This is a genomic window from Flavobacterium sp. CFBP9031, from assembly GCF_034044945.1.
In the GTDB taxonomy this organism is placed as follows: domain Bacteria; phylum Bacteroidota; class Bacteroidia; order Flavobacteriales; family Flavobacteriaceae; genus Flavobacterium.
The window spans coordinates 1-57,671 of record NZ_JAXCWF010000015.1 but is presented as its reverse complement, the minus strand read 5'-3'; the positions used below and the strand labels follow the sequence as shown (position 1 = coordinate 57,671).

General features: G+C 32.0%; 55 protein-coding genes. 40 read left to right on the top strand and 15 right to left on the bottom strand.

Annotation, left to right across the window (positions count from 1 at the left end):
* Nucleotides 1–589 precede the first annotated feature (589 nt).
* Nucleotides 590–1,021 (top strand): ribose 5-phosphate isomerase B, encoded by a 432-nt coding sequence (rpiB, locus tag SOM12_RS21320; RefSeq protein WP_320495362.1) that lies wholly within the window; start codon nucleotides 590–592, stop codon nucleotides 1,019–1,021.
* Nucleotides 1,022–1,173: 152 nt separating this feature from the next.
* Here the strand turns inward: rpiB and SOM12_RS21315 are convergent, their stop codons facing one another.
* Nucleotides 1,174–1,443 carry a DUF1294 domain-containing protein gene (locus SOM12_RS21315; RefSeq protein WP_320495360.1) on the bottom strand — a complete coding sequence of 90 codons (270 nt, stop codon included), beginning with the start codon at nucleotides 1,441–1,443 and terminating at the stop codon, nucleotides 1,174–1,176.
* A gap of 115 nt (nucleotides 1,444–1,558) precedes the next feature.
* On the opposite strand from SOM12_RS21315, the gene SOM12_RS21310 reads away from it, so the two are divergent.
* Nucleotides 1,559–3,682: a Tex family protein gene (locus tag SOM12_RS21310; protein WP_320495359.1), complete on the top strand. Its 2,124-nt coding sequence runs from the start codon at nucleotides 1,559–1,561 to the stop codon at nucleotides 3,680–3,682.
* Nucleotides 3,683–3,780: 98 nt separating this feature from the next.
* Here SOM12_RS21310 and SOM12_RS21305 read toward each other — a convergent pair whose 3' ends face one another.
* Together SOM12_RS21305 and SOM12_RS21300 are read right to left on the bottom strand one after the other, a co-directional pair.
* Nucleotides 3,781–5,178: a glycosyl hydrolase family 8 gene (locus SOM12_RS21305; protein WP_320495357.1), complete on the bottom strand. Its 1,398-nt coding sequence runs from the start codon at nucleotides 5,176–5,178 to the stop codon at nucleotides 3,781–3,783.
* A 101-nt stretch (nucleotides 5,179–5,279) separates the two neighbouring features.
* Nucleotides 5,280–5,459: a Sec-independent protein translocase subunit TatA/TatB gene (locus SOM12_RS21300; protein ID WP_008465789.1), complete on the bottom strand. Its 180-nt coding sequence runs from the start codon at nucleotides 5,457–5,459 to the stop codon at nucleotides 5,280–5,282.
* Between the two features lie 213 nt (nucleotides 5,460–5,672).
* Here SOM12_RS21300 and SOM12_RS21295 point away from each other — a divergent pair, with 213 nt between their 5' ends.
* The 8 genes from SOM12_RS21295 to SOM12_RS21260 all read left to right on the top strand — a co-directional run bounded on the left by SOM12_RS21295 (nucleotide 5,673) and on the right by SOM12_RS21260 (nucleotide 14,899).
* Nucleotides 5,673–6,179: a peptidase gene (locus tag SOM12_RS21295; RefSeq protein ID WP_320495352.1), complete on the top strand. Its 507-nt coding sequence runs from the start codon at nucleotides 5,673–5,675 to the stop codon at nucleotides 6,177–6,179.
* Nucleotides 6,180–6,190: 11 nt separating this feature from the next.
* On the top strand, nucleotides 6,191–7,675 hold the full coding sequence (locus tag SOM12_RS21290; RefSeq protein WP_320495350.1) for a GH3 auxin-responsive promoter family protein: 1,485 nt from the start codon (nucleotides 6,191–6,193) through the stop codon (nucleotides 7,673–7,675).
* A 140-nt stretch (nucleotides 7,676–7,815) separates the two neighbouring features.
* On the top strand, nucleotides 7,816–9,492 hold the full coding sequence (locus SOM12_RS21285) for a DUF6909 family protein (RefSeq protein WP_320495348.1): 1,677 nt from the start codon (nucleotides 7,816–7,818) through the stop codon (nucleotides 9,490–9,492).
* Nucleotides 9,493–9,504: 12 nt separating this feature from the next.
* Complete coding sequence (locus tag SOM12_RS21280) at nucleotides 9,505–10,497, top strand: hypothetical protein (RefSeq protein WP_320495347.1); 993 nt, start codon at nucleotides 9,505–9,507, stop codon at nucleotides 10,495–10,497.
* 65 nt (nucleotides 10,498–10,562) lie between these two features.
* Nucleotides 10,563–11,111 carry a hypothetical protein gene (locus SOM12_RS21275; protein ID WP_320495346.1) on the top strand — a complete coding sequence of 183 codons (549 nt, stop codon included), beginning with the start codon at nucleotides 10,563–10,565 and terminating at the stop codon, nucleotides 11,109–11,111.
* Between the two features lie 176 nt (nucleotides 11,112–11,287).
* Complete coding sequence (locus SOM12_RS21270) at nucleotides 11,288–12,529, top strand: oligosaccharide flippase family protein (RefSeq protein ID WP_320495344.1); 1,242 nt, start codon at nucleotides 11,288–11,290, stop codon at nucleotides 12,527–12,529.
* 2 nt (nucleotides 12,530–12,531) lie between these two features.
* Nucleotides 12,532–13,794 carry a hypothetical protein gene (locus SOM12_RS21265; RefSeq protein WP_095930581.1) on the top strand — a complete coding sequence of 421 codons (1,263 nt, stop codon included), beginning with the start codon at nucleotides 12,532–12,534 and terminating at the stop codon, nucleotides 13,792–13,794.
* A complete protein-coding gene (locus tag SOM12_RS21260; protein ID WP_320495343.1) occupies nucleotides 13,784–14,899 on the top strand; it encodes a glycosyltransferase family 1 protein in 1,116 nt (371 codons plus the stop codon). Before SOM12_RS21265 ends, SOM12_RS21260 begins: the two co-directional genes overlap by 11 nt.
* 13 nt (nucleotides 14,900–14,912) lie before the next feature.
* Here SOM12_RS21260 and SOM12_RS21255 read toward each other — a convergent pair whose 3' ends face one another.
* Entirely contained in the window at nucleotides 14,913–15,689 is a 777-nt protein-coding gene (locus tag SOM12_RS21255; RefSeq protein WP_095930583.1) for a 2OG-Fe(II) oxygenase, read from the bottom strand.
* 134 nt (nucleotides 15,690–15,823) lie between these two features.
* Between SOM12_RS21255 and SOM12_RS21250 the strand changes: the two genes are divergently transcribed.
* The 4 genes from SOM12_RS21250 (at nucleotide 15,824) to SOM12_RS21235 (ending at nucleotide 19,971) form a co-directional block, all read left to right on the top strand.
* On the top strand, nucleotides 15,824–16,912 hold the full coding sequence (locus SOM12_RS21250) for a DUF1972 domain-containing protein (RefSeq protein WP_320495340.1): 1,089 nt from the start codon (nucleotides 15,824–15,826) through the stop codon (nucleotides 16,910–16,912).
* Nucleotides 16,913–17,093: 181 nt separating this feature from the next.
* Nucleotides 17,094–18,194 (top strand): O-antigen ligase family protein, encoded by a 1,101-nt coding sequence (locus SOM12_RS21245; RefSeq protein WP_320495339.1) that lies wholly within the window; start codon nucleotides 17,094–17,096, stop codon nucleotides 18,192–18,194.
* Entirely contained in the window at nucleotides 18,191–19,174 is a 984-nt protein-coding gene (locus tag SOM12_RS21240) for a UDP-glucuronic acid decarboxylase family protein (protein WP_177211503.1), read from the top strand. Before SOM12_RS21245 ends, SOM12_RS21240 begins: the two co-directional genes overlap by 4 nt.
* A 29-nt stretch (nucleotides 19,175–19,203) precedes the next feature.
* On the top strand, nucleotides 19,204–19,971 hold the full coding sequence (locus tag SOM12_RS21235) for a glycosyltransferase family 2 protein (RefSeq protein ID WP_095930587.1): 768 nt from the start codon (nucleotides 19,204–19,206) through the stop codon (nucleotides 19,969–19,971).
* A gap of 286 nt (nucleotides 19,972–20,257) precedes the next feature.
* Here SOM12_RS21235 and SOM12_RS21230 read toward each other — a convergent pair whose 3' ends face one another.
* The 3 genes from SOM12_RS21230 to SOM12_RS21220 are packed head-to-tail and all read right to left on the bottom strand — an operon-like array spanning nucleotide 20,258 to nucleotide 22,118.
* Nucleotides 20,258–20,548: a hypothetical protein gene (locus SOM12_RS21230; protein WP_320495336.1), complete on the bottom strand. Its 291-nt coding sequence runs from the start codon at nucleotides 20,546–20,548 to the stop codon at nucleotides 20,258–20,260.
* Nucleotides 20,549–20,567: 19 nt separating this feature from the next.
* The gene (locus SOM12_RS21225; protein ID WP_320495334.1) at nucleotides 20,568–20,765 is read right to left on the bottom strand and encodes an ORF6N domain-containing protein; all 198 of its coding nucleotides are present in this window, start codon (nucleotides 20,763–20,765) and stop codon (nucleotides 20,568–20,570) included.
* Nucleotides 20,766–20,807: 42 nt separating this feature from the next.
* Nucleotides 20,808–22,118, bottom strand: a complete 1,311-nt coding sequence (locus SOM12_RS21220; protein WP_320495333.1) for a phenylacetate--CoA ligase family protein — start codon at nucleotides 22,116–22,118, stop codon at nucleotides 20,808–20,810.
* Nucleotides 22,119–22,240: 122 nt separating this feature from the next.
* On the opposite strand from SOM12_RS21220, the gene purD reads away from it, so the two are divergent.
* A complete protein-coding gene (purD, locus tag SOM12_RS21215) occupies nucleotides 22,241–23,515 on the top strand; it encodes a phosphoribosylamine--glycine ligase (RefSeq protein WP_320495331.1) in 1,275 nt (424 codons plus the stop codon).
* A 43-nt stretch (nucleotides 23,516–23,558) separates the two neighbouring features.
* Here the strand turns inward: purD and SOM12_RS21210 are convergent, their stop codons facing one another.
* Entirely contained in the window at nucleotides 23,559–23,789 is a 231-nt protein-coding gene (locus SOM12_RS21210) for a DUF6341 family protein (RefSeq protein ID WP_041519835.1), read from the bottom strand.
* 141 nt (nucleotides 23,790–23,930) lie between these two features.
* Here SOM12_RS21210 and SOM12_RS21205 point away from each other — a divergent pair, with 141 nt between their 5' ends.
* Complete coding sequence (locus SOM12_RS21205; RefSeq protein WP_320495329.1) at nucleotides 23,931–24,860, top strand: DUF6427 family protein; 930 nt, start codon at nucleotides 23,931–23,933, stop codon at nucleotides 24,858–24,860.
* On the opposite strand, the gene upp is transcribed toward SOM12_RS21205, so the two are convergent.
* Nucleotides 24,855–25,508, bottom strand: coding sequence for a uracil phosphoribosyltransferase (gene upp, locus SOM12_RS21200; protein ID WP_320495328.1), 654 nt, complete (start codon nucleotides 25,506–25,508; stop codon nucleotides 24,855–24,857). The two genes, SOM12_RS21205 and upp, sit on opposite strands and share 6 nt — an antisense overlap.
* A 110-nt stretch (nucleotides 25,509–25,618) precedes the next feature.
* Here upp and SOM12_RS21195 point away from each other — a divergent pair, with 110 nt between their 5' ends.
* Together SOM12_RS21195 and SOM12_RS21190 are read left to right on the top strand one after the other, a co-directional pair.
* Nucleotides 25,619–26,224, top strand: coding sequence for a DUF4254 domain-containing protein (locus SOM12_RS21195; protein ID WP_250834620.1), 606 nt, complete (start codon nucleotides 25,619–25,621; stop codon nucleotides 26,222–26,224).
* A 43-nt stretch (nucleotides 26,225–26,267) separates the two neighbouring features.
* Complete coding sequence (locus SOM12_RS21190) at nucleotides 26,268–27,278, top strand: glycosyltransferase family 9 protein (RefSeq protein ID WP_320495327.1); 1,011 nt, start codon at nucleotides 26,268–26,270, stop codon at nucleotides 27,276–27,278.
* A 203-nt stretch (nucleotides 27,279–27,481) separates the two neighbouring features.
* On the opposite strand, the gene SOM12_RS21185 is transcribed toward SOM12_RS21190, so the two are convergent.
* From SOM12_RS21185 to SOM12_RS21175, 3 genes are all read right to left on the bottom strand, one after another.
* On the bottom strand, nucleotides 27,482–27,916 hold the full coding sequence (locus tag SOM12_RS21185) for a hypothetical protein (protein WP_320495326.1): 435 nt from the start codon (nucleotides 27,914–27,916) through the stop codon (nucleotides 27,482–27,484).
* Nucleotides 27,917–28,057: 141 nt separating this feature from the next.
* A complete protein-coding gene (locus tag SOM12_RS21180) occupies nucleotides 28,058–28,366 on the bottom strand; it encodes a hypothetical protein (RefSeq protein ID WP_320495325.1) in 309 nt (102 codons plus the stop codon).
* A gap of 160 nt (nucleotides 28,367–28,526) precedes the next feature.
* Nucleotides 28,527–29,579, bottom strand: a complete 1,053-nt coding sequence (locus tag SOM12_RS21175) for a ferredoxin--NADP reductase (protein WP_320495323.1) — start codon at nucleotides 29,577–29,579, stop codon at nucleotides 28,527–28,529.
* A 128-nt stretch (nucleotides 29,580–29,707) separates the two neighbouring features.
* Here SOM12_RS21175 and SOM12_RS21170 point away from each other — a divergent pair, with 128 nt between their 5' ends.
* From SOM12_RS21170 to SOM12_RS21080, 19 genes are all read left to right on the top strand, one after another.
* Entirely contained in the window at nucleotides 29,708–31,168 is a 1,461-nt protein-coding gene (locus SOM12_RS21170; RefSeq protein WP_320495321.1) for a DUF5687 family protein, read from the top strand.
* 81 nt (nucleotides 31,169–31,249) lie between these two features.
* Entirely contained in the window at nucleotides 31,250–31,945 is a 696-nt protein-coding gene (locus tag SOM12_RS21165) for an ABC transporter ATP-binding protein (RefSeq protein ID WP_095930598.1), read from the top strand.
* Between the two features lie 90 nt (nucleotides 31,946–32,035).
* Nucleotides 32,036–34,648, top strand: coding sequence for a tetratricopeptide repeat protein (locus SOM12_RS21160; protein WP_320495319.1), 2,613 nt, complete (start codon nucleotides 32,036–32,038; stop codon nucleotides 34,646–34,648).
* 12 nt (nucleotides 34,649–34,660) lie between these two features.
* Nucleotides 34,661–35,059: a bactofilin family protein gene (locus SOM12_RS21155; protein ID WP_095930600.1), complete on the top strand. Its 399-nt coding sequence runs from the start codon at nucleotides 34,661–34,663 to the stop codon at nucleotides 35,057–35,059.
* A complete protein-coding gene (locus SOM12_RS21150) occupies nucleotides 35,040–35,267 on the top strand; it encodes an AtpZ/AtpI family protein (RefSeq protein ID WP_095930601.1) in 228 nt (75 codons plus the stop codon). Before SOM12_RS21155 ends, SOM12_RS21150 begins: the two co-directional genes overlap by 20 nt.
* A gap of 58 nt (nucleotides 35,268–35,325) precedes the next feature.
* Nucleotides 35,326–35,718 (top strand): hypothetical protein, encoded by a 393-nt coding sequence (locus SOM12_RS21145; RefSeq protein ID WP_095930602.1) that lies wholly within the window; start codon nucleotides 35,326–35,328, stop codon nucleotides 35,716–35,718.
* Between the two features lie 118 nt (nucleotides 35,719–35,836).
* Entirely contained in the window at nucleotides 35,837–37,012 is a 1,176-nt protein-coding gene (gene atpB, locus SOM12_RS21140; RefSeq protein WP_095930603.1) for a F0F1 ATP synthase subunit A, read from the top strand.
* A gap of 33 nt (nucleotides 37,013–37,045) precedes the next feature.
* Entirely contained in the window at nucleotides 37,046–37,243 is a 198-nt protein-coding gene (gene atpE / locus SOM12_RS21135) for an ATP synthase F0 subunit C (protein WP_008465835.1), read from the top strand.
* A 90-nt stretch (nucleotides 37,244–37,333) separates the two neighbouring features.
* Complete coding sequence (locus SOM12_RS21130; RefSeq protein WP_095930604.1) at nucleotides 37,334–37,834, top strand: F0F1 ATP synthase subunit B; 501 nt, start codon at nucleotides 37,334–37,336, stop codon at nucleotides 37,832–37,834.
* 4 nt (nucleotides 37,835–37,838) lie between these two features.
* Nucleotides 37,839–38,372, top strand: coding sequence for an ATP synthase F1 subunit delta (gene atpH / locus SOM12_RS21125; protein WP_095930605.1), 534 nt, complete (start codon nucleotides 37,839–37,841; stop codon nucleotides 38,370–38,372).
* A gap of 37 nt (nucleotides 38,373–38,409) precedes the next feature.
* A complete protein-coding gene (gene atpA, locus SOM12_RS21120; protein WP_095930606.1) occupies nucleotides 38,410–39,987 on the top strand; it encodes a F0F1 ATP synthase subunit alpha in 1,578 nt (525 codons plus the stop codon).
* A gap of 90 nt (nucleotides 39,988–40,077) precedes the next feature.
* A complete protein-coding gene (gene atpG, locus SOM12_RS21115; RefSeq protein WP_320495311.1) occupies nucleotides 40,078–40,938 on the top strand; it encodes an ATP synthase F1 subunit gamma in 861 nt (286 codons plus the stop codon).
* 787 nt (nucleotides 40,939–41,725) lie between these two features.
* Nucleotides 41,726–42,172 carry a GNAT family N-acetyltransferase gene (locus SOM12_RS21110; protein WP_095930608.1) on the top strand — a complete coding sequence of 149 codons (447 nt, stop codon included), beginning with the start codon at nucleotides 41,726–41,728 and terminating at the stop codon, nucleotides 42,170–42,172.
* A gap of 96 nt (nucleotides 42,173–42,268) precedes the next feature.
* On the top strand, nucleotides 42,269–43,729 hold the full coding sequence (locus SOM12_RS21105; protein ID WP_095930609.1) for a lipopolysaccharide biosynthesis protein: 1,461 nt from the start codon (nucleotides 42,269–42,271) through the stop codon (nucleotides 43,727–43,729).
* Between the two features lie 28 nt (nucleotides 43,730–43,757).
* The gene (gene dut, locus SOM12_RS21100) at nucleotides 43,758–44,192 is read left to right on the top strand and encodes a dUTP diphosphatase (RefSeq protein WP_198855027.1); all 435 of its coding nucleotides are present in this window, start codon (nucleotides 43,758–43,760) and stop codon (nucleotides 44,190–44,192) included.
* A 65-nt stretch (nucleotides 44,193–44,257) separates the two neighbouring features.
* Complete coding sequence (locus tag SOM12_RS21095; RefSeq protein WP_320495309.1) at nucleotides 44,258–45,274, top strand: sugar phosphate nucleotidyltransferase; 1,017 nt, start codon at nucleotides 44,258–44,260, stop codon at nucleotides 45,272–45,274.
* Between the two features lie 48 nt (nucleotides 45,275–45,322).
* Entirely contained in the window at nucleotides 45,323–46,675 is a 1,353-nt protein-coding gene (locus SOM12_RS21090) for a tetratricopeptide repeat protein (RefSeq protein WP_320495307.1), read from the top strand.
* A 14-nt stretch (nucleotides 46,676–46,689) separates the two neighbouring features.
* Complete coding sequence (locus tag SOM12_RS21085) at nucleotides 46,690–47,469, top strand: DUF4292 domain-containing protein (RefSeq protein ID WP_320495305.1); 780 nt, start codon at nucleotides 46,690–46,692, stop codon at nucleotides 47,467–47,469.
* Nucleotides 47,470–47,493: 24 nt separating this feature from the next.
* Entirely contained in the window at nucleotides 47,494–48,747 is a 1,254-nt protein-coding gene (locus tag SOM12_RS21080) for a murein hydrolase activator EnvC family protein (protein WP_320495303.1), read from the top strand.
* A 65-nt stretch (nucleotides 48,748–48,812) separates the two neighbouring features.
* Here SOM12_RS21080 and SOM12_RS21075 read toward each other — a convergent pair whose 3' ends face one another.
* The 3 genes from SOM12_RS21075 to SOM12_RS21065 all read right to left on the bottom strand — a co-directional run bounded on the left by SOM12_RS21075 (nucleotide 48,813) and on the right by SOM12_RS21065 (nucleotide 54,186).
* Nucleotides 48,813–50,393, bottom strand: coding sequence for a RagB/SusD family nutrient uptake outer membrane protein (locus SOM12_RS21075; RefSeq protein ID WP_320495301.1), 1,581 nt, complete (start codon nucleotides 50,391–50,393; stop codon nucleotides 48,813–48,815).
* A 17-nt stretch (nucleotides 50,394–50,410) separates the two neighbouring features.
* On the bottom strand, nucleotides 50,411–53,401 hold the full coding sequence (locus SOM12_RS21070) for a TonB-dependent receptor (RefSeq protein WP_320495299.1): 2,991 nt from the start codon (nucleotides 53,399–53,401) through the stop codon (nucleotides 50,411–50,413).
* 365 nt (nucleotides 53,402–53,766) lie between these two features.
* Nucleotides 53,767–54,186, bottom strand: a complete 420-nt coding sequence (locus SOM12_RS21065) for a CBS domain-containing protein (RefSeq protein WP_320495297.1) — start codon at nucleotides 54,184–54,186, stop codon at nucleotides 53,767–53,769.
* A gap of 124 nt (nucleotides 54,187–54,310) precedes the next feature.
* Between SOM12_RS21065 and rbfA the strand changes: the two genes are divergently transcribed.
* The 3 genes from rbfA (at nucleotide 54,311) to SOM12_RS21050 (ending at nucleotide 57,502) form a co-directional block, all read left to right on the top strand.
* The gene (gene rbfA, locus SOM12_RS21060; protein WP_095930618.1) at nucleotides 54,311–54,703 is read left to right on the top strand and encodes a 30S ribosome-binding factor RbfA; all 393 of its coding nucleotides are present in this window, start codon (nucleotides 54,311–54,313) and stop codon (nucleotides 54,701–54,703) included.
* A 1-nt stretch (nucleotide 54,704) separates the two neighbouring features.
* Nucleotides 54,705–55,904, top strand: coding sequence for an ABC transporter permease (locus SOM12_RS21055; RefSeq protein WP_320495295.1), 1,200 nt, complete (start codon nucleotides 54,705–54,707; stop codon nucleotides 55,902–55,904).
* A 170-nt stretch (nucleotides 55,905–56,074) separates the two neighbouring features.
* Nucleotides 56,075–57,502 carry an MATE family efflux transporter gene (locus SOM12_RS21050; RefSeq protein ID WP_095930620.1) on the top strand — a complete coding sequence of 476 codons (1,428 nt, stop codon included), beginning with the start codon at nucleotides 56,075–56,077 and terminating at the stop codon, nucleotides 57,500–57,502.
* Nucleotides 57,503–57,671 lie beyond the last annotated feature (169 nt).

The window sequence follows — 57,671 nt, the reverse complement described above, 5'->3', positions numbered from 1 at the left end:
TTATCAACATAGTTATTTTTGGTTAAATGATTAATTTATAAGACTTTTTGTATTTTAATTAACAACGGTTGACAACCAAATTTGATTTGATTTTGTAGATAAGTTGATATGTTGATTTCTGTTGAAAATGGTATTTTTGATATTGATAACTTTTCCAAAAATTCACGAAACTTTTCTTGCATATTTAATTCCTGTTTTGGATTAGGCATTTTTTTGAAACAACCAAAAAAAACTTCTAATTTTCTTTTCGAACTTATTAACATTTTCTGTTAACTTAAAGTTAATTGAATATCAAGCAATTACAAACTCCTATTAACACCTCAAAATTTTAACAAATATTCTGTTTATTCTTCATTGATTATGAGATAGTTATAGAGTTATTAAAATTGTTAATAACCTATAAGGTTTTGACAGTAAGATAGTTGTGATTCTTGTTTTTTTGAAACGAATTACACGAATGTGTACGAACTTATATTGGAATGTTTATATAGTATTGAAAAAGAAAATAATTTGTGAAAATTGGTGTAATTCGTAGCAACCATTTATTAATTGAGTAAATTTGCATAACACAACTTAATAGTATAGAAAAATGAAAATTTCGATAGGAAACGACCACGCAGGACCAGAATATAAAAAAGCAATTGTTGAAATGCTGAAAGCTAGAGGATATGAAGTAACTAACTATGGTACAGATACTGATGTTTCTGTTGATTATCCTGATTTTGGACACCCGGTGGCAAATGATGTATCTGAAGGGAAAGCTGATTTTGGAATCGTTATCTGCGGAAGCGGAAACGGAATTGCAATGACTGTTAATAAACACCCTAAAGTACGAGCTGGTTTATGCTGGACTAAAGAAATTGCCTATTTAACTCGTTTACATAATGATGCAAATATTGTGAGTATTCCAGCAAGATTTACCTCAATTCATCAAGCTGTTGAAATCGTTGAAACTTTCCTTGATACCGCTTTTGAAGGTGGTAGACACCAAAATAGAGTGAATAAAATTGCTTGTGCATAAAAAGTCAAAAAAAAATTCGGTGCTTCGCACCTAGTAATAAACACACCGGGCCGATTTTTTAATTTGCCCGTTTTTTTATTTAAGTATTTATAATTCAATTATTTAAACTTGTATAAGATCAATGTTTTTTGAGTTATCAACAATGTTAATATCTACTTTTTGTAATTCATAAAGGCAATTATAAGTAATGCTTGAATTATTAAAATCAAAACAAACTTCACAATAAAAGAAGTTTTACTCGTTTTATGTCTAAATAATAACATCGCTGTTAATAACCCCGGTGAACCTCCAATTAAAGCCATGAGAAACAAGGTTTTTTCAGGAATCCTTCGGTTATTTTTTCGGGCTTGAGATTTGTCATATCCAGCGAAAATAAAAACGAGAACATTTATAAATAAAAAATATAGTAATAAAACTTCCATTGGTTTAAAATTAGAAACAAAGATATTATTTTAGCCAAATGATTTACTATTTTGCAGAAACGTTTTAACAAGTAAATTACACTATTTTAAGTAAGAAAATCATTTCATTAAAAGTATGACTAATATTCAATTCATTGCCAAGTCTGTGCAGGCGCCAGCAGTTAGTATTCAAAACACAGTAAAATTATTAGAAGAAGACTGTACGATTCCGTTTATTTCGCGTTACCGAAAAGATGCTACCGGAAATCTTGATGAAACTGTAATTGAGCAGATTGCAAAACTTCAAAAAGATTATGATACACTTATAAAACGTAAAGAAGCTGTTTTAAAATCTATTGAAGAACAAAAAGCACTTACGCCAGATTTGAAGAAAAAAATTGAAGACAGTTTTGATTTACAAGAAATCGAAGATTTTTACCTTCCATACAAAAAGAAGAAAAAAACAAAAGCCGATGTTGCACGCGAATTAGGTTTAGAACCTTTGGCGAAATTGATTATATCTGAAAGTGATGCTGATATTGATTTTATTTCAACACAGTACATTAATGAAAATGTTATTAACGAAGAGGCCGCTATTCAAGGTGCAAGAGATATTGTAGCCGAATGGATCAATGAGAATATCTACGTTCGTAAACAGCTTCGTAGATTATTTCAGCGAAAAGCGACGATTACTACAAAAGTGGTTAAAAAGAAAGCGGAAGAAGAAGGAGCACAGAAATTCAACCAATATTTTGATTGGGAAGAACCTTTAACAAAAGCGCCTGCGCACCGTTTATTGGCAATGCTTCGAGCAGAAAATGAAGGTTTTATCAAAATGAAAATAGATGTTGATATCGACGATGCGTACGATGTTATTGACGAAATTATCATTAAAAAACAAAATAATTCAACAGCTCATTTGCAATTAGCAATTGAGGATAGTTATAAACGTTTATTGAATCCAGCAATTGGAAACGAAACCCTGCAAGAAGCAAAAGCAAAAGCTGATGCGAACTCAATTCAGGTTTTTGCCAACAATTTAGGTCAGTTATTATTGGCTCCGCCGTTGGGAGAAAAACGTATTCTGGCAATCGATCCAGGATTTAGAAGCGGTTGTAAAGTCGTTTGTTTGGACGAAAAAGGCGATTTGTTATACAACGAAACCATTTATCCGCACGCGCCTCAAAATGAGGAATCGATGGCGATAAAAAAAATTCGTTCGATGGTAAATGCGTATCAAATTGATGCGATTTCTATTGGAAACGGTACAGCTTCTCGCGAAACTGAATTTTTCATCAAAAAAATCGCGTTTGACAAACCAGTTCAGGTATTTATAGTTTCTGAGGCTGGAGCTTCAGTATATTCGGCTTCCAAAATTGCGAGAGAAGAATTTCCAAATTACGATGTAACGGTGCGTGGATCGGTTTCTATTGGAAGAAGACTTTCAGATCCGTTGGCCGAATTGGTAAAAATCGATCCAAAAGCGATTGGAGTAGGGCAGTATCAGCACGATGTTGACCAAACTAAATTAAAAGAAGAATTAGATAATACGGTTATTCGTTGCGTAAACTCGGTTGGAATTAACATTAACACGGCAAGTAAACATTTACTAAGTTATGTGAGTGGAATCGGGGAGAAGCTGGCTGAAAACATTGTACAGTATCGTTCTGAAAACGGGCCTTTTGAAGATAGAAAACAGTTGAAAAAAGTACCTCGTTTGGGAGATAAAGCCTATCAGCAAGGAGCAGCGTTTATTAGAATTACAAATGCTAAAAATCCGCTGGATAATTCGGCGGTGCATCCAGAAGCTTATTCGGTTGTTGAAAAGATGGCAAAAGATTTGAATATTTCTCTAAACGAATTAATTGCTAACAAGGAGAAAACAGCACTTATTAAAGCAGAAAAGTATGTTACTCCTGAAATTGGTTTACTTACACTGAAAGACATCATTAAAGAGCTTGAAAAGCCTGGATTAGATCCAAGAAAGTCGGCTAAGGTTTTTGAATTCGACGCAAACGTAAAATCGATCAAAGATGTGAAAACTGGAATGATTCTTCCGGGAATTGTTAATAACATTACCAACTTTGGCTGTTTTGTTGACATCGGAATTAAAGAAAGCGGATTGGTTCATATTTCGCAGTTAAAAGCGGGGTTTGTAAGCGATGTAAATGAAGTGGTGAAACTGCATCAGCATGTTGATGTAAAAGTTACTGAGGTTGATGAAGATAGAAAGAGAATTCAGCTGACGATGATCTTGTAAAATCCCAATTTATAAAATTCTAAATCCCAAAAAATTTGGAATCATTAAATAAAAAAACGCCCAAATTACAATCGTAATTTGGGCGTTTTGATTTAAAGTTATTTCAAAATGACTTTTTTAGTAATACTTTTAAAATTCTCATTAGATATTTTTACAAAATAAACACCTCTTGATTGGTTAGCTAAATTTATTTCTGTCAATTCTGAAATTGTTTTTTGCTGATGAATAACACTTCCAGAAGAAGAAATTATCGAGATAGTAGATTGCCCAGGCGCGTTAACTGTGATTCGATCAGCACTCGGATTGGGGTAAAGCGTGACTGTAGATTTTTCAATATCGAAAGTATCATTAGACAATGTGGCGTTTATAGGTAAATAGAAATTACCTGTTAGTAAAAAGGAGTATAATGTTTTTAATGTTTGATGAAAATAATTATTTGGCTCGTTGAGGTTTTTTAAATCAGTATAAGATGCATCTAGATGATTCTGATTTTCTCCAGCCATTGCAGCGCAGGCAAATGCACCTACAAAAGTAGCATTATGCCACTGTCCGCTTACGGTTCCGTTTTGGTTGTAACCGTCTTTAATGTTGGCAGATCCGCCAAGATTTACACGAACAAAATCCGATGATTTTTTAGAGTAAGTTTTCGCATCAGCGTTTCCATACCATAAATAATCAACTGCAATTCGCCAAGGTGTTCTTGCAGCGTCATAAGTATATAATTTTCCAGCGTTTGCATAATTTCCAGCTTGAGAAGAATACGCTCCAGAAGCTTGGCACCAATCTGAAACTAGTCCGCCTACAGCATTATTTTGTGTCAAATTGTTGTTGATAACCGTATAAGCTTTAGCCGCAACCTGATTCCAAAAAACAGCATCGTTTGTATAAACTCCAAAAGCGCGATAATAAGCTGGTGAGAAGTAAGAAGGATTGGTAATCTGGCTTCCGCCGAATTGGTCTCCAGGTTTTAAAACGTAAGTATTGGCTTCGATTTCATAATTTTTAATGGCAGAAATTAAAGCTGTTGCCTCACTTTTGTAATTAATAGTTCCAGTGCTTGCCCATTGGTAATCGGCGACAATAAGAGCAAAGGCTGCGTCGAGTTCGGCATCGGTTGCGCCGTTATAGCCAATAGTTCCAGAGCATCCACTGATTTTCCAGTTCATAACCTTGTTAGCGTTTACGTTGTCTTTGTAATACAGCCAAAGTCCATCGAAAAGTAATTTATCTGCTTTGTAAGCAGAAAGGAGCATGCCGTAAGCGATTCCTTCAGAAACCGTTTCAGACGAATTATCAAATTTTACGCGGTAGCGCCCATTAGAACAGGATTCAACAAAATTGTTTTTCCAGACATCATAATTGGTTTGAGCATCCTGACTGCTTCTGGGGACAGCCATAAGTCCATTTCCGTACACCTTGTTGGCGGGAAAAGGCTGTGTTTGCGATTGACTTTCTATAGCTAGAAGAAAGGCGATCACGAAAAATAGGTTTTTCATATTTAAAAAATTTAGGGTGCCTAAAAGTAAGATTTTTTAGATATAAAAAAAATCCCAAACTACAATTTGTAATTTGGGATTTAATAAGTTTTTCGAATTTATTATTTCGTTTCTTCTTCTTGTTTTTTAGAAGCAGCAGGTTGATCGTCTTTAGCAGCGTTTTTAAATTCCTTAATTCCACTTCCTAAACCTTTCATTAATTCTGGAATTTTTTTACCTCCAAAAAGTAATATCACAATACCTACGATAACAAGGATTTCTGTAAGACCTAATCTTCCCATGACTAATATATTTAATGCCGAAGCAAATTGTTTATCTTAATTATTCCGCAAAGGTATATAGAAATATACGAAATAGAAGTATTTTTAGTTTAAAATATTTCGATAAGACCACGTTAAATATTTTATAAAATCGTAAATTATAGCTCTTCATGAAATTTTTAGAACAAATATCATGACGATTAATTACTATATTTGCTAGCATAAAGATGTAGAATGACTAAGAATAAGAAAAAGAATTTTAGGAAAAAACTATTCATTAAAAACAGATTAGTAATTTTAAATGAAGACACTTTTGAAGAGATCTTTTCTTTTAAGCTTACTTTAATGAATGTGTTTGTAACGTTTACTTTAGGCGGAATATTTCTAATTTTGGTTACAACTTTCATTATTGCATTTACCCCACTTCGTGAATTTATTCCTGGATATTCTTCGACAGAATTAAAACGAAATGCTACGAAACTGGCTATTAAATCAGATTCTTTAGAAACGGCTTTAAAACAAAATGAAGTTTATATAAAAGGGATTCAGAAAGTTTTAAAAGGGGAATTAGAATATTCAAAATTTAATAAAGATTCTATCTTAGCAGAATCTGTTGAAGATGCTTCAGATTTAAATATGAAAGCATCTGATGCAGAAATAAAGCTAAGAGAAGACGTAGCCGAAACAGAAAAAGAGTTGAAGGCAAAATCTCAAGACAAAAAGAAAAGTGACAAAAAATAATACCACTGAAAATGTCAATTAAGTCAATTGCGGCGAAAATTTTGGCCCGAAAAATATATAAGCAAACGCTTAAATGGACTGAAAAACCAGTTGAAACCCAACAACAGGTTTTTAAAAGTTTGATAAAGAATGCAAAAAGCACTGAATTTGGAAAAGATCATCATTTTGATCAGATAAAAAACTTTGAGGATTTTCAGAAACGCGTTCCTGTAAGAGATTACGAAGATTTGAAACCGTATGTTGAAAAGGTTGTAAAAGGCGAATCGGATATTTTATGGAAAGGAAAACCATTGTATTTTGCTAAAACTTCGGGTACAACCTCGGGAGCAAAATTTATTCCGCTAACCAAAGAATCGATGCCTTATCATATAGAAGCGGCTCGAAATGCGATTTTACATTATATTCATGAAACTGGAAATGCTGATTTTATTGACGGAAAAATGATTTTTTTGCAGGGAAGTCCAATTCTAACCGAAAAATACGGAATTAAATTCGGAAGACTTTCTGGAATTGTAGCACACTTTGTTCCTAAATATTTACAGAAAAACAGAATGCCATCTTGGGAAACCAATTGTATTGAAGATTGGGAAACCAAAGTAAATGCTATTGCAGATGAAACAATCAAAGAAAATATGTCGGTGATTTCTGGAATTCCGTCTTGGGTGCAGATGTATTTTGAACGTTTACAGCAAAAAAGCGGCGGAAAAAAGATTGGCGAGATCTTCAAAAACTTTAATCTGTTTATTTACGGAGGTGTAAATTACGAACCTTATCGCGCCAAATTTGAAAACATGATTGGTCGAAAAGTTGATAGTATCGAATTGTTTCCTGCTTCTGAAGGTTTTTTTGCCTATCAAGATTCTCAGAAAGAAAAAGGAATGCTTTTATTGTTGAATTCAGGAATTTTCTACGAGTTCATAAAAGCAGACGAATTCTTTAATGAAAATCCTAAAGTATATACAATTGGGGAAGTTGAGGTAGGAGTAAACTACGTTTTGATTATTTCGACCAATGCAGGACTTTGGCGTTATAATATTGGAGATACTATTCAATTTACCTCTTTGGATCCGCATCGTGTTATAGTTTCTGGACGTATTAAACATTATATTTCGGCTTTTGGCGAACACGTAATTGCCAATGAGGTCGAAAATGCGATGAAAGAAGCCGTAAATTCTACTAATATTGTAATTAACGAATTTACCGTTGCACCACAAATAACGCCTGCAAGCGGATTACCTTATCATGAATGGCTAATAGAATTTGAAAAAGAGCCTGAAAACATGGAAATTTTTGCAGAAACGATTGACAATTCAATGCGTAAGCAGAATATTTATTACGATGATTTAATTACCGGAAACGTTTTACGAAAAGTAGTGATCACGAAAGTTTCTAAAAATGGATTTCACGATTACATGAAATCGCAAGGAAAACTGGGCGGGCAAAATAAACTTCCTAGATTATCAAATAATAGAGATATTGCAGATAATTTAAAGTAGAATTTAGCTTTTTCAAAAAAACCTTCTAACAATTTGTTAAATGGTAATTCTTTAAAGTTATATATATAATTCCTACTTTCGCCTTTCGAAATATTCGAATCTTCTTTAAAAATAAAAGTTGATTTTTTAAATAAAAAGACATGAAAGAAACCAAACATATATCAAGATCTAGAGCGCAGGAATCTTCTGCGGCGATAGAAAAAATGTACATTACAATGCGCCATTTATTCAACCGTGGTTTTTACAAACCAATGGGAGTTTCGGGCGATAGTTTAAGAGAATCATTATTAGCATTACGTCCTGAGATTTACGGGAATATTGCCGAAGAAAAAGTAGAACTTAACGGACTTTTATATGTTATTGAGCGTCTTCCGATAGGAATTGAGCAATGCCGTTTTATCAATTTAACTTCAGACGAAGGATATTCTAAATCGCATTTCCAAGCAATTGTTCCTCCAAAAAGAAAAAGAAACTGCTATAGAATCGACGAAGAGCAAATGAATGTCGAAATCACGCGTGGACGTTCAGACATTTACGATATTCTAACCCACTTGACTTTCATTTTCATTGAATCTCATAAAATTAAAAATAGAGTTTTAATAGACGATGGAGGAGAGGTTTCTCGCGATTGGCAGAAACTGGAACAAGCTGTTATGCAGACCAAAAAGCTTACTTTGGTAGAAAAAGAAAAAGCGATTTCTCATGTTGCGAATATTTTGGCGAGAACTTTTGAAGAGGTTTTAGACATTTACGACGCATTTGGTTCAGAAACTGCGCCAGATCGTTTCTTGCACGTTATTTATTGGTTAGGAAAATTAGCAATTGAAGAAATTGTTGAAAATAATAAACGTACAATTACTTTTAGCCCAGTTTTACGTGAGCGTCTGGGACACCATATTCACGGAGAAATTTGGGCAACAAATATCAAAGAAGTTCTTAAAGCAAATGATTTGCTAAAAAGACCAATTCACGTCATTAGCGCTAATATGCATAGCGTAATGAATTCGATTTTTGCAACACCATTGTTAAAAACAAAATACAAAGGAAAAACAGATTTCTTTATTTATGAAGAATTAAGCGGTTCTGGTTCAAAAGAAATTAGATCTCAAGTAGAAGATTTGGCTTTAAAAAATGGAATGATTTCATTGCCAGATTGCTCAGGAACGAATATCGATGTTCAAATTTTTGATACCGCTAAAATTGACTGGTCAAAAACAGCATTTTCTCATGCTAATGTTGGGGAAGATAAACCAGTAATTATCGTAATGGATTATGCTTTTGGCGAACAAGCCTACGAGACTATCGATGAACTTTTAAAACCATATAAAAAAGAAACTTTACTAAATGTAAAATCAGTTTCTATTATGGGTAAAGCGGGAATTCTAGAAGGTGGAAAAGGAGATATTATGATTCCGTCTGCACATATTAACGAAGGAACGGCTGATAATTATTTCTTTGAAAATGAACTTAATGGCGCAATGTTCGAAGGAAATGATATTGATATTTATGAAGGAGCGATGGTTACCGTTTTGGGAACTTCGTTGCAAAATAGAGATTTATTGAAATTTTTCCACGAATCGACTTGGGGAGTAATTGGTCTAGAAATGGAAGGTTCTTATTACCAAAAAGCAATTCAGTCGGCATCAAAAATTAGAAAAAGTGTACCGCACGATATTAAAGTTCGTTATGCGTATTATGCTTCAGATAATCCTTTAGAAACAGGAAGCACTTTGGCTTCAGGCGGATTAGGGACAACAGGTGTAAAACCAACTTATTTGATTACCATTAAAATTTTAGAACAGATTTTCAATTTATAATAGCGCTTTTAAATGAGTACAAAAGTACCGCAGAATACAGAAGATCAAGAGATTGATTTAGTTCTGATATCAAAGAAGTTTAGTAATTTTTTTGCTAGAATTAATACTTCTATTTTTAAAGGAATTCAGTTTTTTATAAAAAATTGGGTAATTGTTTTGGTTTTAGTTTTGCTAGGGTTTGGTTTAGGACTATTTCTAGACATTACTCAAAGAAAATATACGCATGAAATTATTGTAGCTCCAAATTTTGAGAGTACTGATTATTTATATTCAAAAATTAATTTAATTGACTCTAAAATTAATGAAGGCGATACACTCTTTTTAAAAAATACTGTTGGAATTCAATATCCTAAAAACCTTAAATCTATTGAAATAAAGCCTATAACGGATATCTATAAATTAATTGAAAATAAACCCGAAAATTTTGAATTAATAAAATTGATGTCAGATAATGGCGATGTCAAAAAAATTATAGAAGATAATCTGACAAGTAAAAATTACCGATATCACAGAATTTCTATTATGACAGATGGATTACTTGATGATAAAAAAGGTACAGAGCCATTTTTGAGTTTTTTAAATAAAACAGATTTTTATAAAAAAATTCAAGACGTGCAATTAGCTAACGTTAAAGCGAAAATGGAGCAAAATGATGCGACAATTTCTCAGATTGAAGGCATATTGAATGAATTTTCTAATAAAGCAAATAACTCTCAAAAAAGTGATAAACTAATTTATTATAATGAGAACAATCAGCTTAACGATGTTATTAAAACAAAAGGGGATTTAGTTAGAGAACAAGGAAATCATAGAATTGAATTAATAGGCTACGATAAAATTATAAAAGATATTAGTACAACATTAAACATTGAAAAAGAAGGTATCCTTTACGGAAAAAAGAAACTGTTTTTTCCTTTCTTATTTGTTTTTATTTATATTTTGCTACAATTTTTTAAGGCTTTTTATAGAAAGCAAAAGTTATTAGTTGTAGATAAAATAGCATAGAAGAAATATTAATATAGATAAAGCATTTTTAAACTTTAAAAACTAAATTAGCCCAAAAATTTAAAATGAGAACAAAACTATTTTTTGCAAGTTTGATTTTATTCGTCACATTTACTTCATGTAAGAAAGAAGTTAGTAAAGAAGAGGTTAAACCCGCTGAAGTTGAAACAAAAAATAATAATTTTCAAGTGACTTTAACAGCAACAGTAAAAACGGACGATAATTTTCAGTTGTATTATAGCCAGGATGCTTATGAGGCTCCTTATAAAGAAGAAAATTCAGTTTGGACAGCTGTAAAAGGCAGTGATAATCCGCAAGACATTGTTTTTAATCTTCCAGAAGATGCAATTCCGAATTATATCCGAATTGATTTTGGAACAAATGAAGACCAAAAAGAAATCATTATCAAAAATTTTAAAATGAAGTATTACAGTAAAAGTTTTGAAGCTAAAGATTCCTTATTTTTCAACTATTTCATTCCAAATGATTGTATAAAAATTGTAGATAAGAAAAATGCTGTTATACAAAACTTCAAAACTAAGGAAGGAAAATATGATCCGTTGTTTTATTCTGAAAAAGCACTTTATGATCAAATACAATTAATCGTAAAATAACGATATTTTATAAATATTTAGGAGCCACATTTTGTGGCTCTTTTTATCTGGTTTCGATACAAATATTTTTTAACTTTTTTATAATGAATTTCGTAGCTTTTAAAATTAACCAAAAGCTTTATTCTAATTTCTAAACAAATCCTGTAATCTTGTTTAAATTAAATTACCAAAATATATTGCAAAATAGCCGAATCAGGAATTTTGTTATTTACGGAATTGGTCAGATTGTTAATCTGGTGAGTCCGCTTTTGGTAATGCCATATTTGGTAACTATTTGTGGAAAAGAAGGATTAGGTAAGATTGGAGTAGGATTTTCGTTTGCTTTAGTATTAAATGTCTTGGTCGATTACGGTTCTTATATTAACGGAACTAAAGAAATATCAATTAACAGAAATAACGCTGAAATTATAAGAAAGAAAATAGTTTCAATTTATGTAATGAAGTTATTTTTGATTGTAATTTTATTGTTTACAGCTCTTTTCCTGGTTTATTTTATACCCTTTTTTAAAAAAGAACAGGCTGTATTCTTTTTCAGTTTTTTATATGTGGTTGGTCAATTAATAAATCCCACTTGGATTTTTCAGGGTCTAGAAAATTATAAATGGATTTCCTTCATCAATATTATTTCTAAAGCAATATATGTAGCTGGGATCTTTATTTTTATTAATAAAAAGGGAGACTACATTTTTGCCAATGCTTATTTAGGATTGGGATTAATTATTTCGAGTTTGATAGGATTAATTAGTCTGATCGAAAAATACAATTTAAGATTCTACCGTAATGTCACTAAAGATGCGGTGCTGTTGTTAAAAGAGGAATTTTCTCTGACTTTTTCTCAGTTGTTTCTTTCATTTTATCAATATCTGCCAATAATGATCATTAGTTATGTAGGAGGAAATAATATGGCCGGACAATATAGAATTATAGAGCAGATTGTTATGACTTTCAGAACCTATTTGCAAATGTTTTTTAATTTCATTTATGCTGATGTTTGCCTGCAGATACATACGAGTTTAAAAAACGGAATTTCTAATTGGTTGAAGTATAATGGTCTAAATTATTTGTTTATCCTATTATTAGTAGTTGTTGCATTTGTATTGACAGATCAGATTTTAATGTATTTCAATATTTCTTCAAATGAATTAGATTCTATGGCATTCTTTTTCAGACTAGGTCTGATTATTCCTCTGTTTATGGCAATTTCCTTTGCTTTAAAACAATTACTTTTTGCATTAGACAAGAATAAAATGTACATAAATATTACGATTGGCTCTTCTATTTTTAGTTTGTTCGTAATTTACTTGTTCGTAAAAAACATTGGACTCCAAGGTGCTTTTTTGGCTACAATTGTTATCGAAATAATGGTAATCCTTTTATATTGTACTGTTTTAAAACCAATAATTAGATTGAACAAGTAATAATGAATATCAAGATTTATAAAAGTTTTCCGTATCAAGTTTTATTTTTGCTATGCATTGTAGTTTCCTTGTTTGCTAATTACGAACTTACTTTTGCAGTTTGGTCTTTAACTTTATTGGTAACCGTTAAAAGAAAATACTCTTTTACTATAATTCAATACAATGCCATTTTTCTCCTAATACTTTTAATTGCAATTGTTTCTACTTTTTTCAATAATACAACACCATTTTTATTCATAAGAGATTTTACTTATCTCGTTAAACCGATTTTAGGATTATTTGTAGGTTATCAACTATGCAGATTTAGTAGTAAGCTAGGATTAAAAGTCATGGTTTATACAGGATTAGCGATTGCTATTATGCACTTGTTAATGATACTTTTTGCTGTAATTGAATTTAGAACTTTAAGTGTAAATCTTTTAAGAGAACATGGAGGATATTTTAGTGATTATGAAATCTATATACTAATTATTCTTATTTTTTATAAAAACCTGAAATTAGAAATTTCCAAGAATCAAAGATTGCTTTTAATAGTCATAATTGGTTTATCAAGCTTTTTATATTTGGCTCGTACCAATTTGATTCAATTTATAATTCTATATGTTGGTTTAAAAGGATATTTAACTTTTAATAAAAGATCTTTAAAAGTAATTTTATTGGTTCTAGTGGCTGTAATTGTAGGCTATACAGCCATTGTTTATATTAATCCAAAAAGAGAAGGAAAAGGAATTCAAGCTTTTTTGTATAAAATAAAAATTGCTCCTCAGGAAGCTTTTAAAACAAAAATAGACAAGGATGACTGGAAAGATTTTAATGACAATTATAGATCATTTGAAAATATAATTACTGTAAAACAAGTTTCAGCTAACGGAAATAGGGCTATAATTTTTGGTGAAGGCTTAGGATCAACTCTGAATTTGGGTAGAAAAATTTGGACAAACGACCACGAATATGTTCAGTATATTCCAATTGTACACAACGGATATATGACTGTATTTTTAAAATCAGGATTATTAGGTGTTTCATTGCTACTGATTTTTTTGATTGTTTTATTCAGACAAAAGAAATCTGATGTAGAGAACGTGCAGACAATAAATTATTTATTAATAGGCTCAAGTGTTTTTCTGATAGTTTCAAACTGGGTATTTTTAGGATTGTATTTAAAATTAGACAACAAATCGATAATAATTGGATTCTTGATTGCTCTTAGAGAAGTAATGATTAGAGAGCATAATAGCCAAAAAAGAATAAAAGATGAATATTAAAAACACAACCAGTATTTTTGTTGACTGTCATGTTTTTGATAGTGGTTTTCAAGGAACTAGAACATATATACAAGGTTTATATTCTGAGTTGATTATAAAAAGAGATCTTCATTTCTTTTTAGTGTCTTCTAATCCAGATAATTTAGCATCTATTTTTGGCAATCATTCAAATGTTACGTATTTGAAATATAAATACGAAAACAAATATTTGAGATTGCTTATTGATATACCGCAAATTATAAAAAAACATAAAATAGATTTTGCTCATTTTCAATATACCGTTTCACCGTTTAAAAGGTGTAGATACATTGTTACAACACACGATATATTGTTTATTAATTTTCCAGAATATTTCTCTTTTTTCAGCAAAATCATCAATACGTTTTTATATAAACAAAGTGCCAAATGGTCAGAAATCAGATTAACAGTTTCAGAATTTTCTAAACAAAAAATCCATCAGCATTTTGGTTTTTCAAATTATGAAATAACGCCAAACGCAATTGACAATGTATTTTTTGAAGATTATGATAAAGTGTTAATTAAGAATGAAGTAGCCCAAAAATTTTCATTAAAAAAATATATTATTTATGTAAGCCGGTGGGAGCCAAGAAAAAATCACCAAATGGTTTTAAAGGCTTTTTTAGACTTGGAGTTGTATAAAGAATACGAGCTTCTTTTTTTAGGAAATGATACGTTATCTAATCCTCAATACAATGAAATTTTTAGCCAAGTAGATTCTGAAATAAAAAAGAAGATATTTACTTTAAAAAACACCGATTTTAATACCATGTTATTACTACTAAGAGGGGCAGATGCATCTGTTTATCCTTCTATGGCTGAAGGTTTTGGAATTCCTCCATTAGAATCAGTAGCAGCAAAAATTCCGACAATTTGCTCAGATAAAACAGCTATGTCAGATTTTAGCTTTTTTGAAGACTATTATTTCGATCCTCATAATCAGATTGATTTTAATGATAAACTTCAAAAAATCTTAAAAGAAAACTTAGGCACAGATTTTAAAATAATGGCACAAAAGATTAAAGAAAAGTATAGCTGGAAAAAATCAGTAGAAATAGTATACCGTCTTATAAAACAGAATCAGTAATTAAATTATCTAATTACTGATTTTTAGCAGTATTGCTTCCAAACAACTTATTTTTCGTTTGCACTAAAAAGTTATAATTTTTTGCAAATTGTTTCTTTAAAAAAGAAGCATCTTCTTTTGGAAACCAATCTGTTGTTCGCGGTTTTTCAATTTGTCTTTTATGAATTTGATAGGCGTACGTTGCGATTGATGTTCTATAACTTCCTTCTGGAAAATAAGTCATATCATATCCATGAAGTGTGTAAGGAGCACATTGTTGGATAATTAATCGATTAAAAGGAACATCAAGTTCAGCTTCTTCTTGAGTTCTTAAATCACATATTTTTAAACCTCCTTTATATTCTGGTTTCCAATCTTTATTTAGATATAAAAGCAGATTCAATTCTCGATACCAATCTTTGTTTATAGGATGATAATTAAAATCTAAATGCATATCTAAAAAACTATTTTTCTTGCCCTGATGTAATCCTCCACCGTGATTTTTCGGGTCAACAAAAATTGATTTTGATGTTATATAAGATATGATTTTATTGAATCTTTCAGATGAGAGGTCATCATATAATTCATGAAGTTCAGGGCCTAATTCTCTATAATTTGATTTTTCAAATTTATTATTTGCAAAAGAATAATCGCGACTCTTGTTGTTGAGTTCAGGAATACTTTTATGAGCTTTGAGTAATTTTTCTTCTTCACAAAAGTTATCAATTATTAAATGCGGAAAAGGGTTTGCTGTTAAATACTTTAAGCGAAGATCATCTAAATGGTTTTCGAGATATTCAAAATTTATCATAAATATTGCTATAAGCTGCTTTCAAACAAAAATAGGAATTTAATTATGTATTCATAATTTAAAATAGAATTTGTTATAACTAAATTTTAATTTTTAAAATCATTATTTTTGGCTTCTGATTGATAAAAAAATAGATGAAAATAGCCATTCTTGGTACTAGAGGAATCCCTAACAATTATGGCGGATTTGAGCAATTTGCAGAATGTTTTGCAGTGTATTTAGCGCAGCAAAAACATGAAGTTTATGTATATAATTCACATAATCATGTTTTTCAAGAAAAACAGTATATGGGAGTACATATTATTCATCAATATGATCCCGAAGATAAAATGGGTTCTGCAGGACAATTTATTTATGATTTGAATTGTATTCTAGATTCAAGAAAAAGGAATTTTGATATTATCTTGCAATTAGGATACACAAGCAGTTCTATTTGGTCTTTTCTTTTCCCTAAAAAATCGACTATTATTACCAATATGGATGGATTGGAATGGAAGAGAACAAAATATTCTAAAACCACCCAAAAGTTTTTAAAATTTGCAGAACAAAAAGCAGTGAAAAGCAGCAATTATCTGATTGCCGATTCACTTGGAATTAAACAATATTTGCAAGAGAAATACAATGTAGAAGCAACTTACATTGCGTATGGAGCTGAGCCGTTCCTTAAACAAAATGAAGAATTACTTTCAATCTATAATGTAGAAAAAAACAACTACAATCTATTAATCGCTCGTTTTGAACCTGAGAATAATATCGAAGTAATTTTAGACGGAATTGTCGATAGTAAAGATGATAAGGTTGTATTGGTTGTAGGAAACAGTAATAATAGTTTTGGGAATCATCTTAAAAATAAATTTAACAGTTATCAAAATATACGTTTTACAGGCGGAATTTATAATAAAGAACATTTAGATAATTTGAGATATTTTTCTAACCTATATTTTCATGGGCATTCAGTAGGAGGGACAAATCCGTCTTTACTGGAAGCGATGGCGGCAAAAGCATTAATTGTAGCGCATAACAATGAGTTTAACCGTGCTATTTTACCAGAAAATGCATTTTACTTCTCGGATGCAACAGATGTTAAGCGTCTCATAGAAACGGTAAAAAGAACAGATCATGACCAAATGGTTCAGGATAACTTCGATACTATAATTCAAGAATTTAATTGGAATAAAATAAATGAATCCTACCTCAGATTATTTGAAAAAAGTCTTCAGTAAAATTGATGAATTATGGCAGAATAAAACATTGCTCATTTTTCTTTTAGCCGCAATGTTGATTGCCCTTCCATTGAAACATTCAATAGGAAGTTTAACCTGTATTGTTTTTTTACTGGTTTCTTTAGTCCAATCAAAAAAAGCAAATTTTTCAATTCCAAAGGTTTTAGTATTTCCAATTCTATTGTATGGTTTAATGCTTTTATCACTTATCTGGACCATAGAAAGTAAGCAAACAATTAAGGGGTTACAGAAAGAAGTTTTATTTTTATTAATTCCTCTAGCATTTTGCAGCTTGCCAAAAATAAATCGAAATGATGTAAATAAGGTTTTCAGTTGGTATAGTTTTGCAATGGTAGGTTTTACGGTTTTCTATATTTTAAAGGCAATTGTAAGATTTATAAATTCAGGAAATAAAGAAGTCTTTTTCTACCATGAACTCGTTACTTTAGAATTGAATGCTATATATATGGCTGTTTTTGTTTCATTGGCCATGTTTTTCTTTCTAGCTAAAAAAGAAAAGGCAATTATCGATAAAATAGCATTTACGATCCTTATTGTTTTTATTTTTTTATTATCATCGAAGAATATTATCATAGTCGATTTAATAATGATAATAATATATTACTCGTTTTTTTCTGATGTTTCTAGAAAAACGAAGAAAGCAATATTGGTGGCAGTCATTATATTATCTGTGAGTTCTATACTTTTTATTAAACCCGTTAGAGATCGATTTATGATTGAATTTGAAACTGTATTTGTTGATGGATCTTTGAATGAAACTACAGGAAAAAATCAAGGACCAATTTATAATATTAGTCTAAAACAAGCTTGGAACCAAGATCAATTTCAACAAAATGATTTTTTTCCAGGAACAGCTTTTCGACTTTTTCAAATTAGGATTTTTAAAGAAATGCTTGTGGAAGAGAATATCTTTTTCACAGGATTTGGATTAGATGCTTCTCAAAATAAAATAAAAGAAAAAGTAAAAGAACATAATTTATATCCCAATTATGGCGAGTTTAATTTCCATAACGAATATGTTCAAATATTTTCAGAATTAGGAATATTTGGCTTTTTGACAGTTGTAATGATGTTGTTTACCACCATTAGAAAAGGAATTGCTACTAAAGATTTTGTACATATTGCTTTCGCGGTAACAATGATAGTCTTATTTTTGACCGAATCTTTTTTGAGTCGACAAAGAGGAATAATTTTCTTTATAATTTTTTACTGTATGCTTAATTTGGTAAACGATTGTAATGAACAGAAAATATTGAAATGAAAAGAATACTTATTACCGGAGCGGCAGGATTTTTAGGATCACATTTATGTGACCGATTTATCAAAGAAGGTTATTTTGTAATCGGAATGGATAATCTGATTACGGGAGATCTTAAAAATATTGAACATTTATTCAAATTAGAAAACTTTGAATTTTATCATCATGATATTACTAAGTTTGTTCATGTTCCTGGAGATTTAGACTATATATTGCATTTTGCTTCGCCGGCAAGCCCAATTGATTATTTAAAAATTCCGATTCAGACTTTGAAAGTAGGATCTTTAGGAACTCATAATCTACTTGGATTGGCGAGAGTAAAAAAGGCTAGAATTTTGATTGCATCAACATCAGAAGTTTACGGAGATCCTTTGGTACATCCGCAAACAGAAGAATATTACGGAAACGTAAATACAATTGGTCCACGTGGTGTTTATGACGAGGCAAAACGTTTTCAGGAATCTATAACAATGGCGTACCATACTTTTCATGGCGTAGAAACCAGAATCGTTCGTATTTTTAATACTTACGGACCAAGAATGCGATTAAATGACGGACGTGTAATTCCTGCTTTTATCGGACAAGCACTTCGCGGAGAAGATTTAACAATTTTTGGTGACGGAATGCAAACACGTTCTTTCTGTTATGTTGATGACCAAGTTGAAGGTATTTACAGATTGTTGCATTCAGATTACGTATATCCAGTCAACATTGGAAATCCAGACGAAATCACGATCAAAGATTTTGCAGAAGAAATTATAAAACTGACAGGAACAAATCAGAAAGTAGTTTATCATCCTTTGCCAATAAACGATCCTTTGCAACGTCAGCCAGATACCACAAAAGCAAAAGAATTGTTAGGTTGGGAAGCAAAAGTAAACCGTGCAGAGGGAATGAAAATTACCTATGAGTATTTCAAATCATTATCTCCTGAAGAACTTGCAAAAGAAGAACATAAAGATTTTTCAAGCTACATTAAATAACATTCAACTTTGAAAGACATTCAATTCTAATGAACGATTTAGTATCTATTTTAACTCCAACATATAATACTGAAAAGTTCATTAGATCAACAATAGAATCAGCTCAAAACCAAACCTATACAAATTGGGAAATGATTTTGGTTGATGATGCTTCTACAGATAATACGGTTGCTATAATTGAAGAATTTGTAAAAAAAGACAGTCGAATAAAGCTTTTCAAACTACCAGAAAATCGAGGAAATGGTTTTGCCAGAAACGCCGCTTTAGAAAAAGCCACAGGAAAATATATTGCCTATTTAGACGCTGATGATTTATGGTTTCCTGAGAAATTAGAAAAACAGATTCAGTTTTTAAAAGCAAATAATTTACACTTTACTTTCAGCTTTTACGATTCTATTGATGAGGATGGAAATAATTTGAATAGAAAAGTAGAATCACCAAATCCGTTAACTTATAAACAATTGTTTTTCTGCAATTATGTAGGCAATTTGACTGCTATTTATGACGCGGATTATTTTGGGAAAATTATCTTGGAGACGTCGCAAAAAAGACAAGATTGGAGAATATGGCTTACGATTTTAAAACAAATTAAAATAGCAAAACCAGTTCCAGAATCTTTGGCTTTTTACAGAATTAGAAAAGATTCTGTTTCCTCTTCAAAATTTAAATTGATTAAACATAATTTTGGTGTTTACAGAGAATTTCACGGATATAATTTTGTGTTTTCTATTTTATTGATGATAAGGTTTTTGTTTACTCAATTGATAATCAAATCAAAATATATAAAGAAGATTTAAAATTCAACTTGAAGTCGCAAATAGCGACTTCAAGTTTCAAGGTCACAAATTGTGACCTTGAAGAATTTCGCTTAGAATTGGAGGTCGCAATTTGCGACCTCCAATTTTTTTAAATAATACGTTTCGAATTTTAAGGTCGCAATTTGCGACCTTAAAGATTTTAGTTTAGAATTGGAGATCACAATTTGTGACTTCCAATTTTTTCAAACCGTAATATAAATGACAAACTTGAGGTCGCAAATTGTGACATAAAGTTTCTAAGGTCACAATTTGTGATCTTAAAGAATTATTTTTTATAGCCAATCTTTACTCTTTCAGATTCATCTTCTTTCTTTTCAGTTAATTCATCTAAATAAGAAAATACCAATTCAATGTTTTTATCGTGATTTTCTAACTTCTTCTGAATCTGAGTATCCAAAAGCATTTGTCTCACTTTTGTGAAAATACGCATGATTTGTATATTGGTTTGAATGGCTTTGTCGCTTTTTAAGATGCTTGAAAGCATTAAAATTCCATGTTCTGTAAAAACAAAAGGCAGATATTTTTGACATTTACCTCTTCCTTTCTCTAAGGTCACAATTTGTGACCTTAGAGAATCATATTCTATTTTTAGTAAGTTCAAACATAAAATCTTCCGGAAATCGGGATAAATTTCTTTTAACAGATTGTTTTAGAACTTTAGTTTCTATTTCATAAAGCAAAGCCAAATCCCGATCAAGCATCACTTTTTGACCGCGGATAAAATATATTTTATTTGAAATTGTTTCTTCAGAAAGAAGAGATTGATCTTCCATAAGTTTTTAATTAGAAAATAAATGTAAGATTTTATTTATTTTTTATAAATAAGATTTAAATTGTTTTAGTTTCCCGCGATTAGTTCTTTCTAAAACTATTTTTCTGGTGAAAGTGAAGATTAGATTTGGCTCGAGATACAAATCAATTGCTTCTTTTATTTTTTGAATTTGTTCTGAAGCTAATTCATTTTCAGAAATATATTCAATTTCAAAAGTGTTTAATTTAGTTTGTTTGATAATGAATTCTTTCACGTTTCCATCATCTTCAATAATGCTTTTGGTTACATAATAAAAGGTCAAACCTGGAGATTTTTTACCGCTTGGCAAAATGGCAACATCATTCGTTCTTCCAATTAATTTTTTAAGAATTGGTTTTTGAGGTGTACTTTTTTCGTCCAAAATTCCAATGTCGCCAATTTCGTATCGTATAAAAGGATTTGCTTTGTTGTATAAAGAAGTAATCACAATTTTTCCTTCTGTTCCATGTGGAACAGAATTATTGTTTTCATCCAAAATTTCGACAAAAAGGGTTTCGGCATTAACTTGCCATTCGCCTTTTGGATTTTCAAAAGCAATCAAATCCAATTCAGACGCGCCATATTCACTAATGATCGGAATGCCAAATTGTTTTTCCAATAACTTTTTATCGGATTCAAAAAGCATTTCGGAAGTTACAAAACAAGCTTTTAAAGTTGGAGAAATATCTTTTAAAACAATATTTTTATTTTCTAAATATTTGGCAAACAAAACAATAGAGCTGGTATATCCGTTGAGGTAATCGAATTTTTTGGTTTTGAATTTTTGCAGAAATTTTTCCAGCACTTCGTCAGACAAATCAAAAACGGGAAAACGATAGCGATGGCTCAAAAAATCTTTGAAACGTTCTTTTTGATATCCAATAAAATCCATTGGAATTCCGTAAAAACGTGCCTGATACGAATGGTTAAAATCAATTCCAAACCAGCCAAAGCGCATAATGTTGGAAGCCCAAGTTAAAGCATGTGAATATTTATCTTTAGCAAAAACAAAAGGCGTTCCGCTTGACCCAGATGTTTTATTGAGGTAAACAGATTTTTTAAAATAACCTTTTGAAAGTCTTTCTTCAAGAGGTTTTTGTAAATTCTGTTTATTTAAAATAGGAAGATTTTCCCAATTTTGTGCGGTTGTATTTCCTGCTAACTCTCTGTAAAAAGGGTTGTTTTTTAAATGAAAATCAACAATTTCTGCTTTTTTGTTTTGAAGAAACGAATCAAATTCTTCTTCAGAAAAATGAACAATTTTATCCAATTCGGTTTTGGCTTTCTTTATAGGAAAACCATTTAATTGAAGCGAAATATCAAAAAGGCGAATCATTTTTCAGAATAATTTTCGTCAAAAATAATGTTTCGGAATGATTCAACAACTTTTTAAAGATTTAATTATTTTTTACGTACAAAAGCAAGTATTTTTGCAGCACAACTAAATACAACTACACCATGACAATTTTACTATTGGGATCAGGCGGAAGAGAACATGCATTTGCGTGGAAAATGACTCAGAGTCCGCTTTGCGAAAAACTTTTTGTAGTACCTGGAAATGCAGGAACTGCTGCAATTGCTGAAAACGTTGCGATATCTCCAACTGATTTTGAAGCAGTAAAAGCATTAGTGCTTAAAGAAAATATAAGTTTAGTAGTCGTAGGACCAGAAGATCCGTTAGTAAAAGGAGTTTACGATTATTTTAAAAACGACGAAAGTTTAAAACATATTCCGGTTATTGGACCATCAAAATTGGGTGCTCAATTAGAAGGAAGTAAAGAATTTGCAAAAGAATTCTTGATGAAACATAATATTCCAACTGCAGCTTATGATAGTTTCACTGCTGAAACAGTTGAAAAAGGATGTGAGTTTTTAGAAACATTACAGCCGCCTTATGTTTTAAAAGCAGATGGATTAGCAGCAGGAAAAGGTGTTTTGATTATTCAAGATCTTGAAGAAGCAAAAACAGAATTGAGAAACATGTTGGTTCATGCAAAATTTGGAACAGCAAGTGCAAAAGTTGTTATCGAAGAATTCTTGGACGGAATCGAATTAAGCTGTTTCGTTTTAACTGACGGAAAAAGCTATAAAATTCTTCCAACGGCAAAAGACTACAAAAGAATTGGAGAAGGAGATACAGGTTTAAACACAGGCGGAATGGGAGCAGTTTCTCCAGTTCCTTATGTTGACGCTGTTTTAATGGAAAAAATTGAAACACGCATTGTAAAACCAACAATTGAAGGTTTCCAAAAAGACGGAATTGAATATAAAGGATTCGTTTTTATTGGTTTGATTAATGTTAAAAACGAACCTATCGTTATTGAGTACAATGTTAGAATGGGAGATCCAGAAACTGAAGTTGTGGTTCCTAGATTAAAATCAGACTTAGTTGAATTATTCTTATCTGTTGCAGATCAGAAATTAGGAGACTTTAATTTAGAAGTTGATCCAAGAAGTGCAACAACTGTAATGGTAGTTTCTGGCGGATATCCTGAAGATTTCGAAAAAGGAAAAGTAATTTCTGGTTTAGAAAATGTTACAGATTCTATAGTTTTTCACGCGGGAACAAAATTAGATGGAGAAAATGTCGTTACTAATGGAGGACGTGTAATTGCTGTAACTTCTTATGGAGATAATTTCCAGGAGGCCATAAAAAAATCTTATCAAAACATAGATAAACTAAGCTTTGATAAGATGTATTTTAGAAAAGATATCGGTTTTGATTTAATCTAAAAAATAAATTCACAAGCCCTTTTTAATTAAAGGGTTTGGTTTTTTATTTTAAAAATGAATGAGCCGTTGTATCTTGGTTTTCTGTTCCAGCGTCATCAAAAATACGTAATTGTTTAATCCAATAAACGATTGCGCATGCACAGATGATCATAAAAATCCAGTTAATAGTGTTTGCACCAAACCATGTAATTAATTCTAAATGACGTAAAAAGTCAAGAGGAGCAAACAAAATGTTAACAAATAGGTATTGAATTCCTTCAAAAAAAGCTGTCATAATTTTAAAAATTATATGTTATTTATTGTTGTGTAATGCCTTGAAGATAAAATTCGGTAAACCAAATCTTTTTTCAACTTGTTAGGTTTTTCCTTTTAAACAAGTATTATCTTTACAATCACAAAAGTATAAAATATCCTTATGATAACAAGTGTTTTTAAAAAATCTACACCATTAAATTATTCATTGGTTGTAATTTTAATACTGGTTTTCTTTTTTATGTTCCAAATTAAAGACCCATCTTGGGTTACTTCTTATTTTTTGGCTTTTCAAAAAGTGAGTTTGTTATGCTTTATTTTGGCTTCTTTTTTTATGATTAATTTTATCGTAAAAAAGAACGGACTTAGTAAAGACAACGGTTACGCGATACTTTTCTACTTGTTGTTTATTTTATTTTTTCCAACGATCTTTAATGATTCAAATGTTGTCTATGCCAATTTTTTCATTTTATTGGCGCTTCGAAGATTAGTTTCGCTGCAATCTCTAAAAGCATCAAAAGAAAAAATATTTGATGCTGCATTTTGGATTTTTGTAGCTTCTTTATTTCAATTTTGGAGTATTCTCTTTATAATATTGGTTTATATCTCTATTATTTTTCACGTTTCAAGAGATTATAGAAACTGGGTTTTACCTTTTATAGCACTTTTGGCCGTAATAATTTTATTCTACATGACATCATTAATTTTGAATATCGATGCTGTAACTTTTGTTCAAGAAAGAGCTGTAGTCGATTTTAGAATAGATTATTTTAAGAATAATTATGAAAACGCGGCACTTTCTATATACACAGCTGTAGCGCTATTTTTTGTTACTTCCATGCTAATGACGCTGTCAAACAGACCACAAATTGTACATTCTTCATACAAGAAAGTTGTCGCTTGTTTTTTTATAGCAGTCTTTGTTTACCTTATTTCTCCAAATAAAAGTAACGATTTATTATTGTTCAGTATTGCGCCATTAACAATAATGGCAGCAAGTCATGTCGAATATGTGCAGCAGAAACTTAACAACGAAATTGTATATTATACCTTGATTGTGTGTAGTTTATTTACTTTTTTCTCTCAGTTATAATTTGCTTCCGTAAGCAAGATCGCCAGCGTCGCCAAGTCCTGGAACAATGTAGTTTTTATCGTTTAATTTTTCGTCTAGAGAAGCAACCCACAAGTGGCAGTTTTCTGGAAGATTTTTTTCGAGGTAAGCAATTCCTTCTGGAGCAGCAATAACAACAACAATATGTATTTCTGTTGGAGTTGCATTTTCTACTAATTTTTTATGAACAGCAACAATTGATTGTCCTGTGGCCAGCATTGGGTCAAGAAGCAGAACGGTTTTATTATTTAAATCTGAAATGGCTTGATATTCAACTCGAATTTCAAATTCGTCATCATTATTTGGATGATATCTACAGGCAGAAACAAAACTATTTTCGGCATGATCAAAATAATTTAAGAACCCATTGTGAAGAGGCAATCCAGCTCTTAAAATTGGACATAATACCAAATCGGCATCAATTTCTGTAGTGTTCTTAATTCCTAGAGGCGTCTGAATTTCAACTTTTTTATAAGGCAAAATTTTGCTTAATTCATAAGCCATAATTTCTCCAATGCGTTCAATATTTCTACGAAAACGCATACTGTCGTTTTGAACATTTACATTTCGAATCTGACCTAAAAAATGATTTAATACGCTGTTGTTATCAGAGATATAATGGATTTTCATATTATTTTTTTAGAAGATCAATTGATTATTAAGAATAATTGAAAAATTAATGTTTTTTTTCAAAGTATAAAAGTATAAAAAGTATCTTTGTTTTATAAAAAAATAAAAACATGTTTTCAAAATTAGCATATTCTGTTTTCGAGCAAAGCATCAAAGATTATCACCAGTTTGATAATGTAGATCAGCCGATCAATAATCCTTATCCAAAAGATAAGTTCGAGCATTTGTTATATCTAAAAAACTGGATTGATACCGTTCAATGGCATTTTGAAGATATTATTCGTGATCCGCAAATTGATCCAGTTGCGGCATTAACTTTAAAAAGAAGAATTGATGCATCAAATCAGGAACGTACTGATATGGTGGAATATATAGATAGCTACTTTTTACAAAAGTATAGCGATGTAAAAGTAAAAGACGGAGCGAAAATCAATTCTGAAAGTCCAGCTTGGGCTTTTGACAGATTGTCTATTCTAGCTTTAAAAATTTATCACATGAACGAAGAAGCTAATCGTGCTGAAGCTTCTCAGGAACACAGAGATAAATGTCAGGAAAAATTAAATATTCTTTTAGAACAAAGAACAGATTTATCTACAGCAATTGAAGAATTATTGACAGATATCGAAAACGGAGATAAATTCATGAAAGTGTACAAACAAATGAAAATGTACAACGACGATGATTTGAACCCAGTTTTATATCAAAATAAAAAATAATAATTTGGCAGACTTGTCTAGCAAAATTAAGCATATAGCCGTCATGAGACTATCCGCAATGGGAGATGTCGCCATGACGGTTCCTGTTTTACGAGCTTTTGTAAAACAATATCCAACGGTAAAACTAACCGTTATTTCTCGCCCATTTTTTAAACCTTTTTTTGACGGAATTCCTAATCTTGAGTTTTTTGCTTTTGATGAAAAAGAAAGACACAAAGGATTTCCTGGACTTTTACGTTTATTTAAAGATGTAAAAAAACTGAAAATTGATGCTTTTGCAGATCTTCATAACGTTTTGAGATCTAAGATTGTGAGTTTGCTTTTCGCTTTAAGCGGAAAAAAAAGAGCAACCGTTGATAAAGGAAGAGAAGGAAAAAAAGAACTAACGCGTGATGAAAATAAGATTTTCAGACAATTACCAACCATGTTTGAAAGACATGCAAAAGTGTTTGAAGAGTTAGGTTTTCCTTTAGATTTATCGAAACCACAATTTCCTGAAAAAGCAGTTTTAAGTTCTGATGTTTTAGATATTATCGGAAATGAAAATCAAAAGCTTATTGGAATTGCGCCTTTTGCACAATATGATTCTAAAGTTTATCCTTTGGACTTAATGAAAGAGGTAATTGAAAAATTGGCTAAAAATAAAAATCAGACGATTTTGCTTTTTGGTGGAGGAAAAAAAGAAATCGAAATTTTAGATTCTCTTGCTCAACCATTTGAAAATGTAATTAATATGGCTGGAAAAATTAAATTTCAGCAAGAATTACAATTGATCAGTAATCTCGATGTAATGCTTTCTATGGATTCTGGAAATGCTCATATTGCAGCAATGTTGGGCGTAAAGGTCATTACGCTTTGGGGAGCGACACATCCGTACGCAGGATTTTTGCCTTTCAATCAAAGTTTAGAAAATGCACTGACTTCAGACCGAAATCAATATCCAAAATTGCCAACTTCAGTTTATGGCAATAAAATTGTTGAAGGATATGAGGATGCTATGAGGACAATTTTACCGCAACAGGTTGTTGACAAAGTTATAGAACAGCTCTCATAAGAGATTTAAACTAAGCTAAAAGGATAGCTATTTTTTAAGCTTCGGAGAAGCGAAATATTTATAGCAAAGAAACGTCTACAATAGTAAAGCTCCAGAGAAGCGACATATTTTTATAATATAGTCGTTTCTCTGGAGCTTTTTTTGTTTCTATTAAGATTCTATAAATATTTTTCCCAGCCGGAGTTTTGCCAATAAAAATATATTTAAGCAATGTTTTTGTTTAAATCGTATCTCTCATCAGAATCGAGAAAAGAATATCCGATAGTTTTTTTTCTTTTTTTGTTTACTATAATGGTGACAAAGTTATTTTTGTCTTCGGTTGACAATAGAATATGTTCGAATTTATCGGATGAATCTCTATAAATTTTATAAATTAAGTCATGATCTTTAATTTTTTTAGATAAAATTTTAGCCGATTTTAGTCTGCTTACATAAGGCCAGATATTAAAGATATTCGAATCTGTCTTTTTTACTTCTACCATTTTTTCGGTCAAAGTCGAATTGTACTTTTCTCTTTCGAGCAATTTCGGACCTTTTTTGTTTTTCATTTTTATAATAACTGCCAGAACGCATAGCGAAGCAGTTACAACCAACATAATAAAGAGATAGAGATGAAAGTGTTGTACGTGAGCTGTCATGATATTTAATGTTTTAAATGTTTTGACAAATTTGATTTAGCTCTACAAATTCTCAAATTACGAGATTGAGATAGCCATAATTTTACCCCTAATTTAATGAAAAATCAGCAATATTTCGACAAAATTTTGCTTTTATTTCAATTAGAGCCAAATCTTCTCATCACGACAGCGACCGTAAATATAGCTTTTTAGATTTGCAATGGTTTCTTGATAATTTGGCGCGCCATAACCGTAACGATCATGTTCCATTTGTTCTCTTTCAATGGTATTGCATCCTTTTATAACTTCTTTAATCATGTCGAGTAAAGCAAGTTCTTTATTGTCGGTTTTTTCAAATTTAAATTCAACAAGTTCATCCTGAAGTTCTTCACAGTAATCAACCAGCTTCATAACTTCGGGCTCTTCCAGAAGATATTCTTTATTTCTAAAAATTTCTCGTACAGATTTCATAAACAATTAATTTTCAATTTTTTAAATTCCAAATTCCAAGTTACATCTTTATCAAAGTTTTAAACTTTGACAAAGAGTAGAAACGCAATTAAACAAAAAAAATTCCAAATCCCAATTGAAAGATTGGAATTTGGAATTTTTGATATTGGAATTTGATTGACTAAACATCGTCGTAATCAACATAAATGGTCTCTGATGTTGGATGTGCCTGACAAGTTAAAATTAAACCTTCGGCAATTTCGCCGTCTGTTAAAATAGAATTTTTAGTCATTTCTGCGCTTCCTTTTGTAACACGGCCTAAACAACTGCTGCAGATTCCGCCTTGGCAAGAATAAGGAGCGTCTACACCTTGTTTTAAAGCTGCGTCAAGAATAGTTTGTTTTTTAGACATTTCAAAAGTAGTTTCTTCATCGTCTACCAAAACAGTAATTTTTGTATGCCCTTCTTGAGAACCCTGAATTTCATGTTCTTCAGAAGAAGAAGTAAACAACTCAAATTTAATTGCAGATTCTTTTACATTTTTCTCTTTCAAAACATCAGAAACGGTATTAATCATTTCTTCTGGTCCGCAAAGGAAAAACTTATCAAATTGAAGTTCTTTGTGTTTGTTGTTTAAAACAAAATTCACAGCCGATTTTTCAATTCTTCCAAATAAAGCATTTTCAGCTTTTGCTTGGCTGTACACATAATGCACAAAAAATCTGCCTACATATTGTAATTGCAAATCGTGAAGTTCTTGGTGAAAGATTGTGCTTTCTGGAGTTTTATTTCCGTAAACCAATACAAATGAACTTTTTGGTTCATTTTTTAAAACCGATTTTATGATAGAAAGAACTGGAGTAATTCCGCTTCCTGCAACAAAAGCCGCGTAGTTTTTTTGCCTTTCAGCATCTGGTTCAAAAGTAAATTTACCTTCTGGCTGGCCTACTTCTAGAACATCTCCTGCTTTTAAGGTTGTATTGGCAAACTGAGAAAAAAGACCATTTTTTACTGCTTTTACAGCAATTCTTAATTCACCGCTGTCTGGTGCAGAGCAAATAGAATACGCACGTCTAATTTCTTGGTTATCAAGAGTTAATTTTAAATTTATATATTGACCTGCTGTAAATTTATAGTCAGATTTTAGTTCTTCAGGAACATTAAAAAGAATCGAAACAGCATCTGCAGTTTCGCGTTTAACCTCTTTAATTATAAGTTTTAAGAATGAAGGCATGATAGAATTTTTATGCAAAAGTAGCAAACCACTATTAAAATTTTAGCACGAAATTATTTTTTTTAACTTTTTTTGTAACGTTTTCCTACATTTGGTCTCTTACTACAAAAATATTAAAACCATAAACCATGATTAAGAAGTTTATTTATCTCGAATGGAAGGCCTTTATTCGGTCTGCATCTTTCGGTAAAAATCTGACAATGAAAATAATAATAGTTTTTTTGATGATCTATTTTTCATTAATTTTTATTGCTATGGGAGTGGGGGCATTTTATATGCTTAAGGAAATGAATTTGGAACCTCTGGCAACGTTAAACAAATTTCTAATTTATTATTTTCTAGGCGATTTAGTAATTCGATTGTTATTACAGTCAATTCCTGTATTAAACATCAAACCTTTGCTAGCTCTTCCTTTAAAGAAAACAACCATTGTTCATTTTTCTTTAGGCAAAACCATTTTATCTTTTTTTAACTGGATACACGCTTTATTTTTTATTCCATTTACAGTTGTCCTAATTTTAAATGGATATGATGTGGTGCAGATTATTTTTTGGCATTTGGGAGTAATATCTATTATTTATATTAACAATTTTCTGAATATTATTTTAAGTAATATCGATAGATTATTTGCTCTTTTTCTCCTACTAATTGTAGTTCTAGGAGGTGCACAATATTGTCAATTATTTGATATTACGGAGTTTACAAGTCCATTTTTTCAAAGCTTTTATGAAATAGATGGATTGTTTTTGATTCCGATTCTAGTATTGATTGCGTTGCATTATTTTACATTTAAATACTTCGAAAAGAATTTATATCTCGATGCAGGACTTTCTGTAAAACACGATGTTGCCTCTACAGAAAATCTTTCTTGGCTAAATCAGTTTGGTACTTTGGGGACTTTCCTTAAAAATGACATTAGACTTATCAAAAGAAATAAAAGATCAAAAACTACTATAGTAATGAGTGTGATCTTTTTATTCTACGGCTTGATTTTTTTCGGAAATAATAGCCAGCCTCCAGCAATGCAAATTTTTGCAGGAATATTTGTTTCGGGAGGATTTCTATTTGTTTTCGGGCAGTTTGTACCAAGCTGGGACAGTTCGTATTATCAATTAATGATGACACAAAATATTCCGTACAGAGGTTACATTACCGCTAAATGGTGGCTTATTGTTATTGCTACTTTTATTTCTACAATTCTAGCATCTTTTTATCTTTTTTACGGATGGGAAGTTTATCTAACTATTGTAGTTGGTGCAATTTATAATATTGGCGTAAATTCTCATTTGGTACTTTTGGGAGGTGCTTTTACTAAAACACCAATTGATTTAAGCAGTGCTGGTGGTGCCTTTGGAGATAAAAAAGCGTTTAATGTAAATTCGATGCTTCTGTCTTTGCCAAAAATATTTCTTCCTTTATTATTGTATTGGCTTGGACTTCGTTTTGCAGATAAAACTGTAGCATTAAGTTTGGTTGCAGGAGCAGGAATTTTGGGTTTTATCTTTAAAGAAAAAGTGTTTTCAATAATAGAAAAGAGGTACAAAATAGAAAAATACAGTACAATAAGTGCTTATAAACAAAAGGGTTAATTAGATAAATTGTCAATTTGAAAATGAGATAATTATCTCCATTTTATATCTAAAACCTAAAATCAACAATCTACAATTATTATGATACAAGTAAATCAGCTTTCAAAAACATATAACGGAACAACAGTTTTAAATATTAATAATCTAGAAATTCCAAAAGGACAAAGTTTTGGCTTGGTGGGAAATAACGGAGCAGGAAAAACAACTTTCTTCAGTTTGCTTCTTGATCTAATCCAGCCATCAACAGGATATATAAAAAGTAATGACATTCAGGTAAATACAAGCGAGAATTGGAAATCTTTTACAGGATCTTTTTTAGATGAAAATTTCCTTATCGGATATTTAACTCCGGAAGAATACTTTTATTTTATTGGTGATTTACGCAATCAGAATAAGGCAGATATTGATGCGTTGCTAGCAAAACATGAGGAGTTTTTTAACGGAGAAATTTTGAACAACAAAAAATACCTTCGCGATTTATCTAAAGGAAACCAGAAAAAAGCGGGTATTATTGCCACACTTATTGGTAATCCTGAAGTTGTAATTTTAGATGAGCCTTTTGCAAATTTAGATCCTACAACAGTGAGCCGATTAAAAAAAATTATCAAAGAATTAGCCGACGATCCAAATGTAACTGTTTTGGTTTCAAGCCATGATTTACAGCATACTGTAGAAGTTTGCAATCGTATTGTGGCGCTTAATAAGGGCGAAATTGTTAAAGATATTCAGACCTCAGAAGAAACCTTACAAGAACTAGAATTATTTTTTGCGGTGTAAGAATTTCTATATTTCAAAAAGAAGCGTATTTTTACAAATGAATATACTAAAACCAATTTTTAGTAGTTATCTGTTTTAAACTCTTTTCTATTGAAAAAGAATACTCTTAAATATAGTTTTACTTTCGTTTTTTTATTCTTTTTGATAGCTTGTTCTACCAAAAAAAATACCTTTTTGGCTCGAAGTTCTCACTCGATCGGGACAAAATACAACATTCTTTACAATGGAGGAATTGGTTTAGACAAAGGTTTAAAGTCCATTCAGGCCAATAACGAAGATAATTTCTGGAAACAACTGCCAATTGAAAAAATGCAGTTTGATGAAAATTTTTCTGAAGGAGAAAAAGCTAAAAACCCTGATTTTGAAAAAGCAGAAACCAAAGCTACAAAAGCCATTCAAAAACACTCCATGAATATTGGAGGAAGAGAAAGAAACTGGCAGATTGACGAAGCGTATTTGATGCTGGGAAAAGCAAGATATTATGATCAGCGTTTTATTCCAGCAATTGAGGCCTTCAACTATATTTTATACAAGTATCCAGAAAGCAATAATATTTATACGGCAAAAATCTGGCGTGAAAAAACCAATATGCGTTTAGGTAATGACGCGATTGCTCTTAAGAATATTAAAATTTTACTTAAAAAAACAGATTTAGATAAGCAAACTTATGCAGATGCCAACGCACTTTTGGCAGAAGCCTTTCTAAATCTGGAACAAAAAGACAGTGCTGTTTCTAGACTTAGAGTTGCAGAACAATTTACTCGAAATAATGAAGAACGCGCAAGATATCGTTTTATACTTGGCCAAATGTATCAGGCGGAAGGAAAACGTGACAGCGCCATTTATTTTTATGATGCGGTTATTGATTTAAACAGAAAAGCAGATCGTAAATATATGATGCACGCATACGCGAAAAAAGCACAGATGTTTGATTATGGAAAAGATAATGATACGATTTTCTTAAAAACATTTAATAAATTGGTGACTGATCGTGAAAATCGTCCTTATTATGATGTTCTTTTTTATGAAATGGGAGTTTATTATGATAAAAAGAAAGATCAAGAAAATGCATTAACATTTTACAATAAGTCTTTAGGAAGAAAATCTAAAGATCCGTATTTAATGGCTTCTGCTTATAGAAACATTGGAAACATGTATTTTAAAAATACAGATTATTCGATGGCGGCAAAGTATTATGATAGTACTTTGGTTAAACTGGATCCTAAAACTAGAGAGTTTGCATTTATAGAAAAAAACAGAAAAAATCTTGATGACGTAATTAAATACGAAGCTATTGCAAAACGCAATGACAGTATTATTAAAGTATATAATCTGCCCCCAAACGATAAGAAAGTTTATTTCGAAAATTATATTGCAGAACTTAAAAAGAAGGACGAAGCAAAAAAACTTTTAGAAGAAAAGGAAAAAGAACGATTAGCTAATATAGACCGAAACTCTCAAGCAGATTTTTCAGGAAATGGAGCTGTTAATCCTAATTCTTTAGGTAAACCAATAGAACCAGAAGGAGTTGGAATGCCTCCTGGAGGAAATGATAATGCCAGTTCATTCTATTTTTATAATCCAACAACAGTTGCTTACGGAAAACTACAGTTTAAAAAAATGTGGGGTAGTAGAACTATGGGCGGAAACTGGCGATTGTCAGGTATAAAAGGCGCAAATAGCGATGCTATGAATGATACGATTTCTACTAAAGAAGTTGCCAATGTGCTCAATGACACAATTGTACCAGAAAAATATACTGTAGCCTATTATGTAAAACAGCTTCCAAGTTCTCAAACTGCAATGGATAGTATTGGCAAAGAGCGTAATTTTTCATACTATCAATTAGGACTTATATATAAGGAGAAGTTTAAAGAATATAATTTGGCTAGCGACAAACTAGAACAGCTGCTTCAGAACAATCCTGAAGAAAAACTGGTATTGCCATCAATGTATAATTTGTACAAAATTTATCAAATTACAAATCCGGCAAAAGCCGAAGCTATAAAAGCCGAGATTTCATCTAAATATCCAGATTCGAGATATGCTCACATTTTAAACAATAAAGAAGACGATCCAAATTCTAGTCCAGACAAAGAATATCAAAAATGGTATAAACTTTTTGAAGAAGAACATTTTGATGAAGTCTTGGCGAATATTGATAATCTAATTAATCAATATTCTGGAGATGATATTGTTTCAAAATACGAATTGCTAAAAGCCAATACTTCAGGAAAAGTATATGGTTTAGAAGCCTATAAAAAAGGACTTGAGAACGTTGCAGATAATTACCCAAATAGTGAAGAAGGTAAAAATGCAAGAGAGATCTTAGAAAAACAAGTTCCTGTTTTGGAGAAACTTAACTTTACAACAACAGATACTAAAAATTGGAAAATAGTATATCGTGTTGCAAACAACGATACAAAAGCGGTTAAAAGAATAGAAGAAGCAATTAGAGTGTTTTTATTAGTTGAAAACTACGAAAGATTGACAACATCTCTAGATAAATACAATAAAACAGAAAGTTTTGTAGTTATTCATGGTTTAAAATCTGAAGCTTATGCAAATGATATTGCTGGAGTTTTCAGAGAAGATAAGAAATATAAAATCCCAGATCAAGCAATAATTATATCAAATGATAATTACAAAATTGTTCAGATTAAAAAAAATCTAGACGCATACCTTACCCCGAAAACCCCTTAAATCTTAACCGCCATGTTTGAAAAAGTAAAAAAAAACGGAACTGAACAATTAGGAAAAACTAATAGAATTGTTGAAGGAACATCAATAATAGGAGATATAGTCTCTCAAGCCGACTTTAGATTAGACGGTGAATTGATAGGAAATTTTACTTCGCAGGGCAAAATTGTGATAGGAGCAAAAGGAGTTGTAAAAGGAGAAATTATCTGTAACAATGCAGACATCGAAGGAGAATTTCATGGAAAGATAAAAGTTCTTGAAACCCTTAATATTAAATCGACTGCTCAAATTCATGGAGAAGTAGCAGTAGGAAAACTTTCAATAGAACCAGGAGCTGACTTTACAGCAACCTGCACTATGCTTGCGCATTCAAATACAGTAATAATGCTAGAAGATGGAAAAGGAGCCGAATAATAATAGGAGAAATAAATGGTTGGCATTTATTAATATTCCCTTTCAAATGGGAGTAATCATTTTCGTATTCTCTTATTTCGGAACCTGGCTCGACGAGAAACATCCAAGCCCAAAAGTATATTATAACACCATTTTTGTATTAGCTGGTGTTGGAGTTGCATTGTACAATGTAATCCGACAAGTAAATGATATCAATAAAACAAAGTAGTTTGTAAATAAAAATGGCTTGAGATAAAAGTTGCATCTTTGCACAAAAATTATTTCAAATGCTTTCAAAAAATTACAAACCAGTTTTTTATTTGTTATGTCTTGCTTTAGGAACTTATAGTATTCATAAAGCCGTTTTTTTATTTAGTGAAATTAGTACAGAGAAGTTTCATTACAGTTTAGAAATACTGTATTTTTCTTTCTTCGCAATTTCGTCTTTATTATACCTTATATTATTAATAGTAAAAAAGAAGAATTTTGAAATTGTCGGAATGGCATTTTTATTTGGAACTTTTACACAAATGTTATTAGCCTATTTATTTCTTCAGCCGATCTTAAAAAATAAAACTGGAGAAAGCAATGTTGAAAAAGTCAGTTTTTTTATAACATTTGTGCTGTTTTTGTTATTTCAGACGCTTTTAACTGTCCGATTATTAAATGAAAAGCGTTAAAATAACAATTCTTTAAAACAAGGTTTAAAAATAATTTTTCATATCCTTTTGAATATTAATAAAAAATGTACCTTTGCACCAAATTTTAGAAACGTAAAAAAATAAGATTTTCCACGATATGGTGATTTCAAACAAACCACTCAGCTTTATTCTTGCAGCTTTTGTAGCTTCTCTACCTATTATGGGTTTTGCAAATCAAGAGAATGATTCGACGCATGTTCAAACTGAAACAGCTCACGAAGAGAAAGTAGTTTCACATACTGCTCACGAAGAAGGAGAGCATGTTGCTCTTGATCCAAAAGCTAAAGTAGATGCTTTTATTGATCACCACTTACAAGATTCTCATGACTTTGTTTTCTTTTCAGATGAAAAAGAAAATAAACACTACGGTTTTCCATTACCAGTTATTTTAATTGATGGTGGTTTAAAAGTTTTCTCTTCTTCAAAATTACACCACGGAGAAGAAGTTGCAGAAGTTGACGGTAGCTACTACAAATTAGTTCACGGTAAAATCTACAAAACAGATGCTGCCGGAACAATCAACTTTGATGAGCACGGTCATCCATCAAATGAAAAACCATTAGATTTTTCAATTACTAAAAATGTTGTTTCAATGCTTTTCGTATCAGTACTATTATTAGTAATGTTTACTGGTTTAGCAAGATCATATAAAAAAGGACCAATCCCAACAGGATTTGGTAGAGTTTTAGAACCATTAGTAATTTTCATCAGAGATGAAATTGCTGTTCCAAATATTGGAGAGAAAAAATACCGTAAATACATGGGTTACTTATTAACTGTATTTTTCTTTGTTTGGATCTTGAACTTATTAGGAATGACTCCGCTAGGAATCAACGTTACAGGAAATATTGCTATTACAGTTTGTTTAGCGGCCTTTACATTTATCATTACTCAATTTAGTGCAAACAAAGATTATTGGGGACACATCTTCTGGATGCCAGGAGTACCAGTTCCAATGAAAATTATCTTAGCTCCAATTGAGGTTTTAGGAACATTAACAAAACCATTCGCATTATTAATTCGTTTGTACGCAAACATTACTGCAGGTCACGTAGTAATTATGAGTTTGATCGCAATGATTTTTGTTGGAAAAAATTTAGCAGCAGATTTGCCAATCTCATTAGGATTGACATTATTTATCTCTGTTATTGAAATTTTAGTTGCATTTTTACAGGCATTCATCTTTACAATGTTATCATCATTGTTTATTGGTATGGCAGTTCAAGATCATGATCATGCTCACCACCATGAAGACGAAACAGCAATTATTTAATTTAGAAGTTTAATTTTATATATATAAATAGTTATGGGAACAATTCCAACTTTAGTAGGTGCTGGTTTAGTAGTAATCGGTGCAGGTTTAGGTTTAGGTAAAATCGGTGGATCTGCTATGGACGCTATTGCTCGTCAGCCAGAAGCTGCTGGTAAAATTCAAACTGCGATGATTATTATCGCGGCTTTATTAGAAGGTTTAGCATTCGCTGCTTTGATCTTAGGAAAATAATAAAGAGAGAAATAACAGCATCTTTAACGGTTGGTTAAAGATGTTGTTACTTTTAAAAAAGAAATTAAATATTTAATATAGTTATATAAAATGGATAAGTTAATTAACGATTTTTCATTCGGATTATTCTTCTGGCAGGCTTTAATCTTGGTAATATTAATTTTGCTTTTAGTAAAATTTGCTTGGAAACCAATTATGGAATCTATTACTGCAAGAGAAGAAGGTATTAAAAATGCATTGCTTTCTGCTGAAAACGCAAAGAGAGAAATGGAAAATTTACAAGCTGACAATCAAAGAATTTTGAATGAAGCTCGTGCAGAACGTGACGCGATGTTGAAAGAGGCTCGCGAAATGAAAGAGAAAATGATTGCTGATTCTAAAAACGAAGCTCAAGAAGCTGGTCAAAAAATGATTGATCAAGCTAAAGCGGCTATCGAAAGCGAAAAAAATGCTGCAATGGCAGAATTGAAATCTCAAGTTTCAACTCTATCTTTGAGTATTGCTGAAAAATTATTGAAAGAAGAACTATCTAATAAAGAATCTCAAACTAAACTGGTAGAGAAATTATTAGGTGACGTAAAGTTAAACTAAGATTATGGCAAGTACAAGAGCAGCAATTCGTTATGCAAAAGCAATTCTAGACTTAGCAAACTCTAAAGGTGTTGCCGAAGCTGTCAATAACGATATGAAATCAATTGCAAATGCAATTGAGACGAATCAAGAATTGAGTACATTTATCCAAAACCCAACAACTACTGTTGAAGTTAAAGAAGGTGCTCTTTTGGAAGTTTTTGCAGATGTAAATGGAGTAACAAAAGGTTTGTTCCATTTATTATTTGAAAACAAAAGATTCGAAATTCTAAATGCAATTGCATTAGAATACAATAAATTATTTGATGAAAGTAATGGTGTTGAAGTAGCAAAAGTTACAACAGCTATTCCAATGGATGCAGCTTTAGAAGCTAAAGTTTTGGCAAAAGTTGCAACTTTATCAGATAAAAAAATTACAATAGAAAATGTAGTAGATCCTTCAATTATTGGTGGATTTATTTTGAGAATAGGAGATAATCAGTACAACGCTTCAGTTGCTAACAGATTACAAGTATTAAAAAGAGAGTTAAGTAATTAGTTTTATAACACAAAAAGTGTCTAAATTATAAATTAAGATGGCGGAAATCAAACCTGCTGAAATTTCAGCAATATTAAGAAAGCAAGTAGAAGGTTTTGAATCTGGTGCTACGCTAGAGGAAGTAGGATCAGTACTTCAAGTTGGAGACGGTATTGCTCGTGTTTACGGGCTATCTAATGTTCAATATGGTGAGTTAGTGGAATTTGATAACGGTATGGAAGGTATCGTATTGAATCTTGAGGAGGATAATGTTGGGGTTGTATTATTAGGACCATCAACTGGAATTAAAGAAGGATCTACAGCAAAAAGAACTCAACGTATTGCTTCTCTTAAAGTTGGTGAGCAAATGGTAGGACGTGTAGTTAACACTCTTGGTTTTCCAATTGATGGAAAAGGACCAATCGGTGGTGACTTATACGAAATGCCTTTAGAAAGAAAAGCACCTGGAGTTATCTTCCGTCAGCCAGTAACTGAGCCATTACAAACAGGAGTAAAAGCAGTTGATGCTATGATTCCAGTTGGTCGTGGACAGCGTGAGCTTGTAATCGGTGACCGTCAAACAGGTAAATCTACTGTTTGTATCGATACAATCTTAAATCAAAAAGAATTTTACGATGCAGGAAAACCTGTATTCTGTATATATGTTGCAATTGGACAAAAAGCTTCAACTGTAGCGGGAATCGCTAAAATGTTAGAAGAAAAAGGAGCAATGGCTTATACAGTTATCGTTGCTGCTAATGCTTCTGACCCAGCTCCTATGCAAGTTTACGCTCCATTCGCTGGTGCTGCAATTGGAGAATACTTCAGAGATTCTGGTCGTCCAGCTCTTATTGTTTATGATGATTTATCTAAACAAGCTGTTGCTTACCGTGAGGTTTCTCTTTTATTAAGAAGACCACCGGGACGTGAGGCTTACCCTGGAGACGTTTTCTACTTACACTCTCGTTTATTAGAGCGTGCTTGTAAAGTAATCGCTGATGATGGTATCGCTAAAAACATGAACGATTTACCAGATTCTATTAAGTCTATCGTAAAAGGTGGTGGTTCATTAACTGCATTGCCAATTATCGAAACTCAAGCTGGTGACGTTTCTGCATATATCCCAACAAACGTAATTTCTATTACAGATGGTCAGATTTTCCTTGATGGAGATTTGTTCAACTCTGGGGTTCGTCCTGCAATTAACGTAGGTATCTCTGTATCTCGTGTTGGAGGTAATGCTCAAATTAAATCAATGAAAAAAGTTTCTGGAACTTTAAAATTAGATCAAGCTCAATTCCGTGAATTAGAAGCTTTCGCTAAATTTGGTTCTGACTTAGATTCTGTTACTTTAAACGTAATCGAAAAAGGAAAAAGAAACGTTGAGATCTTGAAACAAGGTTTAAATGATCCTTATACAGTTGAAAACCAAGTAGCTATTATCTACGCTGGTTCTAAAAACTTATTAAAAAATGTTCCTGTTAATAAAGTAAAAGAATTCGAAGCAGATTTCTTAGCTTACTTAAACAGCAAACATAAAGATACACTTAACGCTTTGAAAGCTGGAAAATTAGATGACGCTATTACAGATGTTATCGAAAAAGCGGCAAAAGAAGTTTCAGCAAAATATAACTAATTAGATAATTGGTAAATTAGATAATTAGATAATGTTCTATCATTATTCTAATTATCTAATTTTAAAATTGTCGCATTTTCTAATTAATAGATGGCAAATTTAAAGGAAATCCGTAATAGAATTACTTCCGTTTCATCGACGATGCAGATTACATCGGCTATGAAAATGGTTTCTGCTGCAAAGCTGAAGAAAGCACAAGATGCAATCACTGCAATGCGTCCTTATGCCGAGAAATTAACGGAGTTATTGCAAGATCTTTCTGCTACACTAGAAGGTGAAATAGGAGGAGATTACACTACACAACGTGAAGTAAAAAAAGTATTGTTAGTAGCTGTAACTTCAAATAGAGGTTTATGCGGTGCTTTCAATTCGAATATTATTAAAGAGATTAAAAATCGTACTGAGTTTTATGCTGGAAAGCAAGTTGACGTTTTTGCCATTGGTAAAAAAGGTGGTGATGCTTTAGTTAAAACACATAAAATTCACGGTCATCATAATGCAATTTTTGATCATTTGACATTTGAAAATGTTGCTGGAATTGCAGATAATTTGACTGAGAAATTCTTATCTGGAGAATACGATAGAATTGAGTTAGTATACAATCAGTTTAAAAATGCTGCTACTCAGATTGTTCAAGTAGAGCAGTTTTTACCGTTGGCACCTATTAATACTGATGGTGCTGCTGTTTCTGGAGATTATATTTTTGAACCAGGAAAAGAAGAAATTGTATTAGCTTTAATTCCTAAGTCTTTAAAAACACAATTATACAAAGGTATTCGTGATTCTTTTGCTTCTGAGCATGGAGCACGTATGACTGCAATGCACAAAGCAACAGATAACGCAACTGAATTAAGAAACCAATTAAAATTAACTTACAACAAAGCTCGTCAGGCTGCGATTACAAGTGAGATTTTGGAAATCGTTGGTGGAGCAGAAGCTTTGAATGGATAATTTATCCTATTATATATAAAAAGAAAAGCCAGCTAATGCTGGCTTTTCTTTTATTGGAAGTTTTATTCTTTTTTAAAAATAATTTTATAAAATGGTGATTCTCAAATTACAGTTAAGTTGAGAATCACTACCATTTTATAAAAATAGACAGATAACTCTGCGTGCTTTGTCTTTCATGGGAACAAACTAGCTTTATTAATCCCAATGCTCTGTTTTTTTAAGGGTTACAATACAGCAGAATCAATCCCTTATGCTTTGTCTTTTGTGGGAACAAACAAGCTTTATCAGTCCCAGTGCTCTGTTTTTATTAGGGTTACAATACAGCTGAATCAATCCCTTATGCTTTGTCTTTTATGGGAACAAACAAGCTTTATTAGTCCCAGTGCTTTCTTTTTTTTGAAGGGTTGTTGCTAGCTTTCTCATTCCCTTTGAGACAAATTTAAAAAAACAGTGTAAAAAAAATGTTACATAATTTTCATGTGTATTTTATATATTTCACATGTTGTGTTAAAAAACAGTATAATTATCTGTAAGTAAGGAGATTGATGAAACATTACGAATGTTTCTGTAGTTTTGCTCAGACATTCCTCAGTTAGTCTGCTATCAAGAAGTTTTCAAAGCATTGCTTTTATGTAAAACGTAAAAAAATCGAATTTATTTTTCTGAGATAAAATTAATGTCCAATAAATTAGTTAAAGATTTATAAAAAGAAGAGATAGATGGATGAAAACAGATTCTTTGATGATTATATTTTGAGTATTTTTGACTTCTATTTCATTTTTAAACGATGGCTTTACAAATAAAAGAGCTAACTACCATTGAGGATATGGCTGCTCAAATAAGTACAATTCGATTTTTGTATCCTAATATATCTCTAGAAAAATATCAATCATTTCTTTCTGAAATGGTTCCGCATAACTATATTCAGATTGCAATATTTGAAGATGATATTTGTCTCGGTCTAACAGGTTGCTGGTCGGCTACAAAACTTTGGACGGGAAAATATCTAGAAATTGACAATTTTGTTGTTAATCCGGATCATCGATCTAAAGGAATTGGAAAATTGCTTACCGATTATATAGAGAAAAAAGCAATTGAGTTAAATTGCAGCAGTATAGTTTTGGATGCTTTTACAGGAAATTTTGGAGCACATAGATTCTATTATAACCAAGGATATGCTCCAAAAGGTTTTCATTTTGTCAAAATTTTGGATGAAAAGAAAATGACAGTCTAAGAAACGACCAGAAGTTTTCTTTATTGCATCAACAAAAACTCCATTAAACAAAAGAAATGGTTATTTTTGTCTCACAAACATTATTAGAATTATATTTTGGGATTATATAAAAATCTATTCAAGCAAACGGCAATTTACGGACTGGCGACAGTTTTACCGAGAATGCTAAGTTTTTTATTAGTGAGATTATATACAGGAATTTTGCCTACGGCTGAGTATGGTGAAGTTTCGATCGTATTGTCTTGGATGGTTTTCTTTAACGTGGTTCTTTCTTACGGAATGGAAACTGCGTTTTTTAGATTTTACAGTGCCGAAGAAGATAAGAAAAATGTAATAGCCACTTCGACTATTTCTATATTTTGGACCTCAATAATCTTTCTTTTTGTTGGGTTAATTTTTAGAAACACACTGGCAAATCTAGCCGAAGTTGATGTTCAATACATTACTTATACCGTATGGATTTTAGTTTTAGATGCACTGGTTTTAATTCCGTTTTCTAAACTTAGAGCCAATCAGAGACCGATGGTTTATGCGGCGATCAAGATTGGAAATGTTGTTATAAACTTACTGCTGAATATATTTTTCTTGATTTATCTGCCAAAATTGGCGGCAGAAAATCCGAATTCTGTTTGGGATAATTTATATGTACAAAATTTCCAAATTGCTTATATTTTCATTGCAAACCTTTTGGCAAGTTTGGCAACTTTTATTGTGCTCTCTCCAAATTATCTTTCGCTTGGACGAAAATTCGATCCTGTGCTTTGGAAGAAAATGATGAAGTATGGATTGCCTATTTTAGTGGCTGGACTAGCGTTTGCAGTAAATGAACACTTCGATAAAATTCTATTAGGATATTTACTTCCAGAAAATTTAGCAAAGTCTGAAGTTGGAGCTTATTCTGCTTGTTACAAACTAGGACTATTTATGGTTCTTTTTGCAACTGCTTTCAGATTAGGAATTGAGCCATTCTTTTTTAGTCATGCTAAAAATGAAAATGCACCGCAAACTTATGCGGTAATTACTAAATATTTTGTGATTCTGGGATCATTAATTTTATTAGGTGTAATTGTTTTTGCCGACGTTTTGAAATATTTGTTATTAGATAATAAATCGTATTGGGAAGCCATGAAAGTGGTGCCATTAATTATTTTGGCAAATTTCTTTTTAGGGATTTACAACAATTTATCAGTTTGGTATAAACTGACGGATAAAACAAAAATTGGAGCTTACATTTCTATTGTAGGAGCAATTGTTACCTTGATTTTAAATTATCTATTAATTCCGAAATACAGCTATTATGGTTCTGCAATTGCGACCATTTCAGCTTATGGTAGTATGATGCTTATTTCTTATGTTTTAGGAAATAAATATTACCCGATTCCTTATGACATGAACAAAATTGGCGCTTATCTAGGCGTTTCAATATTGTTTTCAATTATCTCTTTTTACGGATTTAGAGAAAAATATTATGTTGGAATTCCGCTTCTTTTAGTCTTTATGTATATGGTTTACCATTTTGAAAAAGATACTATTAAAGGAATAATGAAGAGAAAATAAGACGCTTTTAAAAATTTTATATTTAAAAATGAAAATTCAAATTATCAATAAATCACAGCACGATTTACCAAATTACGAAACGATTGCTTCTGCAGGTATGGACTTGCGTGCCAATATTATAGAACCAATTACGTTAAAGCCTTTAGAAAGAACTATTGTAAAAACAGGACTTTTTATCGAATTGCCAATTGGTTACGAAGCACAAGTAAGACCAAGAAGCGGTCTGGCTGCAAAAAAAGGCGTAACGGTTTTAAATTCGCCAGGAACTATTGATGCAGATTACAGAGGAGAAATAGGAGTAATTTTAGTAAATTTATCTAATGACGATTTTGTAATCGAAAATGGAGAACGAATTGCACAGCTGATTATTGCTAAACATGAAAGAGCAGAATGGATCGAAGTTGAAACACTTACTGAAACATCAAGAGGTGAAGGAGGCTTTGGAAGCACTGGAGTGAAATAATAAAAAAGAAAGACCAAACCCAATGAAGATTTTTATAAAATCTTCACATAAAATCAAATAAGAAAATGAAGATAATTGTGCCAATGGCGGGCCGTGGATCAAGATTGAGGCCTCATACATTAACCGTTCCAAAACCATTAATTCCAGTTGCAGGAAAATCTATCGTTCACCGTTTAGTAGAAGATATTGCAAAAATTTTAAAGGAACCAATTGAAGAAGTTGCTTTTATTTTAGGAGACGAGGCTTTTTTTGGAGATGATGTTGTAGCAAGTCTAGAAGATCTAGCAAAAGGATTAGGGGCTAAAGCTTCTATCTATCGTCAGGATCAGCCTTTAGGAACTGGACATGCGATTATGTGTGCGAAGGATTCTCTTTCTGGACCAGCTGTAATTGCTTACGCAGATACTTTAATTAGAGCTGATTTTGAATTAGATCCAGAAGCAGATGCTGTAATCTGGGTAAAACAAGTAGATCAGCCAGAGGCTTTTGGTGTTGTAAAACTAAACCAAAATAATGAAATTGTAGAATTGGTTGAAAAACCAAAAGAGTTTGTAAGCGATTTAGCCGTTATCGGAATTTATTATTTTAAAGAAGTTGGAGTTTTAAGAAACGAACTTCAAAATGTTTTGGATAATAACATTCAGAATGGTGGAGAATACCAGATAAATGATGGTATCAAAGCGATGATGGCAAACGGAAAAGTTTTTAAAACTGGAAGCGTTGATGAGTGGATGGATTGCGGAAACAAAGATGTTACCGTTGAAACGAATACTAGAATGTTAGGTTTTCTTCACAATGATGGCGAGCATTTAGTAGATTATGGTGTGACGTTAGAGAATTCAACTATTATTCCGCCTTGTTATATTGGAGAAAATGTGGTCTTGAAAAATACGACAATCGGACCAAATGTTTCTCTTGGAAATGGATGCCACGTAACAGACAGTATTATCAAAAACAGTTTGGTACAAACGTATTCTAAAATTAAAAATGCTAATCTTGATAATGCAATGATTGGAAACCATGTAAGTTACGATGGTAAATTTACAAGCATCAGCATTGGAGATTACGCTGTTTTAGAATAAAATAAAAATTAGCAAAATTTCGTTTTGTTTAAAATGTAATTTTTACAAATGATAAAAAAAAGAGTTTTTACAGTTTTGTTTTTTGCTTTCTTCAGCGCATCATTTTCGGTTTTTGCACAGACAGAACCCGAAGATATTGCCATGGCACCAGACGAATACCAAGACTCGTTTTATGAATCTTTAAAACAAAAAGGAATTGAAAATTATGATAAAGCCATTGTATCATTGGAGAAATGTATCAAACTGAAACCCAATGATGCAGTTGCTTATTTTGAATTAGGAAAAAACTATCTGGCGCTTAAACAATATCCAAACGCGCAAGATGCTTTTGAAAAAGCAACACAGCTTGATCCTAAAAACAAATGGTTTTGGCTTGGAATTTACGATGTAAGTTATGAGACAAAAAACTATCCGCTGGCAATTGAAATTATTCAAAAAATAATTGCTTTTGACGAAGAATATAAAGACGATTTGATTTCGTTATACATGATTACCAATCAGTATGACAAGGCATTGACAGCGATTAACGAAATGAACGATAAGTTCGGAAAATCGTCTGATCGCGAAATTTATAAAGCGCAGATTTTATCGCAAGGAAAATATCAGAATGCCGAAATTGATAATTTGATTCAACAGATTAAAAAAGATCCAAAAGAAGAATCGAATTATTTGAATCTCATTCTTTTATATTCAAAAAATAATGAAAATGAGAAATCGCTTGAAGTAGCAAAACAGCTGGCAAAAGAGATACCAAATTCTGAATGGGCGCAGGTAAGTTTATTTAAAACTTATTTAGATGCCAATCAGGCCGATAAAGCTATAAAATCAATGAATGTGATTTTAGCAAGCTCAAAAATTGATTCAAAAATCAAACATAGAACTTTGAATGAGTTTTTGATTTATGTAAATAAAAATCCACAGTATTCTGCCGATTTAGAAAAAGCCATTTCTTATTTTGACAATGATAAAGATGTTGACGTAGCCAAAGAAATTGGAAAGTTTTATCACAGCAAAGGACAATTTGAAAATGCCATTAAATATTATGAAAAAGATTTAAAAGCAAATTCAGATACTGATCTTGAAACCAATATGTTATTGCTGGACGCATATGCCCAGGCAAAACAATACGAGCCAATGACCAAAAGAGCCATGATGCTGATCGAAGTTTATCCGAGTCAGGCTCAATTTTATTACTATGCAGGTTTAGGAAGCAATCAGCTTAAACAGTTTAAAAATGCAAAAACCGTTTTAGAAATGGGTCTTGATTATGTGGTGGATGACGTAAAATTAGAATCAAATTTTAATATTCAGTTAGGAGAGGCATACAATGGATTGGGAGATGCAAAGAAAAAAGAGGAATACTTTTTGAAGGCAAATGAATTATTAAAGAAGAAAAAATAAAAAAGAGAATTCAGATGAAAAAATATATATCAATACTAGTATTGTCTATTGCTGTAATTTCATGTAAATCGAAAGCAGTAGCAGTACAGGGAAATACAAGCCAGACAATTGCACCAAAAGAAGACAAAAAAGTAATCGAAAAACATTATGATAATAAGTTAGATTTTTCGACTTTATACATCAAAGCAAGTGCAAAATATGTTGATGAAAAACAAAGCCAAAATGTTACGGCTGAGATTAGAATCGAAAAAGATAAACAGATTTTAATAAGCATTCGTTTCTTAGGAATAACAATGGCAAAAGCTTTAATAACACCTGATGCAGTAAGTTATTATGAGAAAATAAACAGTACATATTACGAAGGTGATTTTACTAGTTTAAGCAAATGGTTAGGAACAGATTTAGATTATTCTAAAGTTCAGAATCTGTTGATTGGAGAAGCATTTGATGATTTAAGAAAAGGAAAATATACTCAAACTATTGTAGATAATCTTTTTAGGCTAGACGAAGAAAAAGATGCCAATTTGAAAAAAACCTTTTTCTTAGACGGAGAGAAATATTTAATTCAGAAAGAAGAAATTTCGCAGCCATCAGAAAACAGAACTTTACAAATTGCGTATTCTGACACTAAAAATTTTAATCAAGGAGCCTTACCAACAAGCATCGAAATTAATGCAGTGCAGCCAAAAGGCAAAACAAGTATTAACTTGAATTACAATAATATTTCATTTAATGAAGAACTTTCTTTTCCGTATAGTGTTCCAAGCGGTTATAAAAAAGTTACAATTAAGTAAATTTGCAAAAATAAAAATAGAAAGATGCCAAAATTTCTCCTAAGTCTAGTTTTAGTTTGTGCCACTACATTTGTATGGGCGCAAGATTCTCAGCAAGAAAAACTGGAGCAGCGTAAAGCTCAAATTCAGCAGGAAATCAGAGATAACGAAAAGATGCTACAGTCTGTTCGAAAAAAAGAGAAATCTGCTGTAAATGAATATTTAATTCAGGCAAACAAAATCAAGCTAAAAGAGAAATTAATCAATACTACAGCAAAACAAGAAAAACTGATTAGTAATGATATGTACATTAATCAGGTTCAGGTTAATAAACTTAAAAAAGAATTGAAAGTTCTAAAGGAAGACTATGCCGAGATGATTTTAAAATCATACAAAAGCCGTTCTGAACAGAGTCGTGCTATGTTCATTTTATCTTCTGAAAGTTTCTTACAAGCTTATAAAAGAGCGCAATACCTAAAACAATATACTGCTTTCAGAAAAAATCAAGGTCTTGAAATTCAGTCCAAAACGGCTCAATTAGTAGATTTTAATGCTAAATTGGATGGTCAAAGACAAATAAAAAAGAAGGTAATTGCTGAAAACCAGAAAGAGAAAGTTACGTTGGAAGCAGAGAAAAAAGAACAACAGAAATTAGTTAATGCCCTTAAAAAGGATAAGAATAAAATTGCTGCAGATATCAGATCAAAACAAAGTGAAGCGAAAAGAATTGACAAACAAATTGATCGTTTAATTCGTGAAGCCATTGCTGAAGCCAATAGAAAAGCAGCTGCAGAAAGAGCAAAAGCGAATCCAGGATCTAGCGAAGCAAAAGCACCAGTGTCTTCTTCTAAAATTGCATTGACACCAGAAGACAAAATTTTAGCTGCAGATTTTAAAGCCAACAGAGGAAGATTACCATGGCCAGTTGAAAAAGGATTTATTTCTCTTGGATATGGAGATCAGCCACACCCATTGCATCCTTCAATTACAGTTCACAATTCTGGAGTTGAGATTACAACAGAAGACGGGGCAAGCGCTAGAGCAGTATTTGCTGGAGAAGTTTCTAAAGTAATCGTTTTATCACCTGTGAATAAAGCAGTCGTGATTCAGCATGGAGACTTTTTCACGGTATATCAAAATTTAAGCTCTGTTTCGGTTAGCCAAGGAGATAAAGTGACTATCAAGCAAAATATTGGAAAAGTAAGAACAAGTGGAGATACGGGAAAAACAATTATTAAATTCTTGATTCTTCAAAATACATCAAATAATAATCCAGAAGGATGGCTGCAAAGTAGATAAAGTTCTTCCAAAGATTATCCTATAAAAAATCCTTTCCATCAAACTGATGGAAAGGATTTTCTGTTTTAATTGCTTACGTTATCAGGATTTTGAATTAATGCAGGATTAGAATCTAAATCGTATCGCGGAATTTTAAATAAGAAATTTTTAGAAGGAATAAATTGTAAAGGGTTGTTTACGTACATGTTGATTCCGTTGTCATTTCCATATTTGACATGTTCAGAAACATTTTTTCCAATGCGATTGGTTCTTAATTCATCAAAAAACAATAATCCCTCTCCAACAAATTCCCATCCTCTTTCTTTATAAATGGCATCTGCAAATTGCTCTTTGCTTAAGCCTGGAGTTAAATCTGGCAGTTTTGCTCTGTTTCGTACTTTGTTTACATACGCGTAAGCGGCAGCAGGACCGTTGATTTCATTTTCTGCTTCGGCATAATCTAGCAACACATCGGCATAACGAATGACATAAGAATTTGCCTGAGGTTTTTTTAGCGAAGCAGAACTTTCGGTTCTGTCATAAAATTTCAGATTTCCTGGCGAGGCTGTTTTCCATCCTTTAGAGCCGGGAAAGAAACCTTTGTCAGCTGGAACAAATTCGATAGTTTGCAAAATATGACTTGAATTTCCTTTTTCAGTGACATTTACTTTTGTTAAAAAACTACCTTCTTTTCTTGTATCATCATTGCTATAAGAAAGATAATGCTGAATTGAAGGACCAAATCTGTGATACATATAACAGCCCAATGTCGTCTCAGTTATATTTACACCAAACATAACATGGTTATTGTTGTATTCATTTTCGACACCACCATACTGCATTTCAAAAACAGATTCTATTCCGTTTTTATTGTTGATGTTCCACCAAAACCATAAATCTTTAAAGCTGGATTGTAAATCGTATTGACCAGACTGAATAACTTTTGCAGTATAATCTTTAGACTTTTGAAAAAAGGTTTTATCTCCCGTCATGCTTCCTCGAGTAAGATACAAATCTCCTAGTAAAGCTTGAGCAGCTCCTTTTGAAGCTCTCCAAATATTATCTCTTTGGTAGCCGGATTTTTGAGGTAAATTTTCTTCGGCATATTCAAGATCGGCAATAATGTAAGCGTAGGTTTCCTCAGTTGTTTTTCGTGGTATTGCTAAATTCTTTAAACCTTCAGTAAAAGTTTCCGGAATTGGGACACCTCCATACATACGAACTAAATTGTAATACGTTGCCGCCCTCAGAAATCTTGCTTCGGCAAAATATCTTTTTTTAAGCGTTTCGTCCATTTCAACATCTTCCCCTCTGCCAATAACTAAATTTGCTCGGTTGATGATGTTGTAGGCATCATCCCAATTGGTAATCACCATTTTATCAGCATTATTCATGTCTGACCATACGTTCCAAAGTTGGGCATCGTCTTTTGCGTAAGCAGGCGAACCAAATTCGGTTAACACTTCCAAATACATAATATATTTGTAATTGCCATTAAATCCGTTTTGATAACCATCGTAAACGCTTACCAAAGCAGTATTTAATTCATCTGCATTTTTATAGTAATTACCAGGCGATAGGAAAGTAAATGGTTCTTCAGCCAAATCGGTGCACTGTGAAAAAAGCAGTAATGCACAACCGGAAAAGATATATTTTAGAATTTTCATTTGTATAGTTTTTTAAATTAAAATTTCGCAGTAAAACCAATCAGCATTGTTTTTACATAAGGAGAAGTTACATTTCCACTTTCTGGATTATATCCTCTGTGGTTGGCAATATTGATAAAGTTCTGCGCATTCACATACACGTTTAACTGTTTTACCCAATCAACACTTTTGATTACGCTAGATAAATTGTAAGCTAGTTTAATGTTTTTAACTACAAAATAATTCCAATCTCCGTTTGTACGATCAGACAGGTATACATCTTTAGCACCTGCTCTTGGGAAATTTCCAGACGGATTTGTCGGACTCCACATTCTATCATAAGCATATTGAGTCGGAATATAATTTCTGTTCTGAATCTGGTTTTCACCAAAAATCATATAATTGCTATCTTCATCAGAAGCTAGACCAGTTGCCCCTTGTCCGTAAATGTCTAAGGTCAAATTCTTATAACTTAGATTAGTTGATATTCCGTAAAAGAAATCAGGAGAAGTTGTTCCGATATTTACGTAATCGTCATTATTAATGATTTTATCGTTGTTTTTGTCCACATACATTTCTTCTCCAAGCTGTGCTGTTGGACGTATTTGCTGATAAGCCGTCAGTTGTTCCTGAGTTTTAATAATACCAGCAGATTCTCTTGCCCAAACACTATTTACAGGTTGGCCTACAATTAAATATTTAGCAATTCCAGCAGAAGAACTTCCAACATTTATGCGGCTAACATCTCCATAAAGGCTCACAATTTCGTTTTTGTTTTTAGAGAAATTACCGCTTATATCCCACTTAAAATTAGAGTCTATTACTTTTACTCTTGCCGTAACTTCAAAACCAATATTTTTGACTTCGCCAATATTCTGAAGCATACTAGAATAACCAGAAGTGGTAGGAATAGGAACGTTGTATAAAAGATCTGAAGTTTGTCTCTGATAAAAATCTAAGTTCAAATCAAATCTTTTCCATAAGCTTAAATCGACTCCAGCATTGTACTGAATGTTGCGTTCCCATTTCAAATCAGGATTTCCAATTGTCTCCACAAATCCAAAAATCGGATTGTTATCGTACACATAATTTGCTTTAACAAGTTTAGACAAAGATTGATAATTACCAATTTCCTGATTACCTGTGACACCATAACTTGCTCTAAGTTTTAAAGCAGAAATTACATTACTGTCTTTAAGAAAATTTTCTTTGTCAACATTCCAGCCGAGTCCCACAGAAGGGAAAAATCCCCATTTGTTGTTGCTTCCAAAACGAGACGATCCATCATAACGACCAGTTAAGGTTATAAGATATTTTTCGTTGTAAGCATAAGAAGTTCTAGCTGTCCATGAAATTAATTTGCTCGAATATTTGTTAGAAGAATTGGTAATACTTGCTCGATCTGCATAAGTGATATCATTTGCTCCTGTAGCATCATTTTGAAAACCAGAGCCTTTTACGCCCAAATCTTCATAAACATATTCTTGCCATGAATAAACCGCTGTTGCAGTAAGACTATGTTTATCTTTCCAAGTATTAGCATAACTTAAAATATTGTCGGTTAGCTGAGAGCTTTGTCTTCTGTAATATTGTCCTCCAGTTCCTGTGTTTCCAGATCCAATTCCAGCAGTAGATTTTGAAGTATAATATTCATATTGTTTTTCATTAGAAATATCTACGCCATAATTCGTTTTAAAAGTCAAATTTTTGGCAAGTTTAAAATGCGCATACACATCGCCAAGAATACGATCTGTAGAAATTTCGTTTGTCATTTCAAATGCCTCCGAAACAGGATTCCAAGTTCCTTCAAAATAAGAACTTACCGCAGGATCTTCTGTAGCATAATACCAGCTTCCATCTGGATTTTTTACAGGTATTGTTGGCCAGCCGTATCTGAAAATGTCTCCAGTCGGATTGTTTCGAATATCTCTTTGCGAACGACCCACTTGTAAATGTGTTCCAACTGTAAGCCAAGGTTTGTACTCGTGATTTAAATTGGTTCTAAGAGTCAGTTTTTTAAAACCAGACGCTTCTACGATTCCATCTTGCGAAAAAATATTTCCAGAAAGCAGATAAGTTGTGTTGTCTTTTCCTCCACTAAAAGACAAAGAATAGTTTTGCATAAGCGCCATATTCTGGATAATTTCGTCTTGCCAGTCTGTGTTAATATTTGGGGCAGGATTGGTAGCAGAGTAAACAGGTTTTCCAGTAGAATACGTGTAGGCATCATTTATAAAATTGACAAAACTATCTCTGCTTAACGTTTTAGGAAGTCGGGTAGGAGTTGAGATTCCTTGAGTACCAACGATCTCTAAATTATTTTGCCCTTTTTTACCTCTTTTTGTAGTAATCAAGATAACACCGTTTGCTCCTCTGGATCCGTAAATTGCGGCCGAAGAAGCATCTTTTAGAATCTCCATAGATTCAATGTCGTTAGAACTAATGTCGTTTAAGTTGCTGTTGACTAGCGGAAAACCATCAACAACAATTAAAGGATCATTGCCTGCACTGACAGATCCGTTTCCACGAATTCTTATTTTCGGAGAAGAGCCTGGAGAAGAATCGTTGTTTAAAACGGCAACACCGGCCGCTCGTCCCTGAACAGCTTCTAATGGGTTTGAACTGGTAACGGTATTAAGAACATCTCCTTTAATTTGTGCGATCGATCCCGTTAAATCACTTTTTTTCATAGTTCCATAACCCACAACAACTACTTCTTTGAGCTCGGCAACTTCATCGCTTAATGTGATATCTATAATGGAAGACTGTTCAACCGTTTTTTCGATTGTTTTAGAACCAGTAGAACTAAAAATTAAAACGTTTCCTGTATTGGCGTTTATGGAATATTTTCCATCAAAGTCGGAAATGGTGTTGATTTGTGAGCCCTTTACGACAATATTCGCGCCGGGAATTGGAATTCCGTTGGAATCCGTGATTGATCCACTTACCATTTTGTTTTGCGCTAGTGTGGTTAGATGCACAAAAATGGAAAAGATCAAAATTAACAAATGGCTAATTTTGTTTTTCATAAGAATAGATTTCGGTTAGTTAAAGTTGTTTAAACTTATTTATAACGGAAACCCTTAGTATCCTGTTCTATCCTGTTAGTTTTGAATTGAATAAGTTCTTTTTACAAGAATCCCTGAGTCTTTTTTTCTTTGAAACGCTGATTTACTGCTTTTTAAGTTTAGTAGTACTAATTTTATTTTTATCAAAAAAAATGTAAAATTTTAACAATAATAAAATTATTTAATAATCAAATATGGGTTGATTTTTTGTTGTGATGTTTAATAAATTGTATAATTTATTGAAATATGTGTTGTATAAAAAAACAAAAGTGGCAGAAGAATGCTCTGCCACTTTTAAGAATAAATGTATGTAAGATGAATATTTGTTAATCGTACTGTTCTAAGAGATATTTCATGACATCAGTTGTAGTAACAATTCCTTTCAATTCTCCATTGTCAACAACCGGAAGAGCATGAAATTCTTCTTTCACAAAAATTTCGGCTAAATCTCTTATTATGGTATCAGATGATACTGTTTTGGGTCTCGAAGTCATAACCTGAGAAATAGTTAGCATTTCTAATATCGCTTCATCGGCATTTTCCTGACCTTCAAATAAAGCTCCAAAAGTTAATCGGTTTATATCAGTTCGGCTAATAATTCCAACAACTTCTTTACCTTTTACAATCGGAATGTGACGTATTGTATGTGCTTTTAATTTTTCGACTACTTTTTTAAGATCATCTTTTTCGTTTGCAGTAACTACGGTTTTAGTCATAATATGACTAATTGGTTCTCTTTTTTTCATGATAGATTAGTTTTATATTTATATCAAATATGTAGAATAATTCCCTCAAAAGCCATGACCTTTATCAGCTTTTAAAACAATTAAAAGAGCATGTAATACGACTAAATTTTAGTATTTTTGCAGTATGGAAACAAATAGACAGAAAAAAATAGGCGGTGTTATTCAGAAAGATCTGGTTGACATTTTGCAAGGTGAAGTGAGAAAAAACGGAATTACAAATTTGGTAATTTCTGTATCCAAAGTGAGTGTAACTACAGATTTATCTGTGGCGACAGTATATTTAAGTATTTTTCCACAAGAAAAAGCCAAAGAAACTTTAGAGGCAATTAAAACCAATACCACTTTAATCAAACATGATTTATCACAACGTGTTCGTTTGCAATTGCGCCGTGTTCCAAATTTAGTATTCTTCATAGATGATTCATTAGATTACATCGAGAAAATAGACAATGCACTTGCAGGAAAAGAAAACCCAATAGAAAACAGAGATCTTTTAGAAAAAAGAAGAAAATCATAATTTGAATTTCCCCTTATACATAGCCAAACGTTATATTTTTAGTAGCAGTAAAAACAATGCTATCAATATCATCAATCGTATTGCCAGCATGGGAATCATTGTTGGAACAATGGCTTTGTTTGTGGTTTTATCTGTTTTTAGCGGATTAAAGGTTTTTAGTCTTTCGTTTACAAACGAAATTGATCCGGACTTAAAATTGACAAATACCTATGGAAAGTCTTTTTTACTTACTCCCGATCAGGAAAACGAAATTAAGAAAATCAATGGTGTTGCTTCTTATACCAAAATTATAGAAGAGCGTGTTTTGTTTTTATTTAAAGACAAACAGCAAGTTACTTATCTAAAAGGAGTTGATAGTGTTTATCCAGTTGTTAACGATATTAAGAAAAAACTCTTTAATGGACAGTGGCTCAAACCAGACAGTTATCAGGTTGTAATTGGTTACGGATTAGCTCAAAATTTCTCAATGGGAATTCTTGATTTTGAAAACCCACTTCAGGTTTTTGCTCCTAAACCAGGAAAAGGCGCAATCGAAAATCCAGAAGAAGCGTTCACTAAAACCGATGTTTTGCCTGTTGGAATTTATTCGATTAGTGAAGATTTAGATTCAAAATATGTATTTGCAGATTTAGGATTGACACAAGAATTGCTAATGTACAAACCAAATCAAATCTCGGGAATTGAATTTAAATTAAAAGAAAATGCAGATGAGGGAGTAGTAAAGACACAGCTCAAATCTATTTTTAAAGAAAAAATCACTTTAAAAAATAGAGCACAACTGAACGAGTCTTTGTATAGAATGCTAAATACCGAAAACATTGCAGTTTATCTGATTTTTACATTAGTAATTATTGTGGCTCTTTTTAATTTGATTGGCGCATTGATTATGATGATTTTAGAAAAGAAAGGAAATCTTAAAACGCTGTTCAACTTAGGAACAGACATCACTGGACTTCGAAAAATATTTTTGCTTCAAGGCACTTTATTGAGTGTTTTTGGTGGTTTAATTGGACTTGCTTTAGGTATAATCCTTGTCCTATTACAGCAGAAGTTTGAACTTATCATGATCACGCCAACTTTGGCTTACCCTGTTGTTTTTACAATAGAAAATGTTCTAATAGTAATGACGACCATTATTTCATTAGGGTTTGTTGCTTCATTAATTGCAAGCAGCCGAGTAAGTAAAAAATTACTGGATTAATTTCTTCTTTAGAAATATTACTTATATTTACTGCCTTGAAAATCTACAGCATATGATTGTTTCTGCCTAATCCTATTTTATTTTTTTAGATAATTAGGATACTTACGTTTACTTTTTTAGTTCAGATTAAGATACATCTGGACCAATTTTATTATTTATCCTAAAATATCATGACAGAAACATCTATAAAGAAAAGCTTCTTTTCTAAAATTTTTACCACACTAAAACAAGCCTTAAAAGGCGACGAATCTTTTGATTATACTTCTGGGAGTATCAAAAAAGCAGTAATTCTACTAGCCATTCCGATGGTTTTAGAAATGATGATGGAATCGGTTTTTGCTTTAGTCGATTTATATTTCGTTGGGCATTTAGAACATAGCAGTTTTGCCATTCAGACCGTCGGTTTGACTGAATCTGTATTGACAGTAATTTATTCTCTCGCAATTGGAATGAGTATGGCAGCAACAGCAGTTGTGGCACGAAGAATTGGAGAAAAAGATCCTGTCGCTGCGGCAAAAGCTGGAATGCAAGCCATCATAATTGCATTTGCAGTTAACAGTTTGATGAGCATCTTTGGAGTTATTTATGCCAAAGAGATTTTAATTTTGATGGGATCTTCTGTAGAATCTGCCGAACATGGTTTCCGATTTACTCAGATTATGATTGGCTCTAGTTTGTGCATTATGCTTTTGTTCTTAATAAATGGAATCTTTCGCGGAGCAGGAAATGCAGCTATTGCCATGAAAAGTCTTTGGATTGCGAACATTTGTAACATTATTTTATGTCCAGTTCTAATTAATGGTTTCGGACCAATTCCCGCTTTCGGACTAGTTGGTGCAGCTTTGGCAACCACTATCGGAAGAAGTATTGGGGTATTATATCAGGTCTACCATTTGTTTTTTGGGAATGGCATTTTAAAAATTAAGATTCCTTATTTTGCTCCCGATTTTAAACAAATACGCGCTTTAGTAAAAATTGCAGCACCTGGAATTCTACAGTTCGTGATTGCTTCTTGTAGCTGGATTTTCTTAGCTCAGTTAGTTGCGACGACGGGTGGCGATCATGGTTCTGCAGGTTATCAGACGGCTTTAAGAATTATGATGTTTTTCATACTTCCAGCTTGGGGATTGAGTAATGCCGCTGCGACTTTGGTTGGACAGAATTTAGGAGCCAAACAAATTGAACGCGCAGAAAAATCGGTTTATACAACAGCCAGATATAATGTAATTTTCATGGCTTCGATTATGATTATTACGTTGGTTTTTGGACAGTATATTATTTCGTTTTTCACGAATGACGAGCAAGTAAAAACCATTGCAATTGAAGCATTGCAAATCATGAGCATAGGATTTATTTTCTACGGAATTGGAATGGTTTTAATCAATACTTTCAATGGAGCAGGAGATACTTGGACACCAACTGGAATTAACTTTTTTGGTTTTTGGCTGTTTCAAATTCCGCTGGCTTATGTATTAGCAAAACATTTCAATATGGGACCAACGGGAGTTTTTATTGCTATTCCTGTTGCTGAAACTGCGATAACTTTGGCTGGGATATTTTTCTATAAAAGAGGAAAATGGAAACGAGTTCAAGTATAATAATAACAAAAGCCCTTCAAAACTTGAAGGGCTTTTTTGTGTCAGTATCTTTTCGAAACTAGTTCACACATTTTTGTCATTTCTGTAAAAGTCACTTATTTCGGTAACGGATTTATCATTTCGATTGGCTTTTTTCCATCAATTCCCTGATGTGGCCTTTCGTGATTAT

Coding starts and splice junctions, on each gene's coding strand:
- SOM12_RS21075 (WP_320495301.1), bottom strand. CDS start 50,393: ATGAAAATTCTAAAATATATCTTTTCCGGTTGTGCATTACTGCTTTTT.
- SOM12_RS21165 (WP_095930598.1), top strand. CDS start 31,250: ATGATACAAGTAAATCAGCTTTCAAAAACATATAACGGAACAACAGTT.
- SOM12_RS21310 (WP_320495359.1), top strand. CDS start 1,559: ATGACTAATATTCAATTCATTGCCAAGTCTGTGCAGGCGCCAGCAGTT.
- SOM12_RS21190 (WP_320495327.1), top strand. CDS start 26,268: ATGAGACTATCCGCAATGGGAGATGTCGCCATGACGGTTCCTGTTTTA.
- SOM12_RS21145 (WP_095930602.1), top strand. CDS start 35,326: ATGCTTTCAAAAAATTACAAACCAGTTTTTTATTTGTTATGTCTTGCT.
- dut (WP_198855027.1), top strand. CDS start 43,758: ATGAAAATTCAAATTATCAATAAATCACAGCACGATTTACCAAATTAC.
- SOM12_RS21315 (WP_320495360.1), bottom strand. CDS start 1,443: ATGGAAGTTTTATTACTATATTTTTTATTTATAAATGTTCTCGTTTTT.
- SOM12_RS21260 (WP_320495343.1), top strand. CDS start 13,784: ATGAATATTAAAAACACAACCAGTATTTTTGTTGACTGTCATGTTTTT.
- SOM12_RS21155 (WP_095930600.1), top strand. CDS start 34,661: ATGTTTGAAAAAGTAAAAAAAAACGGAACTGAACAATTAGGAAAAACT.
- atpE (WP_008465835.1), top strand. CDS start 37,046: ATGGGAACAATTCCAACTTTAGTAGGTGCTGGTTTAGTAGTAATCGGT.
- rbfA (WP_095930618.1), top strand. CDS start 54,311: ATGGAAACAAATAGACAGAAAAAAATAGGCGGTGTTATTCAGAAAGAT.
- SOM12_RS21185 (WP_320495326.1), bottom strand. CDS start 27,916: ATGACAGCTCACGTACAACACTTTCATCTCTATCTCTTTATTATGTTG.
- SOM12_RS21095 (WP_320495309.1), top strand. CDS start 44,258: ATGAAGATAATTGTGCCAATGGCGGGCCGTGGATCAAGATTGAGGCCT.
- SOM12_RS21225 (WP_320495334.1), bottom strand. CDS start 20,765: ATGGAAGATCAATCTCTTCTTTCTGAAGAAACAATTTCAAATAAAATA.
- atpA (WP_095930606.1), top strand. CDS start 38,410: ATGGCGGAAATCAAACCTGCTGAAATTTCAGCAATATTAAGAAAGCAA.
- atpG (WP_320495311.1), top strand. CDS start 40,078: ATGGCAAATTTAAAGGAAATCCGTAATAGAATTACTTCCGTTTCATCG.
- SOM12_RS21240 (WP_177211503.1), top strand. CDS start 18,191: ATGAAAAGAATACTTATTACCGGAGCGGCAGGATTTTTAGGATCACAT.
- purD (WP_320495331.1), top strand. CDS start 22,241: ATGACAATTTTACTATTGGGATCAGGCGGAAGAGAACATGCATTTGCG.
- SOM12_RS21130 (WP_095930604.1), top strand. CDS start 37,334: ATGGATAAGTTAATTAACGATTTTTCATTCGGATTATTCTTCTGGCAG.
- SOM12_RS21275 (WP_320495346.1), top strand. CDS start 10,563: ATGAGAACAAAACTATTTTTTGCAAGTTTGATTTTATTCGTCACATTT.
- SOM12_RS21170 (WP_320495321.1), top strand. CDS start 29,708: ATGATTAAGAAGTTTATTTATCTCGAATGGAAGGCCTTTATTCGGTCT.
- SOM12_RS21080 (WP_320495303.1), top strand. CDS start 47,494: ATGCCAAAATTTCTCCTAAGTCTAGTTTTAGTTTGTGCCACTACATTT.
- SOM12_RS21290 (WP_320495350.1), top strand. CDS start 6,191: ATGTCAATTAAGTCAATTGCGGCGAAAATTTTGGCCCGAAAAATATAT.
- atpH (WP_095930605.1), top strand. CDS start 37,839: ATGGCAAGTACAAGAGCAGCAATTCGTTATGCAAAAGCAATTCTAGAC.
- SOM12_RS21300 (WP_008465789.1), bottom strand. CDS start 5,459: ATGGGAAGATTAGGTCTTACAGAAATCCTTGTTATCGTAGGTATTGTG.
- SOM12_RS21250 (WP_320495340.1), top strand. CDS start 15,824: ATGAAAATAGCCATTCTTGGTACTAGAGGAATCCCTAACAATTATGGC.
- SOM12_RS21175 (WP_320495323.1), bottom strand. CDS start 29,579: ATGCCTTCATTCTTAAAACTTATAATTAAAGAGGTTAAACGCGAAACT.
- SOM12_RS21050 (WP_095930620.1), top strand. CDS start 56,075: ATGACAGAAACATCTATAAAGAAAAGCTTCTTTTCTAAAATTTTTACC.
- SOM12_RS21295 (WP_320495352.1), top strand. CDS start 5,673: ATGACTAAGAATAAGAAAAAGAATTTTAGGAAAAAACTATTCATTAAA.
- SOM12_RS21090 (WP_320495307.1), top strand. CDS start 45,323: ATGATAAAAAAAAGAGTTTTTACAGTTTTGTTTTTTGCTTTCTTCAGC.
- SOM12_RS21235 (WP_095930587.1), top strand. CDS start 19,204: ATGAACGATTTAGTATCTATTTTAACTCCAACATATAATACTGAAAAG.
- SOM12_RS21195 (WP_250834620.1), top strand. CDS start 25,619: ATGTTTTCAAAATTAGCATATTCTGTTTTCGAGCAAAGCATCAAAGAT.
- SOM12_RS21110 (WP_095930608.1), top strand. CDS start 41,726: ATGGCTTTACAAATAAAAGAGCTAACTACCATTGAGGATATGGCTGCT.
- SOM12_RS21280 (WP_320495347.1), top strand. CDS start 9,505: ATGAGTACAAAAGTACCGCAGAATACAGAAGATCAAGAGATTGATTTA.
- rpiB (WP_320495362.1), top strand. CDS start 590: ATGAAAATTTCGATAGGAAACGACCACGCAGGACCAGAATATAAAAAA.
- SOM12_RS21150 (WP_095930601.1), top strand. CDS start 35,040: ATGGAAAAGGAGCCGAATAATAATAGGAGAAATAAATGGTTGGCATTT.
- SOM12_RS21070 (WP_320495299.1), bottom strand. CDS start 53,401: ATGAAAAACAAAATTAGCCATTTGTTAATTTTGATCTTTTCCATTTTT.
- SOM12_RS21285 (WP_320495348.1), top strand. CDS start 7,816: ATGAAAGAAACCAAACATATATCAAGATCTAGAGCGCAGGAATCTTCT.
- upp (WP_320495328.1), bottom strand. CDS start 25,508: ATGAAAATCCATTATATCTCTGATAACAACAGCGTATTAAATCATTTT.
- SOM12_RS21220 (WP_320495333.1), bottom strand. CDS start 22,118: ATGATTCGCCTTTTTGATATTTCGCTTCAATTAAATGGTTTTCCTATA.
- SOM12_RS21065 (WP_320495297.1), bottom strand. CDS start 54,186: ATGAAAAAAAGAGAACCAATTAGTCATATTATGACTAAAACCGTAGTT.
- SOM12_RS21180 (WP_320495325.1), bottom strand. CDS start 28,366: ATGAAATCTGTACGAGAAATTTTTAGAAATAAAGAATATCTTCTGGAA.
- SOM12_RS21205 (WP_320495329.1), top strand. CDS start 23,931: ATGATAACAAGTGTTTTTAAAAAATCTACACCATTAAATTATTCATTG.
- SOM12_RS21255 (WP_095930583.1), bottom strand. CDS start 15,689: ATGATAAATTTTGAATATCTCGAAAACCATTTAGATGATCTTCGCTTA.
- SOM12_RS21265 (WP_095930581.1), top strand. CDS start 12,532: ATGAATATCAAGATTTATAAAAGTTTTCCGTATCAAGTTTTATTTTTG.
- SOM12_RS21210 (WP_041519835.1), bottom strand. CDS start 23,789: ATGACAGCTTTTTTTGAAGGAATTCAATACCTATTTGTTAACATTTTG.
- SOM12_RS21085 (WP_320495305.1), top strand. CDS start 46,690: ATGAAAAAATATATATCAATACTAGTATTGTCTATTGCTGTAATTTCA.
- atpB (WP_095930603.1), top strand. CDS start 35,837: ATGGTGATTTCAAACAAACCACTCAGCTTTATTCTTGCAGCTTTTGTA.
- SOM12_RS21305 (WP_320495357.1), bottom strand. CDS start 5,178: ATGAAAAACCTATTTTTCGTGATCGCCTTTCTTCTAGCTATAGAAAGT.